Consider the following 54,458-nt stretch of genomic DNA (forward strand, 5'->3'; position numbering starts at 1 on the left):
ACCGGAAGCAAGCTACTTAGCGGCGTTTGACGACAGCAGCAATTCCGCCGGGACAGCTCACCACGCTTGATCAACATCAATCGGCCGCACGCGGCGCTGACAGCCTCGGTCGTGATGATCGCGCTTGCGGTCATCATCGGCGGATTGATTCAGCGGCGCGTCCTCGGACGCTAATCCTGATAGGCGGGCACGTCGATGCCGGACGCCGCGTAGATCCTGATCTTGTTGCGCAGCGTGCGCACCGACAGGCCGAGCACGCGCGAGGCGCGGGTGCGGTTGCCGTCGCAGCGCGCCAGCGTCTGAAGCACGAGCTCGCGCTCGACCTCGTCGACGGTTGCGCCGATCAGAAGCGGAACGATCTGGTTAGGGGCAAGGAATTGCGCGCCCGACTCGGACGCAGCGACATGAACAGTGGTCATCAACACACCTCCCGATCAACGCCCGCTGCCATCTTTGGAAGCGGATCGAGAACCAACGACCCCCAAGCCGTAGATGTACGGTGGGCGGGTTTGGTTAATGAAAGGTTAATCGCGGACGAACGCACCAATTGACCCCAGGAATGCCGCTAAGCCGCCGCGATTGGCGCCAGATGCATCGTGATGCGGGACTATCTCTTCCACACATACGGTGTCATCGTCCGGTCCAGTGGCGCAATTGCCTACAAGGCGGACGATGATCCCGTGCGTGGCGAAAGTGAGTCGCCCCTCACACCGTCCGGTAGCCGCCGTCCACCATCACGATCGTTCCCGTGACATAGGCCGACAGATCCGACGCGAGGAAGATCGCGGGCCCGACGATATCTTCGGGCTTGCCGGTGCGCGCCAGCGGGGTGTGGTCGACGAAGGCCTGCACCAGCGCCGGATTGGTCGCGCGCACATTGGCGTTGATGTTGGTCTCGATGAAGCCCGGCCCGATCGCGTTGACGCGCACACCTTCCTTGCCGAGCTCGACCGCGAGCGCCTTGGTGAAGCCGAGCACGCCGTGTTTCGACGTCGTGTAGGCCGCCGAGCTCGGCGTGCGCAGATGCACGAAGGACTGGATCGAGCCGATATTGACGATGCGGCCTTTGCTTGCGCGCAGGGGGGCGAGGAAGGCCTGCGTCATGTTGAAGACGCCGTTGAGGTTGAGCGAGATGATGTCGTTCCAGTCCTTCGCCACCGTCTCAGTCTCCGCGGTGAAGGCGTTGCGGCGGGTGATGCCGGCATTGTTGACGAGGATCGAGACCTGCCCGACCTTGTCGGCGACCTGCTTAGCGAGCGCAAAGCAGTCGTCGCGCCGGGTCACGTCGAGCGCAAAACTCTCGGCCTTGCCGCCCGCTTTGCGGATCTCCTGGGCGGCCTCCGCGACGGTGTCGGCATTGACGTCGAGCAGCACCACTTGCGCGCCCTCGCAGGCGTAGCCCGCCGCGATGGCCCGGCCGATACCGGAGCCGGCGCCGGTGATGACGGCGATGTGGTTTGCGAGCAATGCCATGACATTTTCCTCCCGATTTCGTTTCGAAGTTTCACGAAACGCTAACTCGAAATTAAGGGGTCGGAAACGGCAGCCTTGGCATACTGATCTTCATTGCTAAACGTTGCGCGCATGATGGAACGCCTCGATTCCTGGAAACTCGCCCTCGAACGCCTGCGGTCGGCGCATTCGGCCGATTGGGCCGAGGCGGGCCGGCTCGTGGCCGAGATCGCGCGGATGAGCGTCGATGCCACTCTGCGCCAGGCCGCCGAGCAGGCGCTTCCGGTGCTGCGCCAGGCGGTCGACAATGACGATCACGGCGTCACGCTGGCGGCCCAGCGCCGCATCGGCGTCGTTCTCGAAGTCGTTCATGATCTGACCGCGCCGCGCTTCGGCCGTCGCAACGGCATGCCGAAACAGCTGTCCAGCGAGGATCGCGCCCGCAAGATGCTCGGCCTGCCGCTCGCGGTGCAGCTCACCTGCGAGGACATCAACCAGGCCTATCGCCGCGCCGCCAAGGGCATGCATCCCGACCACGGCGGCAGCACGCAAGCCTTCATCGACCTCGCCGCCGCGCGCGACGTCCTGATCCATCCCGGCGCGCACAAGGACGCGTGAGAGGGCCTGCCTCTGCTTGCGCAGGTCTCGTAGGGTGGGCAAAGGCGCATCGCGCCGTGCCCACCATTTGCCCGTCGTTGAAAGGCGTGGGCACGGCGCGCGAAGTGCGCGCCTTTACCCACCCTACGGCATCTCGGAAATAGAAAGCGGGCAAGGACGCATGGTCCTTGCCCGCTCTTCGTCCGCCGATCGAATCTTACCAGGTGCACTGACCGTTCTTCAGCGCGGCATCCTTCACCGCGAGGGCGTCGATGAAGGTCGGCACGGTTGCGCTGGCGCGATGATAGCCGGCCGGCCACGGCGTGGTCGGGATGCTCTCGTCCCAGATCTGGCACAGGCCCGTGTCCTGCCAGCGGATCAGGTGATAGCTGGCTTCCGCTGGGCTCGCCGCGACGAAGGCGGTGACGGCAAGACCGGCGGCAGCGCACAGCACGGAAATACGACGCATGATCAGCTCCTCAAATGAATGATGTGATGTGCCTCCCGGCAATGACGGGGAGGGCTGGTGCGGGACGTCTTGGGGATGCGCCCCGGACAAGATGTGAGTAGTTCCGCAGGCCGGTCAGGTTCAAAGCGCGCGGGCGGGAAATGGATGATTTCGGCCGGAAAACGCGCGGGTCCCGCAAAAAGAAGAAGGCGGATCGCTCGCGCGACCCGCCCTCCAAATCCGGTCCGTTGCAAAAGCTCAGAGCGTGCAGCGGCGCTCGGCGCGCAGCTTGATCTGGACGTCGGAAGCGGCCTGGAAGGTCGGGAGCGGCTTGCTGACGACCTTGTAGGTCGACACCCCAATTTGAAGTGGCTTGTACTTCAGGTCCTCGTTCCAGACCTGGCAGATGCCGGTGTTGTCCCAGCGGATCACGTAATAGCCGACCGCCGCCGAGGCCGGCACGGCAAAGACGGAGGTGGCGATGCCGGCAACGGCACAGAGGGCGAGAACGCGACGCATGAAATATCTCCTTGTGGGGAAGTGGGGCGCAAAAATTCGTGCGGTAAAAGCAGGTCCTTTGCAAGCCGGGGAGCTGCCGTTCACGGACATGTCAGCTGTTCCCCAAGCATTTGGTTCGGCCGCGTGCCCGGCAAGCCACACGCTCCGTGGCTCACTTCGCCAGCGAGGCCACCGCCTCGATCTCGATCAGCATCCTCGGGTCGGGCAGGGCCTGCACCACGCAGGTGGTACGGGCCGGATAGGGCGGCGGGCCGAAGGCGCCGGCATAGAGCGCGTTCATGGCGGCGACGTCGGAGGCGCGGGTCAAGAGCACGTTGACCTTGACGAGGTCGCGGACACCGGCGCCGGCCTCGTCCAGCACGCGCTTGATGTTGACGACGACATTGGCGAACTGCGCCTCGAAACCGTCGGGCAGCGCACCATTGGCATCGAAGCCCGGAATGCCCGAGACGAACAGGAGATCGCCGACGCGCGTCGCAAACGACAGCGGCGGCGCCTTCACGTGTGGCGGGGGCGCGAAATGCTGGATCGGCATGGCATCACCTCGAATGTAGGAACGGGCGCGTAGCCCGCATGCGCGTAGCGACATGCGGGAGACTTGCAATCGGGTTGCGGAGACGGGCAAGAACAAAAACGCGAAAACAACCCCATGCACAGTAGAGATCATGTGGAGATCATTGAGTTTCTATAATTCGGTAAAGGAGAGTCACTCAAGTTGCTCCGTCGGGCAAAGCAAGGGCAGAATGGGATGGTGGCGATGCGCGACCTTGTGCCCGAACCTCCGTCGTCATGCCCCGGCTTTGACCGGGGCATCCAGTACGCCGCGGCCTCTCGGCTCAATCACCGCCGCCTCTGGAATACTGGATCGCCCGGTTGAACCGGGCGATGACGGTTGAGTGCGACGCTGCACCTTGCGTCTCAGGGCAGCCCCATCATTTTGCCGCCCCGATCGATCGGATAGATTCGCTGCGTCTGATTCGAATCCCTCCTTGAAAAATAGCCCCCGGAGACACCCATGAAGATCGCATCCACCATCCGCGCCGCGCTGGTCGCCATTGCCGCCCTGGCCGGGCTCTCGACCTCGGCGATGGCCGACGGCGGCACCGTGGTGCTGACGATCTACAAGGCGGGCTGGATCATCGGCGGCTCCGGCGGTTCCGGCGTGCTCAACTTCCGCGGCCGCTCCTATGGGCTGTCCACCGGCGGGCTCGACTACGGTCTCGTCTTCGGCGGTTCCAAGACGGTGCTGCGCGGCCGCGTCTCCAACATCAACCGTCCCTCCGATGTCGCCGGCGTTTACGGCGCCGCCGGTGCCGGCCTTGCCGTCGGCCGCGGCGCCCGCGCCATCGTGCTCACCAACCAGAAGGGCGCCGTGCTGGAGCTGACAGGCACGCAGGTGGGATTGATGGCGAATGCGGATCTCAGCGGCCTCGCGATCACGATGCGGTAGGGGCGGTTGCGTAGGGTGGGTTAGCCCCTTGGCGTAACCCACCACGTCTGTCACCGCGGAAAGAGAAGAGGTGGGTTACGCGCATCGGCCTGCGCTTCGCGCAGCCGCTGCGCTAACCCACCCTACGATTTTCCGATCGCCGCATGGACCCGCTCGCAATGCGCGACGAGATTCTCGTGCGCATCGACGAACGCCTTCAGCGGCGTCGGGATCGGAAAATAATAGATGTTGGCGATGAAGCCGTAGATGCCGGCATCGATGCTCGTTGGCGCCGCGCCGTGCACGAAGCCCGCGGCGGGCACGATCTCCGCCAGCACCTGCAAATCGGCGAGCCCCCGCGCGTAAGCCTGCTCCGGCGTGTAGCGGCCGATGCCCTGGTAATGATAGCGCTGCGCATTATACGCCTTCGCCTTCTCGAACCCTTCCGCATTGATCTGCGGATGCTGCGCAATGAAGCCGTCGCGGAACGCCGGATAGAAGCGCTCGTCCTTCCAGCGCGAATACGACATCACCCAATAGAGATCGTCGAGCATGCGCGTGACGAGGAGATTGGTGCGGCGCTGCTCCGGTGAAAGTCCGGCATCGATGGTGAGACGATATTTCGCGATCGCATGCGCGATGATGGTCTCGCTGTCACCGATGCTCTCGCCGTCGTCGACGACGTAAGGCAGCTGCCCGCGCGGTGCGGCCGAGGCGTCGAAGATATGCTCGTGCACGAACTCCAGGCCTGCGAGCTTCAGGAAGGCGTAGACCTTCAGACCGTAGCCATTGTTATCGGCGACGCCGAACAGTTGCGGGTAGGAATAGAGGGTCAGCATGGGCGGCTCCCTTCCACCCGGAGTCGTATCGCCGCAGTGACACGCTTGCAACAGTCCGGCGCCTTGTGGGCGGTGTCGTTCGATCGGAGGACGCGAAATATCGCCCGTTCGCAGTATGGATTCGGCCTGAAATTATTGCGCCAGGGCCCGCCATGCGATGTTCATCGACCCGCCGAAACATGCCGGCATTGTCTTGCGGCGGTGCGCTTCTGGTCGGGCTCGCCTTCGCAGCACCGGCACGGGCTGCGGACCTCGCGGCAAAGCCGTTCACCAAGGCGCCGCCGGTCGCGGTCTCGTCGTGGACCGGCTTCTATGCCGGCCTCGGCCTCGGCTTCCGATCGACCGCCGCCGACCTCACCACCACATCGGTGCTGGAGGACGGCGTTCCCCGTGACATCAGCGATGCCGTCGTCAGTCAGCCGTTCGACGGCCCGGGTCTTCGCCTCAATCCCTATGCCGGCTTCAATTGGCAGGTGGCACCGAGCTGGGTCCTCGGCGTCGAGGGCGATGCGGGTTTTGGTCGCCAGACCACCATCCTCCAGGGGTTTCGCGCCTCGCCGCGCGCCGGCTCGTCTACCTTCCTCGTCGACAGCCTCGCGCTCGAGGCCGGCTGGGATGCGAGCCTGCGCGGCCGCGCCGGCTACCTGCTGACGCCCGCGACAATGGCCTATGTGACGGGCGGACTTGCCTGGCAGCAATTCGACGTCACCTCGGTCTGTGTCGGCGCCACCTGCAACAATGCGCTGCCCGCCGTGGTCTCAAACTCCGCCACCAGGACCGGGTGGACGCTCGGCGGTGGCCTCGAGACCGCGCTATGGGGCAATTGGCTGCTGCGCGCCGACTATCGCTACGCCGATTTCGGAACCACGCCGCTCGCCCTCGCGCGCACGAGAAGCGGCGCGGGGCCCACGCTGACGGTCGACAATTTCGATACCAGGCTGCGGACCCACACGGCGAGCGTCGGCCTCGCCTACAAGTTCGGCGCTCCCGTCACCGGTGGCGGTTCGCATCCGCTGCAGGCGCAGGCCGCCATGCTGCCGTCCTGGACTGGTGCGTATCTCGGCCTTGGCCTCGGTGCGCGCGCCATGCGCACCGACCTGACCGCGACGTCGGAGACGATCGGCGGCTCTGCGTTCGACCTCGCCAAGCGCGCCAACAACCGCCCGATGGACAACACCGCGTTTCGCGCCAGCCCCTATGCGGGCTATCTCTGGCAACTCGCCCCGCAATGGACCGCCGGCGTTGAGGGCGACGTCGGCTTCGCCGACCGCACCACCATGCGCGAAGGTTTTACCAGCATCCATCTCGCCGACTCCCAGGCACCGGGCGAGAGCCTTTCGATCCGCAGCCGCTGGGACGCATCCTTGCGCGCGCGCGCCGGCTATCTCGTCAACCCCCACACCATGCTCTATGCCACCGTCGGCGCTGCGTGGCAGAACTTCGAATTGACCTCGACCTGCACCAGCCGCAATTGCAGCGGCTTCTTCGCGCTGTCGTCGCCGATCATCAATTCGTCGACCACGAAGATGGGCTGGACGCTCGGCGGCGGCCTGGAGACGGTCGTGTGGGGCAATTGGCTCGCGCGCGCCGAATACCGCTATGCCGACTACGGCAGCGCCGGTTTCACCGTCGCACGGTCGAGCGGCCGACCCGAGTTCGACCCGTCCGTCAACACCTACGACGTCGCGATGCGGACGCATCTGGCGACGTTCGCCATGACGTATCGATTTCAGTGAGGCGGCGCGAAGCGATCGTAGGGTCGGTTAGCCGAGCGGCTGCGCTTCGCGCAGCCCGGGGCTAATCCACCCTACGGCTGTGATGCAGCCCTAAACACCGCAAGCTGCGCATCGAACGCCCGCCGGAACGCCGGCCGCGCTTCACCGCGCGCGACATAGGCGGCGATCTCAGGATATTCGTCGAGCAGGCCAGATGTGTTCAGCCGCCGCAGCACCGTCACCATCATGAGATCGCCGGCGCTGAAGGCGTCGTCGAGCCAGTCGGCATCACTAATGTGGCGGGACAGTTCGCCGAGCCTGACACGGACGCGATCCTGCAAGCCGGGCAGCCGCTCCGCGTACCAGCTCCTGTCGCGCTCGAACAGCATGGCCATGGTGAGCTCGACGATCGGCGGCTCCACCGTGCTCAGCGCGGCGAACATCCAGGCGATCGTGCGGGCGCGGGCATTGGCGTCCTTCGGCAGCAAGCCATCATGGCGCTCGGCGATATGCAGCACGATCGCGCCCGTCTCGAACAGAGTGAGATCGCCGTCCTCATAGGTCGGGATCTGCCCGAACGGATGCCGCGCGCGATGCGCCGGCTCTTTCATTTCTTTGAACGAGACAAGGTGAACGTCGTAAGGTCGCCCGACTTCCTCGAACGCCCAGCGAACCCGCATGTCGCGCGCCTGTCCCCGGCCGCGGTCGGGGGAGTTTTCGAAGGCGGTGATGGTGGGGGGCATCTGGGACTCCATGTGGGTCGCGCTTGTGGCCAGAGGACGATTGGGCCGCGCGGATTCCGACAACGGTTCGATCTTTCCACGCGTGTAGCCAAACCAACGGTGTCGTCCCGGCGAACGCCGGGACCCATACCGCGTGATTTACCTGTGGCGGTTGGTCCCCGTACCGAGGCGACCAGTCTTCGCCAAACCCCTCCCTGTGGTTATGGGTCCCGGCGTTCGCCGGGACGACGGCGGAGTGTGACGCACCGTTGTCAGCCCACCTGACCAATCCACGCCGCCAATTCCCGCCAAGGCTCCAGCGTCCAATGCCCGGACGCCGCACCCGACGGCGACGGCAGCACGAACACTTCCGGCAGGCTCTCATCGCGCGTCTGCCGCCCCAGCGCAATCGCAGCTGACGGCCTGCCATAAAACAAGCTCGCCGCCTTCTTGCTCGTGAACGCAATCGTCCGCGGCCGATACGTCTCCATCTTCGCCCTGAAGCCTGATACGTCGATCGTCTCCGCCGCGATCTGGTGATCCATCCCCGCGCCCGTCTTGGAGAGGTCGGTGAAGCCGATCCCGAGCGCGATCAGCGCAGCGAACTCGCCCGGCTGATACCGCCGCGGCGCGATCCCGGCCTCATGGATGGCGCGCCAGAAGCGGTTGCCGGGATGGGCGTAATAGTGCCCGAGTTCGGCCGAGCGAGTCGAGGCGGCGGTGCCGACGAAGACGAGGCGGAGATTGGGACGGAGCTGGTCGGGTAGGCAGTGGAGATCAGGTTGCTGCAAATCAGCCGTCCGCAGAGATTGCGTAAAGGTCGTTTCGTTGCTCAGGCCAGCGACGCGACATGCGGGGCAACGGATTGACTCCCGCATGTCGCCTCGTGTCTGCGAGCTACGCTTACCATCCTACGTTTTTGCCGTGATTTCGAATATCCCGCGTTCAACTTCATCGAAGAAGGTTTGACATTCGTCTATTGCATCGAGAAGCAGCTTCTTTGCTTGATTAAATTGGATGGTAATTCGGGGAATATTGACCACTGCGGTCCGGAATCCCGCGACGGATGTTCGATTTTCGATAACGGTGTTCAGCATCATTTCTGCGACGTTCAAAAAGGTAGCGAGTTCGCTCCTGTATTGCTCCGATCCCTGGCTCTCCCTTTGAAGGCCAGCGAGCGCGACGATGGAGTTTGCAAACAAATTGAAACTGCCGCGCGCGGTCTTGGCTTCCTGATCTAGAGCGATCGCCTTGGATTTCAAAAACTCAGCAAAATGATTTATGAAAGACCTCTTTTCGGCGGACGAAGCATTGGAAATCAGCCGATTTTCAATTGCTGCAACTTGTTTGTCTGTCTCAGTTGCAATTTCCTGCATCAGTTCGGTAATCCGAGTGATTGATTTTCCAGTCGACTCGATCGCATTCTCCGCCTCCGCAGCTCGATCTAAGATGCCAAAATCATCGATGGCGACCGCGCTTTCAGTTGCGGAGGGGGTGTCTTTCGGAGAAGTGTCGGAGTTCTTGGGAGTCGCCTGCGGAGTAGAGGCGACGTATCCGTTTGATCTCAAGTACTCTTGAATTGGTCTTTGAATGTTGACTCGAACTTCCCTTTGAAGTTCATCGTCATTCTTGAACAGTTTGTATAGGATTCCCCTGGGCTCAAGTTGTTTTCTGAACTCGGTGAGCTTGCTGAACTCATCTATGGAGATGCTGGAGACGCTCTCGATGCGATCCCTGAAATAGACCTGTACACGGTATAACCCCATCGGGTTACTGGTGTTCGCGATGGCGTGCTCAATCTCTTCTACAGTTCCAGAGCGATGCTTCTCAGTTGGCGTTCCGAGCCGTGTGGCAAGTAAAGCAATTAGGATGTCATATTCGCGGAGGATCTGCTGACTAACGACCTCCTGAACCTCAGATCCGATTCCTGGCGTCGCGTATTCTTCCCATCCCACTCCTCTGATCGATATTCCTTGAGATTCAAGGGTTCTGTTGAGTTCGTGAATAACGTCGAAGACTGCTCGTCGAGTGTCGTATAGCTCAGCAGGGGAGGCAACAACGATGCGAAATTCTAACACTTGACGGGGCATCAATGTGATCCGAGCGTTTGAAATGTGGTCTGGATAGCTCAACGGCTCTTGTTTTGGGTAAGTGAATAACTTTCTATCAAGGGTAGCATCAAAGACGGTACTACTTGCAAAAAAAAACCGGGCTTCGCCCGGTTTTTTCAATTGCTCCAGCAATTGAGCCGAAGCCCCCTCACAACACCCGATTACTCTCCTTCACCTTCTCCGCATCCAGATAAACGCTTGAGCCCATCTCCTTGAACTTCGCGCTCATCTTGGCCATGCCGTCCTCGGCGGTGCCGGCCATCGACATGCCCACCGAGTTCGGATCGTTCAGCGTCGCCGCGTAATCCCGCACGTCCTGGGTGATCTTCATCGAGCAGAACTTTGGTCCGCACATCGAGCAGAAATGCGCGACCTTGTGGGCTTCCTTCGGCAGGGTCTCGTCGTGGAAATTCTTGGCCGTATCAGGGTCGAGGCCGAGATTGAACTGGTCGCTCCAGCGGAAGTCGAACCTCGCGCGGGAGAGGGCGTCGTCACGCAGTTGGGCGGCGGGGTGGCCCTTGGCGAGATCGCTGGCGTGGGCGGCGATCTTGTAGGTAATGACGCCCACCTTGACGTCGTTGCGATCGGGCAGGCCGAGATGCTCCTTCGGCGTGACGTAGCAGAGCATGGCGCAGCCGAACCAGCCGATCATGGCGGCGCCGATGCCCGAGGTGATGTGGTCATAGCCCGGCGCGATGTCGGTGGTCAGCGGTCCAAGCGTGTAGAACGGCGCTTCGCCGCATTCCTTGAGCTGCTTGTCCATGTTGATCTTGATCTTGTGCATCGGCACGTGGCCGGGGCCTTCGATCATGACCTGGCAGCCCTTGTCCCACGCGATCTTGGTGAGCTCGCCGAGCGTCTCCAGCTCCGCGAACTGGGCGCGGTCGTTGGCGTCGGCGATCGAGCCGGGACGCAGGCCGTCGCCGAGCGAGAACGAGACGTCATACTTGCGCATGAGGTCGCAGATCTCGTCGAAATGCGTGTAGAGGAAGCTCTCCTTGTGATGCGCCAGGCACCACTTCGCCATGATCGAGCCGCCTCTGGAGACGATGCCGGTGACGCGGCTGGCGGTGAGGTGGATGTATTGCAGGCGCACGCCGGCGTGGATGGTGAAATAGTCGACGCCCTGCTCGCACTGCTCGATCAGCGTGTCCTTGTAGAGCTCCCAGGTCAGCGCCACCGGATCGCCGTTGCACTTCTCCAGCGCCTGATAAATGGGAACGGTGCCGATCGGCACCGGCGAGTTGCGCAGGATCCATTCACGGGTGGTGTGGATGTTGCGGCCCGTCGAGAGGTCCATCACGGTGTCGGCGCCCCAGCGGATCGCCCACACCATCTTCTCGACCTCTTCCTCGACGGAAGACGTCACCGCCGAGTTGCCGATATTGGCGTTGATCTTGGTGAGGAAGTTGCGGCCGATGATCATCGGCTCGAGCTCGGAATGGTTGATGTTGGAGGGGATGATGGCGCGGCCGCGCGCGATCTCGTCGCGGACGAACTCCGGGGTGATGAAGGCGGGCACCGCCGCGCCGAAGCTCTCGCCGTCGGCGAGGGCTGCTTCCGCGCGCTCAAGCTGCTGCTTGCGGCCGAGGTTTTCGCGGGCGGCGACGTAGATCATCTCCTTGGTGATGATGCCGGCGCGGGCGAATTCGAGCTGGGTGATCTTGTGGCCGTCGAGGCCGCGCAGCGGCTGGTGATAGGCCGAGAAGGCGCGCGCGGCGTTGTCGGTGGAGACGCTGCCATTGTCCTCCGGCTTGATCTGCCGGCCCTGATATTCCTCGACGCCGCCGCGCTCCAGCACCCATTGCTTGCGGCTGCGGGCGAGGCCGGCGTTGACGTCGATGGTTACGGACGGATCGGTGTAGGGGCCGGAGGTGTCGTAGACCGGCAGGTTCGGCTCGCCCGCGCCTTCGGAGAGGATGATCTCGCGCAAGGGCACGCGCAGATCGGGCGCGGCGTCGGGCGAGGCGAAGATTTTTCGCGAGGAGGGAAGGGGGCCGGTGGTGACGGCGGGGACGGTTTTGTCGGGGTTGGAGCGGATGTTCATGGGATCCTCCTAATTCAGTTCGTTGGCGTCGCTGCGCGAGAGAAAAATTCCGCTGTCATCCCCGCCTAGTGCGCAATTGCGCACGGGAGCGGGGAGCCAGTATTCCAGAGGCGGAGCGGCTAGAACCGAGAAGCCGCGGCGTACTGGATCGCCCGGTCAAGCCGGGCGATGACAGCTGAGTGTAGGATGAGAGCGGAGCGCACATCACGCAGCCTCCGTGGACAGGCCGAGCCACTGGCGCACGCGGGCATCGGGGTCGGCGTTTTGCGTGACGTCAGACACCACCGCGATCGAATCCGCGCCCGCCGCAAAGATCTCCGCGGCTTGCTCGAACTTGATGCCGCCGATTGCGACAAGCGGGATGTTGCCGATGCGCTTCTTCCATTCGGTGATCTTCGGAATGCCCTGCGGCTCGAAGCGCATCGATTTGAGCGTGGTGAAGAAGATCGGGCCGAGCGCGACGTAGTCGGGCTTTGCCGCGAGTGCGGTTTCGAGCTCGGCATCGTCATGGGTGGAGACGCCGAGCGAGAGGCCGGCCTCGCGGATGGACTTGAGGTCGGCTTCGGCAAGGTCCTCCTGGCCGAGATGCAGATATTTCGCGCCGGCGACGACGGCGGCGCGCCAATAGTCGTTCACGACCAGCCTGGCTTGCGTGTCCTTGGTGATTGCCAGCGCGTCGGTGACGATCTGCAGCGCGTCGGCGTCGTTGAGCTCTTTCGCGCGCAGCTGGATGGTGCCGACGCCGAGCTTTGTCAGCCGCTCGACCCATTTGAGGCTGTCGACGACGGGATAAAATCGATCAGGATACGGCATGCCAGAACGGAGTCCCAACGACAGGGGTGGAGGGGGAAGCGAAGTCGCGCGCGTTCATCAGCCCGGCCTCGTAAGCGGTGCGGCCGGCATCACAGCCGAGACGGAAGGCGTTCGCCATCGCGACGGGGTCGGCGGCTTTGGCGATCGCGGTGTTGAGCAGCACGGCGTCATAGCCGAGCTCCAGCGCCTGCGCGGCGTGGCTGGGAGCGCCCAAGCCGGCGTCGACCACCAGCGTGATGTCGGGCAGGCGCTCGCGCATCAGCCTCAAGGCGTCGCGATTGGTGATGCCCTTCGCGCTGCCGATCGGAGCTGCCCACGGCATCACCACCTTGCAGCCGGCGTCGACCAGGCGATTCGCGACCGAGAGATCCTCGGTGCAATAGGGGAACACTTCAAAGCCGTCCTTGATCAGGATGGTGGCGGCTTCGAAGAGGCCCACGACATCGGGCTGCAGCGTGTCGTTGTCGGCGATGACCTCGAGCTTGATCCAGCTCGTGCCGAACAATTCACGGGCGAGCTTTGCCGTGGTTACGGCCTCGCGCACGCTGCGGCAGCCGGCGGTGTTCGGCAGCACGGTGACGTCGAGCTCGCGGATCAGATTCCAGAACGCGTCCCCAGTCTTGCCGCCGGCGGATTCGCGCCGCAGCGACACTGTGACAATGTTCGAGCCGGAGGCGCGGATCGCGGACTGCATGATCGCAGGCGAGGGGTAGAGCGCGCTGCCGATCAGCAGGCGGGAGGCGAAGGATTTGCCGTAGAAGGTCACCATGTGGAAGGTGTCTCCTTGAATGACGTTGTCAGCCCAGATGTAGCTGTCATCCCCGCGAAGGCGGGGATCCAGTACGCCGCGGCGGTGCGGCTGGAACCATAAAGTCGCGGCGTACTGGATCGCTCGGTCTTGCTTTCTAAGACGCGCTCCGCGCTTTCGCCGGGCGATGACAGTGATGACAGTAGAGTGTTTGGCGAGAGCATCTCCCTCACCCTCCCTGCCGCGGCGTGATGATCTCGATCTCGTCGCCGGCCTTCAGTGCCGTCTCGGCCCAGCGGCTCTTCGGCACGACGTCGTAGTTCAGCGCGATCGCGAAATGCGTGCCCTCGTAGTCGAGCTCCGCGAGCAGCGCATCGACGCTTCCCGAACTCACCTCGCGCTGCTCGCCGTTGACGATCAAACGCATTGCATCACCTCGTTGTCGATCTGGCCGCGCTCGACATAGGCAAGCGTCAGCTCGGCGAGCGCCGGCGCGATCAGGAAGCCGTGACGATAGAGGCCGTTGACGCTGATCCTGCGGCCGCGAATGCCGATGCGCGGCAGATTGTCGGGATAGGCGGGACGAAGCCCCGAGCCGAATTCGACGATGCGGGCCTCGCCGAACGCGGGGTGCACGGCGTAGGCGGCGCCCAGCAGCTCCAGCGCGGAGCGGACGCTGACGCCGGTGTCCTCGGCCTCGATCGAGGTCGCGCCCAGCATGAACAGATTGTCCTCGCGCGGGATCACGTAAAGCGGCCAGCGCGGATGCATCAGCCGTACCGGGCGCGCGAGCTGCACTTCGCTGGTCTCGATCAGGATCATCTCGCCCTTGACGCCGCGAAGCTCGCTCTGCTCGTCGCGGGCGCCAAGGCCGCGGCAGTCGATCACGATGCCGTCGAGATCTCCGGCTGCGACGTCGCTTGAGAACTTGATGGTGCCGCCGGCGGCGCGGATGCGATCGTGCAACTGCGGCAGCACGCGGCGCGGCTCGACATGACCCTCGGCCGGGAAGAACAGCGCGTCGCGGAAGCGGCCCTCCAGCGACGGTTCGAGCGCGGCGAGGCCCGAGGCATCGAGCCGGCGGTGGTCCTCGGTCATGCGCGCAAAACGCTCGAAATCGTTGCGTTCGCGCGGATGGGCGACGACCAGCGAGCCGTTGAACGGCGTATCGGGCAGCTCGCGCCGCCAGAGGTCGAGCGAGCGCAGCCCGAGGCGACTGATGATGGGTTCGGCGACCTCGGCCTCGCAATAGGGTGCGAGCATGCCACCGGCCCAATGGCTGGTGGCGTCCGTCATCGCCTCGTCACCGCGCTCGTGCAAGGTCACGGCATGGCCGGCCTGCGCAAACAGCAAGGCTTGCCACGCCCCCGCGATGCCTGCGCCGATGATGGATACCGGTGAATCCGATCGCTTGGTCGTGTGCAACATCCCTGTCCCTTCGCCGGCATGACCCGGATCAGGTTCAAAGGGTCACCGCGGTCCTGGGCGGTATTGCCCATTTAGCGGTATCTCAGCTCCTCCTCGGAGCACCCCTCGGAACGGCTCTAATGTAGGACAGTGGGGCGGGGTGGTCAACGCGTGTTGACGGGAACCCTCGTGCCCCGGACGCAGCGCATCGCGCAGTGGTGCGCTGCTGAGCCGGGGCCCATGCTGATGCAGGGATGCTGGGTCCCGGCTCTGCGCAGCAACGCTTCGCGTCGCAGCGCGTTCGGGACACGGGAGTTATTTCAGCGCCTGCGCCCGAGCGTTGCGAACGCGCTGGGCCAGCTTCTTATGCGGCGCAGTGCCGAACATCGGCTGCGGATTGCCGTTCGGCTCGAGCCAGGGTTGGCCCATATTGCTCATATTGGTATCGCCCATATTGGCGATTTGCACGGTCTCCTGCCGCTGGCGCTTGGCGGCGTAGTAATAGCCGCCGGCGAAATAACGCACGGCCCGGGCATGGTCGCCATTGGCGGCGCGATAGGCGCCCGCGAGGTATTTCACGGCATAGGTGAGGTTGGTGTTGGGATCGCGCAGGCCGGCGGCATCGCCCGTGTAGCCGACCCCGCGCGCGGTCGCGAGCTTGATCTGCATCAGCCCGATGGTGCCGCCACGGCCGACGAGGTGCGGCTGGTAGCGGCTCTCGCGCATGATCACGCGATGCACCAGCGCTTCCGGCACGCCGTTGGCGCGGGCATGGGCCGCGACCATCTCGGCATATTCGGCTTCGCCGGCAAATGCGGCCTGCGGCAATGTCAATCCGGCCGCGAGCAGCGCGGCAATGCGTAAAATTTTCATCAGATATCCCTGAGGTCCCCTAGAGTGACCTGCGCCCAGTCGTCGTTAGGCCTTCCGAACGCGGCGATGATGTGACCAAACGCCGCCATCGCCCGATTTTGCAGTGCCGAGCCGCTGTTACGTCTCAAAGCTGGCGCAAGAGAGTTTCGGGGGCGGACGACCCCCGCTCGCGGCAGCACGCCTGTCTATTCGCGCGTGCCAGCGAAAGCGAGTAAGAAGACGCTGCAAATCGGGAGAGGTGCCATGACAAATTCAAACATGGCCAGGCTGTATGCCGGCAACATCCCCAGACAGAACCCCTGTGCCCAATGCGGCACGCCGATCCCGCAGCCTGACTGGATCGAGCCGGGCGAGGGGCGCGTCTCCTATCTCTGGAATTGCCACGCCTGCAATTATCGTTTCGAGGCCGTGGCCATCTTCGACGAGACCGCCATCGAGCATCCGCCGCTCGCGGCTTGAGTCAGGCGGCGAGCCGCGGCTGCTGCCAGAGCGGCAATTGCATCCGTACGATTAGTCCATGTGGCGCGCGGTCGTGCAGCGACAGCTCGCCGCCATGGGCGAGGGCGATGGCGCGCGCGATCGACAGGCCGAGCCCGAAGCCGGTGGATTCATCCATGGTGCGCGCATCGTCGCCGCGCACGAACGGCTCGAGCATCTCCTGCTTGCGCGCATCCGAAATGCCGGGGCCGTCGTCCTCGACGTCGATGACGAGCGTGGTGCCCGAGATGTCGAGGCGGATCGTCACCTCGGCGCCGAAGCGCACGGCATTCTCGACCAGGTTGGTGACGCCGCGATGCAGATCGTCGGGTCGTGCGGCGGCGGTCGCGGACGCCGGCCCGTCATAATGCACGACATGGCCCATATCGCTGAACTGGTCGGCGACGAGCTGCAGCGTGCTGGCGATGTCGACCAGCGTAACCGCCTCGACCTTGCGGTCGTTGCGCAGCAGCGACAGCACCGATTCCAGCATCGCGCGCATCTGGTCGAGGTCCATCAGCATGCGCTTGCGGTTGCCCTCGTCTTCGATGAATTCGGCGCGCAGGCGCAGCCGCGTGATCGGCGTGCGCAGATCGTGGCTGATCGCGGCGAGCATCCTGGTGCGATCCGACATCAGACGGGCGATCCGCTCATGCATGCGGTTGAGCGCGCGCGCGACCGAGCGGATCTCTTCCGGGCCGCGCTCCGGAAGGGGCTCTGCTTCACCGTCGAGGCTGAAATTCTCGGCGGCCTTGGCGAAGGACGATAGCGGTGCTGCCAGCGCGCGCGCCGCCCACAGGCCGAGCACGCTGACGCAGATGAAGGCGGTCATCAGCGCCGTCAGCCAGGGGGCGCCCCAGAACCACGGTCGCGGGCCGCCATCGACATGTCCGACGATCATGGTGCCGTCGGGCAACTCGACGCCGACGCGGGATGCTGTGCCGTCCGAGGTCAGCTGGACCGCCCGGTAGCCGCGTCCGAGATGACGGCGTATCCCGCGCAGGTGCTGATTGTCGCTCTCCTCGATCCTCGCGGTGCCGGGTGCTAGCATTTCGATGCCGAGCTTGGGGAAGGCGCGCGCGAGATTGGCGACGAGGCGCGGACGCTCGCTGGCCTCGGCCGAGCCGAGCAGCAGCGCGGCATCGGTCAGCTGATGCGCGCCGTCCGGCGGCGTGTCGGGGCGGTCGGGCCGGCTGATCAGGAAGGCGGTGGTGACGACGAGATGGAGCGCGACGGTCGAAGCCAGCACCAGCGCGGCGATCTGCCCGCCGATGCCCTTGAGGTGGAAGAACCCGAATGGCTTCATCGTCGGCGTCCGCTTCAACTGCTCAGGGGCGCCGCAACCGCTTCAGTGCTCGCTGCTTGAGGGCTTGCTGCTTGAGGGCCTGCGACCTGCGTTCGCGGCGTGAACAGATAGCCGCCGGAGCGCACCGTCTTGATGAGGGTGGGATCGGCCGGATTGGGCTCGATCTTGCGGCGGATGCGGCTCACCAGCACATCGATGGACCGTTCGAACGATCCGGTGTTGCGGCCCTGCGTAAGGTCGAGCAGGCTGTCGCGTGACAGCACGCGGCCGGGCCGTTCGCAGAACGTGCGCAGGAGATCGAACTCGGCGCTGGTCACCGCGACGCGCGCGCCTTCCGGATTGCGCAGCTCGCGCAGCCGCAGGTCGATGTGCCAGCCCTCGAAGGTGAGCGTGCTCGCGCCTTCGATCGAGCTCGCCGCTTGAGCCGCGGCCTGGCGGCGCAGCACCGCGTTGATGCGGGCGAGCAGCTCGCGCGGGTTGAACGGTTTCGGCAGATAGTCGTCCGCGCCCATCTCGAGGCCGACGATGCGGTCGACATCCTCGCCGCGCGCGGTCAGCATGATGATCGGCGTCTGCGCCTCGGCACGCACCTTGCGGCACAGGCTGAGGCCGTCCTCGCCCGGCAGCATGACATCGAGGATGATGAGGTCGACGCGGTGATCGGCCATGGCGCGCGACATCTCGCGGCCGTCGCTCACGGCGGTGACGTTGCAGGCGTTGTTGCGCAGGTACTTCGCAATCAACGTCCGGGTTTCGCGGTCGTCTTCGACGACCAGGATGTTGGGATTGGAAATGGCCATGCGCTTTGTTTGTCCAGGATTCGGGCCAAATGGCGAAGATTTTTGTTTCGGATTGTTTCTGCCGGGCTTCCCGCAACAGGCGGCAATCGCGCCGTCGCGAAAGGGCAAGGTCTCGTTAAGGCCGTTAACCATAGCGTGGCGTGGTCCGCGACGAAACCCCGCAAAATCCACGGAGCCATCATGACCTCGATTTCGGCGGCCTCCGCCAACAACCACCAGTCGCCGCTGCAGCGGCTGCAGCAGGAATTGCAATCGGAAGTGTCCGCCGGCACGATCTCGTCGTCGGATCAATCCGCGCTTTCGACCGCGCTGACCGATATCGATAAAGCGCTCCAGCAGAGCCGGTCGAGCGACCAGTCTAGCGGCACGCGCCCCTCCAAGGACGAGATGCAGTCGAAGATCGACGACCTCATCTCGAACGAGGTGTCGAACGGGACGCTGACCTCGGACCAGGCCGAGGAGCTGAAGAACGTGTTTCAGTCCGCCTTCGCGAACGGGCCCGGCGGGGCGGGCGGCGCCGGTGGTGCAGGCGGACCTCCGCCCGGTCCGCCGCCGGACGACAGCTCTTCGGATTCGGCGTCGTCCACGGGCTCGACCAGCAGTACGTCCAGCGACCAGACCACCGCCGAGATCCTCCAGCAGTTCCTGCAGGCGCTGCAACAGTCGCAATCATCGAGCTCGTCCTACGGCGCCAACGGCGGCTCGTCCGGCAATTCCGACTTCTCCGCGCTTCTGATCGACTACAAGAGCTGACCCTGAGCGACGCGGGTCGGCGCGGGTCCTCGCCACGATCGTGCTTCACCCAGGGCGCATGATCGTCGGCGGGGAACCGTGCGCCGCAAAATGTTCCTGGGTGACGCAGGAACAGTCCCTGCGAGATTTTCGCGCTCGCGCATAGCGCGACGAAATTGCGGCGCGCACGGAACTGCGTGTGATCAGCGCTGTTTTCTCTACACGAGTTTTTTCTGTGAAGGAGAGGACAACATGCTGACGAAATCCATCGCCGCCGGCCTCGCCGGCACCGCACTGCTTGCGACCGTTGCGTTCGCGCAATCGCCGACCGCCACCACCGACAAGGCGCCGACCGCGGCAACCGCGACGACGGCCACCACGACCGCTTCCGGCGAGTGGCGTACGTCGAAGATGTCGGGCCTGAAGGTCTATAACGAGGCCAACGAGAACATCGGCTCGATCAACGAGCTGCTGATGGACAAGAGCGGCAACGTCAAGATTGCCGTGATCGGCGTCGGCGGCTTCCTCGGCATGGGCGAGCATCTGGTCGCTGTGCCCTATGAGAAATTGAAGTTCGTCAATGAGGCCGTCGCCTATACCGGCACCGGCACGAACCCGGGCGCCAAGCCCGCCGCATCCACCACGACAGGCGCTGCGACCGGCACCGACAGGCCGGCTGCGACCACGACGTCGTCCACCTCGAAGTGGTATCCGGACCATGCCGTGTTCAATGCCAGCAAGGACGAGCTGAAGAACATGCCGGAGTTCAAGTACGCGGAGTAATGCAGCCCGCGTAATTGCCTAAACGAAGCGCGCCTGGTTTCGCCGGGCGCGCTGTCGTGTCTTCTCGGGTACCGTCATTTGCGAGGAGCTCTTGCGACGGAGAGGTTCTGGATTGCTTCGCTCCGCTCGCAATGACGGTGAATGCTCGCTCAGTGCGTCACCAGCGGGCAGCCGCCCTTGTCGAGCGGGCGGAAGGCCTCGTCGCCGGGCACGGTGGCGATCAGCTTGTAGAGGTCCCATTCGCCCTTGGATTCCTCGGGCTTCTTGACTTCGAACAGATACATGTCGTGGACCATGCGGCCGTCGATGCGGATCTTGCCGTTCCTGGCGAAGAAGTCGTTGACCGGCGTCTTGCGCATCTGCTCCATCACCTTCGGCGCCTCGTCGCTCTTGATGGCGTCGATCGCCTTCAGATAGTGCATGGTCGCCGAATAGAGGCCGGCCTGGATCATGGTCGGCATGTGGCCGACCTTCTCGTTGAAGCGCTTGGAGAAGGCGCGGGTCTCCTCGTTCATGTCCCAGTAGAAGGCGTCGGTGACGATCAGGCCTTGGGTTGCCTTGATGCCGAGCGAATGCGTGTCGGTAATCTCCTGCAGGAGCGCGATCATCTTCTGGCCGCCCTGGGTCAGGCCGAACTCGGACGCCTGCTTCAGTGCGTTGGTGGTGTCGCCGCCGGCATTGGCCAATGCGACCACCTTGGCCTTGGAGGCCTGGGCCTGGAGCAGGAAGGAGGAGAAGTCCGACGAATTGAGCGGATGGCGGACCTCGCCGAGCACCTTGCCGCCGCTCTCCTTGACGACGTTGGCGGCGTCGCGCTGCAGCGCCATGCCGAAGGCGTAGTCGGCGGTGACGAAGAACCAGCTATCCTCGCCGCGCTTGACCATCGCCTTGCCGGCGACGTTTGATAGCGCATAGGTGTCGTAGGTCCAGTGCACGGTGTTGGGCGAGCAGGCGGTGCCGGTGATGTCGGACGAGCCGCCGCCGGAATTGATGTTGATCTTGTTCTTCTCGCGCGTCAGGGCCGAGACCGGCAACGCCACCGATGACGTCGGCACGTCGAAGATCGCGTCGACCTTGTCGTTGTCGTACCAGTTGCGGGCGATGTTGACGCCGACGTCGGGCTTGTTCTGGTGATCGGCCGCGACCACGGCGACCGGCTTGCCGGCGACCTTGGCGCCGTAATCGGCGACCGCCATCTCGACGGCGGCGAGCGAGCCCTTGCCGGTGGCGTCGGCATAGAGGCTCGACATGTCCGTGAGCACACCGATCTTGACGATGTCGTCGGAAATCTGCGCCTGCGCCGTGCCGGGTGTTGCGGCGAGGGCGAGACCGGCCGCGACGGCGGCGATGAGTTTTTGCATGTTGTTCTCCCTGTGTGTTGTTGTTCGGGCTTTGTTGCGGGGACTGTTCTAACGACAATCGGCCGCGGCAGCTAAGCGATGCGCGCCATAGCGGAATGCAAAAAGAGAAGGGGCGGGCGGTGTTCCCTTCGCCTCTCCCCGTAGCTGATGAGGCTCAGCAGGATCAGCGAGCTCAGGATCGTAGGGTGGGCAAAGGCGCACTTGCGCCGTGCCCACCATCTCAGCATGATCGAGGGACATGGTGGGCACGCTTCCGCCTTCGCTCTTCGAGCTACGGCGGACAAGTCGCTTTGCCCACCCTACGATACTGCCGTCGTCCTTGCGAAGACTTCCCCTCATCTTGCAATCGTGGAGAGGGAAGAAAGAGCTCAGCCGCCACCCTTGAGCCGTTCATTGCGGCGGCGCAGGCCTTCGAGGGTGGCGAGGAGGATCACGGAGACCGTCGTCAAAATGACCGCCGCTGCCGTGATGGTCGGGCTGATGTTCTCGCGGATGCCGCTGAACATTTCGCGCGGCAGGGTGCGCTGCTCGGGACCTGCCATGAACAGCACGATCACGACCTCGTCGAAGCTGGTCGCGAAGGCGAACAGTGCGCCCGAGGCGAGGCCGGGCAGGATCAGCGGCAGGATCACGCGGCGGAACGCCTCAAGCGGCGAGGCGCCGAGTGAGGCGGCGGCGCGCGAAAGATTGGTGTCGAAGCTCTGCAGCGTCGCACCGACCGTGATCACCACGAAGGGCGTCGCCAGCGCAGTGTGGGCCAGGATCAAGCCGAGATAACTGCCGGTCAGTCCGATCGGGGCGAAGAAGAAATACAGGCCGACCGCGGTGATGACGCCGGGAACGACGACCGGCGACAGCACGAAGGCCAGCACGAGCGGCTTGAACCGGCTCTTCCACTGCGCCAGGCCGAGCGCCGCCAACGTGCCGAGCACCATGGACAGCAGCGTCGAGGCAACGCCAATGATCATGCTGTTCTTCAGCGAATTCATCCAGCGCGGCGAATTGATGAAGTCGTCGTACCAGCGCAACGACAGGCCCGGCAGCGGATAGGTGAGATATGAGCCCGAGCTGAAGGACAGCGGCATGATCGCCAGGATCGGCGCGATCAGGAAGATGAACACCAGCGTGGAGACAATGATGGTTGCGGTCCACGCAATGCGCTGGCTCGGCGTGCGGAGGGAAGCATTGTCGCTCAATTCTTCATGCCTCCTGTGACCTGCTGTCCCTGCACCAGCTTGCCGTAGACCAGTGCCAGCAGAAGGGTGGCGAGCAGCAGCACCGCACCGAGCGCAGAAGCAAGGCCCCAATTGGCGGTTTCGGTGGTGTAGAGCGCGATGAAGTAGCTGATCATTTGATCGGCGGCGCCGCCGACGAGCGCAGGTGTGATGTAGTAGCCGAGCGCCAGGATGAAGACGAGCAGGCTTCCCGCGCCGATGCCGGGCAGGGTCTGCGGCAGGTAGATACGCAGGAAGGCGGTGACCGGTGGCGCGCCGAGCGAGGCCGCGGCACGCATGTAAGCCGGCGAGATCGCCTTCATGCTGCTGTAGAGCGGCAGGATCATGAAGGGCAGGAGAACGTGGGTCATCGCCACGCAGACGCCGAAGCGGTTGTAGATCAGGCGCAACGGCTCGTCGATGATGCCGAGCCAGTGCAGGCTGTCGTTCACGACGCCCTTGCTCTGCAACAGCACGATCCAGGCGCAGGTGCGGACCAGCAGCGACGTCCAGAACGGCAGCAGGACGAAGATCATCAGCAGGTTCGATCGTCCCGGCGGCAGCGTCGCCAGGAGGTAGGCGACCGGGAAGCCGAGGATCAGGCAGAGCGCGGTGACGCTGAGGCTGATGATGAAGGTGCGGGTGAACAGGCTGCGGTAGACGGCCTGATCCGGCGGGGCCGCAACGATCGCGCCGTCAACGTTCCTGACAAGGTCGAGCGCCGCCAGAAGGTAGAAGCCCGTGACCGGGCCACTGGCATCCCTGATCGTCGTCCAGGTGGCGCGTTCGCGCCAGGCCGGATTGATCTTGCCCAGCGTCTCCTTGGCCGTGCCGAGCTCCGGCATCGTCTTCAGATTGCGTGCCGTGCTGGTCAGGATCGTGCGAAAACCGTTGAGTGCGTAGTTCAGCCGCTTGGCCGCAATCGCAATGGTGCCGGAGGCGCGCGCCGCCACGATGTCGCTTGCGAGCGCAGCGTACGCCTTTTCGTCCGGCAGGTCCTTGCCGTCCCAGTCGGCGAGAGCCGCGACGGTGTGAGGCAGAACCTGACGCACCTCCCTGTCATCGACGGAGCGCCACAACATGCCGGCGATCGGCCCTGCGAAGGTGAACAGCAGGAAGACGAGAAGCGGTCCGACCAGCGCCAATGCCTTGATCTGGCGTGTCCGCTCTGCGCGCCTCAATCGGCGCTTGAGCGGCACCTCGGACGGGGGATCGGCGCCGATTGCGGACGCTGCTGTCATGCCGCGAGCCTCTTGGAGGGGCCTGAGCAAGCGCCTCGTCCTTCGAGACGACCGCTTCGCAGTCTCCTCAGGATGAGGCTCATCGACATCGGTGCCTGAAAAGTCGCTGCCACAGACTCAGACCTCATCCTGAGGGCCCGCCGAGGCGGGCGTCTCGAAGGATGCGCCGCGGGCGAGTTATCCGCCGCACACCCTTTACCTGCTCCGCGCGCCCGTCGGTCGTGCGCTATTTCGCGGCCCATTTGTTGAAGCGCTCGGTCAGGCGATCGATGTTCTCGAGCCAGAAGCCGACGTTGATCTCGACCGCGTTCGTGATGTTCTCAGGCGCCGTCGGCAGGTCCTTCAGAACGGCCGGCGCGAGCCGTCCGGCTGCGTCCTTGTTCGAGGTGCCGTAGGAGATATTCTCCGACAGTTTCGACTGGTTCTCCGCCTTGCCTGCGAAGTCCAGGAACTTGTAGGCGGCGTCCTTGTTCGGGCTGCCCTTCAGGATGACCCAGCTGTCGAGGGTGAACAGCGCGCCGTCCCAGACCATGCCGAAGTTCTTCTTCTCGTTCTTGTTCGCGGTGTCGATGCGGCCATTATACACCGAGGTCATCGCGACTTCGCCGGAGGCGAGCAGTTGCGGCGGCTGGGCGCCGGCCTTCCACCAGACGATGTCGCCCTTGATGGTGTCGAGCTTCTTGAATGCGCGCTCGACGCCCTCGTCGGTCGCCAGCACCTTGTAGACGTCCTTCGGCGCGACGCCGTCGGCCATCAGCGCGATCTCCAGCGTGGTCTTCGGGCCCTGACGCAAGGCGCGCTTGCCCGGAATCTTATTGGTGTCGAAGAAGTCGGCCCAGCCCTTGGGCGCTTCCTTCAGCTTGTCCTTGTCATAGCCGAGAACAAAGTCATAGAGGATGGCGCCGACGCCGCAGGGATTGACGGATGGCGGGATATAGGCGGCCTCGCCGCCGATCTTGGAATAGTCCATCTTCTCGAACAGGCCTTCCTCGCAGCCGACCGCGAGCTCGTCGCTCTCGACCTGGACGACGTCCCAGGTGGCGGCGCCGCCCTGCACCTTGGCGCGCAGCACGCCGACGCCGCCGTCCCAGGATTCATCGTTCATGGCAATTCCGGCCGCCTTCTTGAACGGCTCGAAATAGGCCTTCTTCTGGGCATCCTGATACGCGCCGCCCCACGACACGACGGTGAGGTCACGCGCCTGCCCGACCGTGGCCAGCGCGGCGCTGGCGGTGAAGGCCGCGGCGAAACCCAGAGCAATCTTGCCAATCTTGCGCTTCAGCATGGTCATGGTTCCTTCTTCATGTGCGTTGCGTTGAGTTCGATCGCTGGATCAGATGGGATCGAGGGCGAGGCAGTCCTCGGGGCGAAAGGTGACGAACACGTTTGCACCATGTGTCAGGCTGTCATGTGCGCCGGGCTGAAGCTTGACCATGAACTCGGCATTCCCTGAGACATCGAGCACGGCCAGCGCGTGGTCGCCGAGATAGATGGTGTTCTGCACCTTGGCCGGCAGCCGGTTCGGTCCGGAGGTGCCGTCCGGGATAATGGTGATCCGCTCCGGCCGCACCGACAGCGAGGTCGATGCGCCCGTGCCGGGTATATTGGCCGCCCGTGCGGTGACAGTGCCGCCGCCAGCCAGCGCGACGCGACAATAGTCCTTGTCGATCGTCTCGACGGTGCCGGCCAGCACATTGTTCTCACCGATGAAATGCGCGACGAAGCTGTTCACCGGGTGCTCGTACAGCGCGTCGGGCCGGTCGATCTGCTGCACGATGCCGTCGTTGAACACCGCGATGCGGTCCGACATGGTGAGCGCTTCACTCTGATCGTGGGTGACGTAGACGACGGTAATGCCCATCGTCTCGTGCAGTTGCTTGATCTCAAGCTGCATCTGCTCCCGCAGGCGCTTGTCCAGCGCCCCTAGCGGCTCGTCCATCAGCACGAGCTGCGGATTGAAGACCAGCGCACGGGCCAATGCCACGCGCTGCTGCTGGCCGCCGGACAGCTGTCCGGGCCGCCGGTGCGCCAGGTTTTCCATCTTGATCATGCGTAACGCCGATCCAACGCGTTCCTGCACGTCCGCCTTGTTCGTCTTGCGAACGGATAGCGGGAAGGCAATATTCTCCGCGATCGTCAGGTGAGGAAACAAGGCATAGTTCTGGAACACCATGCCGATGTCGCGCTTGTGCGGCGGCATGTTCTTGATCGGCCGGCCAGCGAGGTAGATCTCGCCATGGGTCGGAACCTCGAAGCCGGCCAGCATCATCAGCGTGGTCGTCTTGCCCGAGCCCGACGGGCCGAGCAGGGTGATGAACTCGCCCTTCCTGATGTCGAGATCGAGGTTCTTCACCACGAGATGCTCGCCATCATAGGTCTTCTGAATGCCGGAAAAGCGCACCAGTGCCGGCGCAGGCGTGACCATGCCGGCTTCCATCTTGTCCCTCGCGTTACTCACTACAGTGCTGTCAGCACCTCATTCGAGGCTGCGAGGAACAGCTTAGCACCCTCCGATCAGAATGCCAGCGGCGCAACCGACGAAGAGGCGCCCAGGTACGGCGAGCGAAGCGAGCTACATCCCCGACAGCTTCGTCACCGACACATTCAGCGTGCCGCCGGCTTCCGCGACCACGCGCAGCGTCTTGGAATCGAAGGCAATGTCGGCCAGCGTCAGGCTGTCGATTTTGGCGTCGACCTTGACGCCGTCCTCGCTTTTCTGGAAGTCGGCGATGACGCCAGCGATCTTCTCGCGCGCGTTGGCGGCGATCGGCTTCAGGTCGAGCGTCGCCCTCTGCAGCAGTGCTTGCTGCATCTGCGGCACCACCGCGCGCGCCGCGGCACCCAGCAGGCCGAAGGCGGCTTCCGATTCCACAGCAAGCTGGATGTCGGTGAGCCGCAGCGTCTGCTGCGCCTGGTCGAGCACCGGCCGGCCCCAGATGTGCACGGTCGCCTCGGCGCCGAGACCGAGCCAGCTCTTCTTTTCCTTGGCGCGCACCAAAAGCGAGATCAGCAGGCGCTCGCCCGACGGGACCACGTTGACGCTCTTGACGGTGACGTCGACCGGGCCGGAGCCGTCCTCGGGATAGGTGTGGCCGACCATCTGCGCGGCGATCAGCTTGTTGATCTCGGTGAAGGGCACGTCGATGGGCACGCCGATGTTCACGCCGGTGCCGGTCGGCGGCACGATCGAGATCTTGTCGGGAAACGGGCAGTCCGGCTTGGTCTGCGTCGACGTCACGCGCGTCTCCGCTTCCAGGCCCATCAGCAGCGTCACGGCCTGGGCATCGACCCGCGGCTGCGCGGCAATGGCGCGGATCGGCTTCATCTCCAGCCAGAGCGGCGGCAGCGCGCCCGAGGCGCCGGAGCCCTGCAGCGGGATCGAGCGGCAGGCCTTGGCCCATTGCAGCTTGGCGTTCTCGCGCAGGCTCGGATCGTTGCGGATGCGTTCGGAGACGATGTTGATCTGCTCGCCGACATTCTTGTCGATCAGCGGCTTGACCTGCGCCGGCACGTTGACCTTGGCGCCGGCGACGTTGAGGTTGGTGTCGCCGAGATTGACCTGGGCGCCGAGATTGGGCTCCAGATGCCAGTTGGCCGCGAGCTTCGGGCGCGAGGTGACGACCACGTTGCCCTTGATCTCCGCGGTGGCGTTCAAATTCTTGATGTTGACCGCGCCGATCCGTTTCGCTGCGTCACCGCCGAGCACGCTGCCGAGCGCGTCGCCGAGTGCGCCTGTGGCCTTCGAGGACAGCGAGCCCGTCACGTTCAGCTTGCCGCTGAGCGGTGTCGAGATCGTCAGCACGTCCTTGTCGCCGGCAGCTGCCATCGGCCCGCGCACGGCGGTCCAGCCGATGTCGGCGTTCTCCAGGATCTGCGAGATCGGGTTGTCGGCCTTCCCTGCGAAATTGCGCGGGGCGGCCTTCTCGGCCTGGTCGCGGATCGCCGACAGCGCGATGGCGACCGGCGCCACGACGATCGAGCTCTTCGCGACCGGCGGCAGCGGCGGCAGTTGCGCCACCGGCGGCGCGGAATTCGTCGCGCGCGGCGACAGCCAGTCCATGGCCTTCAAGCTGATGAAGAACGACGCCGCGAGCACTACGACGGCGATCGTGATGGTCTTCAGATTCAACGTCAGTCGCATCGATCCCCCAAGCCGCCCCGGCAGGGATTCTACAGGGCAGGCGAGGAGGGCGCTAGAGCGCACCGATGGGGTGGAATTGGGGCGAATGGGTTAACGGCAGCGATCGCATCGCTGCCGTGCATTCAGACCATCGTCGGGGGCTAGCCGCGCCGGGGACGGCGGACCGCTCTCACATTGCCGTTAGGGCCACCGCCGCAGAAGAAGCGGTCGCCGCCGTCGGACTCCAGCCCTGACACCATCGTCCCTGCGGGGAGGTCGAGCTGCTCGAGCACCTTGCCCGTGGCAGGGTCGATCCGTCTGATATCGCTATCCTCGCCTTCCCAGGTGCCGTGCCAGAGCTCGCCGTCGACCCAGGTCACCCCGGTGACGAAGCGCTTGCTTTCGATGGTGCGAAGGACCTTGCCCGTGTCCGGATCGACCTGATGGATCTTGCGCTCGCGATATTGCCCGACCCACAGCGAGCCCTCGGCCCAGGCCAATCCGGAATCGCCACCGCCACCCGGCGCCGGAATGCTGGTGACCACCTTGCCCGAGGCGGCATCGATCTTCTGGATGCGATCCTCGGCGATCTGGAACAGGTGCCGGCCATCGAACGCCGTTCCCGCATGCGCGGCGACATCGAGGGAGCGCGCGACCTTGCCGCTATCAGGATCGACTGCATTCAGCTTGTCGCCGGATGCGAACCAGACATGGGTGCCGTCATAGGTGACGCCGTGCACGGCTTCGACGCCGGCAAAAGGTCCGTACTCCCTGACGATCTCGGCGGCTGAACGCTTCATGTGCTCGCTCCCTGTGATGTGCTCCTACCTTACGTCTTCAGCAGCGGCGTGGGGAGTAACAAGCCTGTCGGGAAACCCGGGACGGGCGGCGTCATCCAGCGCCGCGCCCGCCCATGTCCGAACGACTGCACCTTGTTCGATCGCGCCAGCTCGTCGAGCGCGCGCTGCACCGTGCGCGCACTGGTTCCCAGCGCCAGCGCGAGCGCCGAGCTGGACCACGGCTCGCCGTCGGAGAGGAAGGCGAGGACAGCGGCGTGCTTCTCCTCGACGGGCCGCGCCAGCACCATGACCTGCCGCGTCTTGCGCGGCGTCAGTGCAAAACCCTGCTTCGTCGCAGTCACATCGGCCACAGGCTTGAGCTTGGCGCGGAGGCGGCCGATCTCCACGCGCAAGCGGGCGCGATGCGATTCATCGACGTGCCTCGCGCCGAACGCCCCTGACATCAGCGCTTCGCGCGAGACATCCGCGGGCCAGGCCTGCGCCAGGATGCGGACGAGCGCGAACAGCACCGGGCGAGTCCCGAGCGATACGATCGTGCCTCGCCTGCGCACCGAATGATGGAACGTGTCCACGACCAGCGCGTCCGAGGCCGCGAGCTCTTCGACCTGCTCCAGCAGCAACGGACGTTCGTTGCCATGCGTGATCAGGCGTGCTGCGGGCGTATCGAGCACGCGGTTCGTGCTCTCGACCTCGGCTGTGAGCCCAGGGATGCTCGCCAGGCTCGCTGCGTGGGTCGCCCGGGCAAGCGCCGCGCGCGCGTCTTTGGTTCTGAGCCGCCGTATTGCGATGCCGGCGACCACGAGCTCGCGGACGACCTGCGGGGCAGGCGGGAGTAAGGAGGTGCCGAGCTCGGCGAGGATACGCTCGGCGTCGTCGAGCCGTCCGACGAGAAGGAGACGGCGTGCCTCGATGTGGCCTGCATGCGTGGCATTGGCGACATCGCCGTGCTTTTCGAGCGTCGTCCGCGCCGCCGCGAGCGTCTTCGTCGGCCAGCTCAGATCGCGCGAAACCAGTGCGATCTCGGCTTCGGCCACCACGCATCTGGCGCGCGCCACCGCCTCGCGCGGACCGAACGCGCGCGCCGCGCTTCGCAGCAGCGTCTTCGCCTTCGCGAGATCGCCGAGCTGCGCCATGGCGATGCCGCGCAGCGCCAGCGACGGCGCATCGTTGCGCAGCGCAACGCGGTTCAGCGCGCCGAGCGGATCGCCGGCCTCGAGCGCGCGCGCGGCGGCCGTGATCAGCGACTCCATGTCAATCCCGCCACACTTGTTACTCCCACCGCGCAACCGCGAGGTGCCAGAATTCGTTGACGGCCGACAAGGTGCGGTGCAGGGCGAGCGGTTCCGCGAGACGCGGGGTGATCGCCCAGGCAAGACGTCAAGCAAGGAATTCGGAGAGTCATGATGACATTAGCCCAAAACGAACGGAATAACGGACAGGCAGGCATGCAAACACCGCCGGTGGTGTCGCCGCAGGACTGGGAGGCCGCCCGTCAGCAACTGCTCGTGAAGGAAAAGGCGCATACCCGTGCCCGCGACGCCCTGGCCGCCGAGCGCCGGCGCATGCCGTGGATGGAAGTGAGCAAAACCTATGCGTTCGAGGGGCCCGGCGGCAAGGTCAGCCTGCTCGACCTGTTCCAGGGCCGGCGGCAGCTGATCGTCTACCGCGCCTTCTTCGAGCCCGGCGTGTTCGGCTGGCCCGATCACGCCTGCCGCGGCTGCTCCATGGTCGCCGACCAGGTCGCCCATGTCGCGCATCTCAACGCCCGCGATACCACGCTGGTGTTCGCCTCGCGGGCGCCGCAAGCCGACATCGTCAGGCTGAAGAAGCATATGGGCTGGACCATGCCGTGGGTCACCGTCACCGACAGCTTTGATGCCGATTTCGGCGTCGACGAATGGCACGGCACCAACGTGTTCTACCGCGACGGCAATCGCATCTTCCGCACCTATTTCGTCAAGAGCCGCGGCGACGAGCAGATGGGCGGTACCTGGAATTATCTCGACATCACGCCGCTCGGCCGCCAGGAGGTCTGGGAAGACTCGCCAAACGGCTATCCGCAGACGCCAACCTACAAATGGTGGAACTGGCACGACAGCTACACGGACGGTGCGGCGCCCGACAAGAAATGGGTCGAGATCTCGGACGCCGGCGAGAAGGCCTTTCGCGACGAGGCCGCGGAAGGACGTGACTAGTCCGCTCAACGCAACGGCCGGCGCCGGCCGCGATGGCGTGGTGGCTGCGCGCCATCTCGCCAAGTGGCTGGCCTTGGCGGCGACGCCAACCTTCGCGATCATGGCCGTGCTGACGGCCATGATCGGGGGTGGGCCGGACCTGCTGTGCGGCGCCGGGCAGGGATCTGTGCTCGGCGGCATGGTGCCGATGTATCTCTTGATGAGCACGTTTCATTCGGCGGCGTGGCTGAGGCTGATTGCGGAGCGGCGGATTCGTTAGGGCGTCCCGCCTGCCTGCAAATAAGCAACGATCTTCGCCGCTTCCTCCGCCGAGATGCCGCCATAGGGCTGCATCTTGTTGCCCGACACCACCTCGTCCGGCTTGACCATGAAGCGCGCAAGCTTGTCCTGGTCCCAGACGAAACCCGCATCCTTCATTGCGGACGAATAATTGTAGCTCGGCAGCGAGCCGGCCTTGCGTCCCAGAATCTTGTTGAGGTTGGGGCCGAGACGGTTGTCGCCTTCCTTCACGGAATGGCAGGTGCGGCAGGAATTGTTGAAGGCTTGGTGGGCTGCCTCGTCGCCCGCAGGCTGCTGCGCGAGCGAGGGGGTCGAGAGAAGCAGTGTCACCGCTCCAGCGGCCGCGATCGAGCGCAGCGATGAACTTCGTGACGTCTGCAGGCGTGATAGCATCTGCGCCTCTATCAGAGTTCGCGCCGCAACACGCGAGCGCGCCGGAATGTCGAGGGCAAACGAAAGCGGCCCCGGGGATGTTCCGGGGCCGTTTGCGTCACAATGTCCTGTCGGTTCAGCGTGTCGCGGTTCCGAGCTCCGCTCTGCGTTCCGTCATCGGCAGCACAATCACCTTGGTGCCGACGTTGACGCGGGAATAGAGGTCGGAAACGTCATCATTGGTCAGGCGAATGCAGCCGGAGGAGACGCGCTTGCCGATGGTGTCGGGGGCGTTGGTGCCGTGGATGCGATAGATGGTGCCGCCGAGATACATGGCGCGGGCGCCGAGCGGGTTGCCGGGGCCGCCGGCCATGTGGCGCGGCAGATAGGGCTGGCGGGCGATCATTTCCGGGGGCGGAGTCCAGGCCGGCCACTCGGCCTTTCTGGTGACGGACTGCGTGCCCGACCAGGTGAAGCCGTCGCGGCCGACGCCGATGCCGTAGCGCAGCGCCTGGCCGTTGCCGAGCACGTAATAGAGATAGGTGTTGGGAGTATCGATGATGATGGTGCCCGGCGCCTCACGCGTCGCGTATGAGACGGTCTGGCGGCGGAAGCGCGCCGGCATCTCCACGGCGTCCTGATCCTCGGACGGCTCGGTCTGATAGGTCGGCGCCTGGTAGGGCTGATAGGGCTGGATCGGCTGCGGCGCGGCGAACGGCGGCAGCGGCTGGAAGAAGGGGAAGAGCTGCACCGGCGCGGCCTTGGCTGCACCTGCGAATGCGATTGCGGAGACCGCGACTGCGCCAAAAGCAACGGCGCGCGAAAAAATCTTGAACGTATCCAGATTGAACATGTGATCGCCCCTGTTTGCTCGGTGGTCTCACCACCGCGGCACCGTTGCGGTGCTCTGTTGCTGAGATCACTAACCGCAAAACGTTTCGGGACATTTGCGCGGAAAACCGAAAACGGTTTCACGGCGGCAAGGATTGTTTCATGACAGTTTCGTGGCCGCAGGCGCCCGTTAACGAACAAAACGGTGGGCCGACACTTCTGTGACGTCACACGCCTGAAATATCCTTCGTTGATGGTCGGAAACCGAGAATCATCAAACTCTCGGGATTTCCCCATGCGGGTATTAATCGCGACTGACGCCTGGCATCCCCAGGTTAACGGTGTGGTCCGCACCCTGACCTCACTGGCGAATGCCGCCAAGGCCCTCGATGTCGAGATCGACTTCCTGACGCCGGACGGCTTTCCGTCCTGGCCGCTGCCGACCTATCCGGGCCTGCGCATCGCGCTGCCGAGCGGAAAGGAGATCGCGCGACGGATCGAGAAGGCTGCGCCGGACGCGCTCCACATCGCGACCGAAGGCCCGATCGGCTGGGCCGCGCGCGCCTATTGCCGTCGCAACCGGCTTGCCTTCACCACGTCCTACACGACGCGCTTTCCCGAATATGTTGCGGTGCGGACCGGCATCCCCGCCGCCGTCGGTTATGCCGTGCTGCGCCACTTTCATGATGCCGCCGCGATGACGATGGTGGCGACGCCCTCGCTGCGGCAGGAGCTCTCCGAGCGCGGCTTCAAGCGGCTCGGCTTCTGGACCCGCGGCGTCAACACCGAGCTGTTTCATCCCGATCATCCGGCACGGCTCGATCTGCCGGGGCCGATCTTCATGACCATGGGCCGGGTCGCGGTGGAAAAGAACCTCGAAGCGTTTCTCTCGCTCGATCTGCCCGGCACCAAGGTCGTCGTCGGTGACGGCCCGCAGAAGGCGGCGCTCGAGAAAAAATATCCGGACGTGGTGTTCCTCGGCGAGAAGAAGGGCGCGGATCTCACCGCGCATCTCGCCGCCGCCGACGTGTTCGTGTTTCCGAGCCTGACCGATACGTTTGGCGTGGTGCAGCTGGAGGCGCTGGCCTGCGGCACGCCGGTTGCGGCGTTTCCCGTGACGGGTCCCAAGGACGTGATCGCCGATCATCCGATCGGTGCGATCGACCACGATTTGCGTACCGCGTGCCTGCGCGCGCTCACTATGTCGCGCGAGACCTGCCGCAACTTCGCGCTGGAGCGTTCCTGGGAAAACAGCGCGCGCCAGTTCGTCGGCAATCTCACCTCACTTCAGCCCAGCCGCGCCTTGCGCGCCTCGCCTCGGATGGCGCGGCGGCCGGTGCGCGGTTGATCCCAAACGTCTGACCCACAGCGAGAACCTCATCGATGGCTAAGATCATGAACCTTGACGGCACCGAGCAGCTCGATCTCACCCGTGGCACGGTCGAGCAGGCCTATGACCGCTGGGCGCCCGTCTACGATCTCGTGTTCGGCGGCGTGTTTGCCAAGGGCCGGCAGGCTGCGATCGCGGCCACCAACAAGATCGGCGGCCGCGTGCTCGAGGTCGGCGTCGGCACCGGCATCTCGCTGCCGCTCTATGCGCCGAACCTGCGCATCTTCGGCACCGACATCTCGGAAGCGATGCTGGACAAGGCGCGCCAGCGCGTCACCGAGGGCAAGCTGAAGAACGTCGAGGGCCTCGCGGTGATGGACGCCGAGAAGCTCGAATTCCCCGACAATTCCTTCGACGTCGTGATGGCGCAATATGTCGTCACCGCCGTACCGAACCCGGAGAAGGCGCTCGACGAATTCGCCCGCGTGCTGCGTCCCGGCGGCGAGCTGATCATCCTCACCCGCGTCAGCGCCGACGCCGGCATGCGCCGCTTCATCGAGCAGAAGCTGCAGCCGGTGGTGCGTCCGCTCGGCTTCCGCACCGCCGAGTTCGCCTGGTCGCGCTATGCCAAATGGCTGGCCGGCGCCCACGGCATCGAGCTCGCCGAGCGCCGCCTGATTCCGCCGCTCGGCCATTTCTCGCTGGTGCGCTTCCGCAAGGTCGACGTCGCGAAAGCGGCGTGAGCTGAAGCTCACGCGTCGCGTGCGTCATCGCGCCGCTGCACATCGTCACATGACAAATTGATGATGTCACACGGCCTACATCGAATCCCTTTAATCCCGTACCCGAAAGCATTTTGGGGGAGAGCATGATCAAGAATTATCTCGAGCAGCTGCGGATCCAGCGCTGGGACGACCATCGCTACTATCACCACAGCCGCATCAACCAGAGCCTGCACTTCGTCAGCGCGCTGAGCTTTCTCTTCGCCTATGTCTGGCTGTTCATCGACCCTGTGATCTCCGCGCTGGTCGGCTGGCTGGTCTCGATGACCTCGCGCCAGGCCGGTCACTTCTTCTTCGAGCCGCACGGCTACGACCACATCAACCAGGCCACCCACGAGCACAAGGAAGAGATCAAGGTCGGCTACAATCTTCAGCGCAAGGTGGTGCTGATGGCGATCTGGGCGGCTTCGCCCCTGGTGCTGTTCGCCGATCCCTCGCTGTTCGGCCTGTTCACCCCCTGGGCGAGTGCGACGGACTTCATGCGGCAGGTCGCCAAGATCTGGCTCGTGGTCGGCGGCGGCGGTCTGTTGTTCCGCACCGTGCACCTGTTCTTCATCCGCGACGTCGAAACCGGCCTCGTCTGGATGACCAAGATCTTGACCGATCCCTTCCACGATCTGATGCTCTATCGCACAGCGCCGCTGGCCCTGATGCGCGGCGAGCTGATGGACCCCGGCCTGCACCTCAACCCCGAGCACACGCTGGGCCTCATCGGCGAGCCCGCGCTCGAAGAGCAGCACGCCTGAGCGCGCTGCGTATACGACACACTCCGATGTCTAATGGTTGCGTCATGCCCGGGCTTGTCCCGGGCATCCACGTCTTGGGGGCTTCCCCTTCGCCTCTCCCCGCTTGCGGTCGGACAATCGCATATCGTGCACACAATGCAGCGGCAAAGGCAGCGGGCTCCCTCTCCCGCTTGCGGGGGAGGGCTGGGGTGGGGGTGTCTCCGCGTCGGGATTGTTGGGGATTACCGAGGATGTCCCAGTGCGGTGAGAACCCTCACCCGCCGCGCTCTGCGAGCGCGTCGGCCTCTCCCGCAAGCGGGAGAGGCGGAGCAAGCCCGCGCAGTGTGGCCTCAGCGCCCGAAGCGCTTGGCCAGCATCTCTTTCAGGATCTGCCGCTTGATGTTCTTGTTGGTGAGCACGCCGTCGTGCCACCAGAAGCCGTCCGCCTTCATCTTTCCGGCGGCGCGGACGAAGCGCTCGGCGACCTCGCTGAAATCGGCGTCGGTGTAGTTCAGGCTGAAGATCAGCCGGCCAGTGCCGACCCAGCTCAAGGACAGGCCTTCGGCGCGCAGGTAATATTGCAGCATCCAGTTGTAGCGGGACGGCGTGGTGTATTTCACCGTCCAGATCGACGAGAAGTTGGCGAACCGCACCGGCAGGCCGGCGTCGGTCATCATCTGGTTGAGTTTCTGCGCGCGGCCGTTCCAGGTCGCGTCCAGCCCGTCATAGATGGCGCGGAAGTTCGGGCTGGCGAGCCGGCTCAGGAACTCGTCCATCGCCGTCATGACGTAGGGGTGCGAGTTGAAGGTGCCGCGGGCAAAGCAGATGTCGGCGGGCCGGTCGTCGCGGAAGCGGCGCATCAGCTCGCGCTTGCCGCAGACCACGCCGACCGGCAGGCCGCCGGCGAGGCTCTTGCCGTAGGTCACCATGTCGGCGCGCACGCCGAAATATTCCTGGGCGCCGCCAGCGGCGAGGCGGAAGCCGACGAAGACCTCGTCGAAGATCAGCACGATACCGCGCTCGGTGCAGACTTCACGCAGCCTCGCGAGCCATTCGGTGTAGGCCGCGCGATCGAAATTGCCGCCGCGAGAGGAATCCACCAGCGAGGAATCGCCGGGCGCGTTGGCGTTCGGATGCAGGCCCTGCAGCGGATTGACCAGCACGCACGCGATGTCCTTGCGCGTGCGCAGGACGTGCAGCGTCTTATCGGACATCTCGGCGAGGGTGTAGGTCTCGTGCGCGGGAATCGGGTTGCCGACGCCGGGCTGCACGTCGCCCCACCAGCCGTGATAGGCGCCGGCGAAACGAACCAGATGCGTGCGCTTGGTGTGATAGCGCGCGAGCCGTACCGCCTGCATCACGGCTTCGGTGCCGGACATGTGGAACGAGACTTCGTCGAGGCCCGAGATCTGGCAGAGCCGGCTCACGTTCTCGAGGATGACGGGATGATAGGGACCGAGCACCGGGCCGAGCGCATGTGCGCGCTTCTCGGCGCCCTCGATGCACTCCTTGTAGAAGTCGTTGCCGAAGATGTTGACGCCGTAGGATCCCGTGAGGTCGTAGGACGTGTTGCCGTCGACATCCGTGACGGTGACGCCGCTGGACGATTCCATGAAGGTCGAGGTGCCCAGATGCTCGCGGACGAGACGCGAGAACTGGAATGGCACGCGATAGGTCTCGGTGAAGTGCAGGTCGGAGATCTTTTCCGCCGCTTCCTTCGTCATCGCGCGTCCCTTGGGGTAGCGCTCGGCGTAGAGTTTGGCGAGGCGGAAGAAGGCGTCCTTGCGCTGCGCGGCGATGTTCGCGGGCGCACCGTCGCAGGAGAAGTAGTTGTCCTCCCCGAACTCGTAGAACGGGAGCAGCTTCGCCACCCGGCGCGACATCTTGGAGTGCCCTGCAAGCGAGCGGTGCTTGGCGCGGGACAATTCGACCCGCGCCTTGATCTTCGGGAGGACGGCGGCAGCAGACGCTGCGGCGGCCACGGACATCGAGAGAATCGGGAGTGTCGTTTCCATGACAACAAGCGCTAATACTGTGAGCTGACAGATTCATGACAGTCAAAGCCCTCATCGCCTCTTTCACCCAGCAGGAAGACCTCAACTTCCTGTTGACCAACCGCATCCCCCGCGCAGCCCTGACCCGCTTCATGGGCTGGTTCTCCAAGATCGAGAATCCTCTCGTGCGGGACTTCTCGATCGCGCTGTGGAAGCTGTTCTCCGACCTCGATCTGTCCGAGGCGCGCAAGACTCATTTTAGGAGTCTGCACGACTGCTTCACCCGGGAGCTCAAGCCGGGCCTGCGACCCTTTGATCCGGATCCTTCCACTGTCGCCAGCCCCTCTGACGGCATCGTCGGCGCCCACGGGAAGATCGCCGACACCGAGCTGTTTCAGGTCAAGGGCGCGCCCTATTCGCTGCTCGACCTGCTCGGCGATTCCGCGCTGGTCGACCAGCACCGCAACGGCTCCTTCGTCACGCTGCGGCTGACCTCGAGCATGTATCACCGCTTCCACGCGCCCTATGACGCGCATATCGAGCGGGTCACGCTGATCCATGGCGATGTCTGGAACGTCAATCCGATCGCGCTGAAGCGGGTCGAGCGTCTCTTCTGCAAGAACGAGCGCGCGGTGATCCGCACGCACCTTTCGACCGGCGAAGCCGTGACGCTGGTGCCGGTCGCCGCGATCCTGGTCGCCAGCATCCGCCTGCACTTCCTCGACATGGTGTTGAACGCGCAGACCCGCGGTCCGGTCAATTTCCCCTGCGACGTCAACGTGGCCAAGGGCGAGGAGCTCGGCTGGTTCGAGCACGGCTCGACCATCATCATCCTCGCGCCCGGCGATTTTACCTTCTGCGACGGCATCGCCGAGGGCACGCGCATTCGCGCCGGTCAAGCGCTGTTGAGGAGAGGATAGCCTTCAATCCGCCGCGTCCGCCGCCTATATCGTCCTGCGGGGATGCATAGATCGACACGGATGTGAGTGATGGCGCGGGCGCCGGTCATGGCGGCGGGTGGTATCGTGTTGCGGCGAGGAGCCGTGCCGCTGATCGCGGTCGTGCGTCAGCGCAAGCGGAATGAATGGGTCCTGCCCAAGGGCAAGCTCGACGACGGCGAGACGCCGAAACAAGCCGCGCACCGCGAGGTGCTCGAGGAAACCGGGCACGACGTCGCCATCCACGAATTCCTCGGCACGCTCGTCTACCAGTCCGGCGGGCGTTCCAAGGTCGTGCATTTCTGGCGCATGGAAGCTGAGGGCGGTCCCGTCCGCAAGCTGATGAACGACATCAAGGCGGTCGACTGGCTGCCGTTGGACGACGCGCTTGCGCGCCTGTCGCGCGAATATGAGCGCGCCTTTCTGACCCAGATCGGCCCGATCGCGCTTGCGGCAGCGGGGCCGGCGTCGCCGCCCGCGCCCGAGCCGACGCCGCCGCTCGCGGCAGACGATATCGATGCAACGCTGCAGACTTTGACGCCGGCCGAAGCCGCATCGATCGACGAGTTGCGGCATGGTCTGCTGCAGAAGGTGAAGGCCTGGCTGCGCGGCGAGGCGTGAGGTGTCTTCACCTCTCCCCGCAAGTACGGGGCGAGGGAGCGCACCGAGCGCGCTCATGCACGCCGGACTTCACCGCCGCTCCTTCTCCTTCGGAGCCGGCGCCGGTCTGCGCGGCGCTGCGGGGCGTTGCGCGGCGGGGAGGCGCTGCTGGAATCCGCCGGGGCGCTGCGTGCCCGGCTGTTGAACCGTGGGCGGCTGGCCCGGCTGCATGCCGGTGCGCGGCAGTTGCGGCTGCGGATGAGTCCCGCCCGGCTGTGACGGCATGACTCCTCCGGGCTGAATTTGCCCACCACGCTGCGGCTGTGTTTGCGGCGTGCCGTTTGGCTTTGCGCCCTGTCCTTCGCGCGGTGCACGTGGACGTCCGGCGCCTTGCTGCTGGCCGCGCTGCGACTGGCCTTGTTGCTGCTGGCCTCGCGGCTGCTGCCCCTGGCCCGCACGCTGGCCACCCGGCTGCACCGCGCCACCTTGTCCTTGCCGTTGCGGTGGCTGGGTGCCTTGCCGGCCCGGGGTGCCCGGTTGCTGCTGACCCGGACGGTTGTTCTGACCGGGCTGGCCGTTCGGCCGCTGCGGCTGTTGGCCAGGTGCGGTCGCCGGCCGCAATTGTTGTTGCTGCGGCGGCTGGGCCGGGCGCGGAATGCGGCTGAGCGCGGTCGGATTGGCGCGGCGGAAGTCACGCTGCTCGGTGACGATCTGGCGGCCGGTGGTTTGCGCCAGATGCACCTGGCCGACGAAGCCGCGGTCGCGCGCGATCTGCTGCGCGGGAATTGTGATCGGCACCGCGGCGAAGCGCATGATTCCGGCAGTGGCCGCGCCGGGCCGGATCGCAAAGCCGCTCGCGCTTTGCGTCAGCGCGCCGAGCCGCGTGCCGCTGGTGCGGTCGTCGACGTCGATGTGGCCGACGCGGCCGTCGGCGTCGGGATAGAGCTTGATGTTGACGTTGCGCGCGCTGCTCGCTGCCGCGCCTTCAGGCACCTCGACGACGCCGGTGGTGCCGCGGATGCCGAGCGTCGCGGTAGGTGTCGTGATCTTCATGTTACCGGTCTTCGCCACCGCAGCTGCAACGAAGGCCACTGTGCCCTTTCCGACGTCGAACATCCCTGAGTTCTGCTTGCCGCCGTCCTCATAGACGTAATTGTCGATGGTGATCTTCGAGCTGGCTGAGAGATTGAACGTGGTGGCGTCGTCGAAAGTGATGCCGACCGTGGAGTTCGACGAGGTCTGCACCACGTCGTTGAGATAGATGTCGTCGCGCACGCGCAGCGGATAGGAATTCTTGTCACGGATCACGGTCGCGATGCCCGTGACGGTCGCAACGTTGCCGATCGGCTCGACGGCGCCGGGTTGTGCGTCCGCGGCCGGTGTCGGTGAAGCCGATGGCGTCGGGGAGGGCGCTGGCGCCGGCTGCGCTTGTGGCTGGGCCTGCGCGAGCTCGATCGTCTCGGATGCGATCGCAACGCTCGCGCCGGCCAGCGGCAGGGCCAGCAGGGCGAGCGCGAAAACGAAGCGGCGCCAGGCCAGCATTGATGGCACGAGGAAGTCCCGGTGAGAACGCGAGGCGAGATCGGTTGATATCAGCCGGGGGGACCTGAATGGCGGATGAACGTGTGTGGCAGGAGGAGGGCCGAACATTCAAACGGCGCTCTCTCCCCTCATGATGAGGAGCGCGCCCCTTTGCGCGCGTCTCGAACCATGCAGGCCCCGCTGTCGATCCAGGCCTCGCCCTTCGAGACGCCTGCTATGCAGGCTCCTCAAGGTGAGGGGATAGGGTGAGGTTGTCGCGCGAGATCCCGGGTCGATGCTTCGCATCGTCCGGGCTGACGGAGATAATGTCAGCTCACACGCTTCCAGGTCTGGCCGCCGCAGAACATGCCGCCGAAGGCGCAACCCTGCACGCGCATCGCATTCGGACCCTTCATCGCGATGGTCGAGTCGTAATTGCGGCCGGAGTCGGGATCGTGGATGCGGCCGCTCCACTTCGAGCCCTCTGGCTTCATGTTGATCAGGATGCGCTCGTTGGACTTCACGGCATAGCCGCAGAGATTGGTGCCGCACTGTTCGACGCGGACATTGCCCTTGTTCTCTTCGGTCGCCCAGACTCCGATCGGCGTGTTGGCAACCACCACAGGCGCGGCGGCAACAGGGGCCGGAGCGGGCGCCGGAGCAACTGCGACCGGCGCGGGTGCGGGAACAGGAGCCGCGACGGGCGCCGGCTGCGTATTGGCGTCAAAGCCGGCCGACGGCGCGGCGGCAACCGTCGCGGTCGGAGCGGCGGGAGCCGTGACGGCGGGCGCGGCCGGCGCGGTCGTCTGCGCCGGCGCCTGCTGCGCCGGCGGCTGCTGCACCGGAGCCGGCGCAGGCTGCGCGGTCGTGGTGCTTGGCGTGGTATCGTCATCGTCCTTGGAGCCGCCAAGGCCCTTCAGGTTGATGTTGTTCAGCTTGATCGGCTTGTCCGACAGGCCCGGTGCCACGATGGTCACGCAGTTGAGCGAGGCGCAGTTGCGCGGCGTCTCGATGCGGATGTGCTGGCCCTCGATCTGGAACGAGATCGTGTTGCCGCCGGCATGGGCGGCGGCGGTGGACGCCAGGAAGAGCGCGGTGGCGGCGATGGTGAGCTTGTTCATGACAACCTCCGAAAATGGCGTGGTCCCGATATGGACCGAAGTCGCTGGTGGATGAAGCGTGGTTCGACCCTACGCCGGCCTGGCCGGGCGTTCTGTGATGGGGGTCACAACGTGCGCGCCGTCTGGGTGACGCAGCGCACATTCAGCCGCGCCGCCTCTGCGTAAGCTCGAGGCGACACTCAGGGAGGTGTGGATGAAACGGCTTGCGACTTCGCTTGGCGCCTTGATCGCACTGATGGCGATCACGCCCGCGGCCGTGGCCGGCTCCTATTCCTTCTTGATCGGCGGTCACCGGTTCCATGTCGAGTCGCCGCGCAATTGCCGGTCGGCTTCTTGTGTTTCGGTGTCGAGCCGCAGCCTTCGACCGACAGATGATGTCAACACGACATCAGCCGCGCCGCCTGCGGTCGCACCGCTGCAGCCGGCCCATCCCGCAGCTCCGGTCCGACCGGCGCAAGCAACCGTTGTCGTGCCGCCACCGGCGCCGAGCGGCCCTGTTGTCGCCGCGACGACATCGCAGCCCGTTGTCCCGCCGCCAACTGGGGTCGAGACGCCGACACTCGTCGCGCCGAGCCTCACTCCGCCGCGGGTCGACCTGCCGCGCATGGAGCCGCCGCCCTTCCCGAATCCGGAGATCAAGCAGGCCGAAACGGTCGCACAGCGCAGCGACGACGAGCCGGCCTATATGCCGCTCGGCGAATGGGAGAGCCCCGGCGCCAAGGGTACGGTCCGCATCGAGCGCTGTGGCCCTGCACTGTGCGGTTACGCGCTGACGGAGGCGTCGAGCCGCGGCGAGAGCGTGCTCGTCAACATGAAGTCGAAGTCGCACGACGTCTGGACCGGCAACATCTACAGCCGCTCCAGCGGCAATACCTATTACGCCACCATGACGCTGAAGAGCTCCGGCAGGCTCCACGTCGAAGCCTGCGCGCTCGGCCATTTCTGGTGCTCCGGCAACGACTGGACGCGGATCGAGGCGCCGCGAGAGCAAATGATCACGACGTCGCGGCAATGGAGTGCGCGGTCGTAGCCTTCTTTGGAAGGGCGTCGCCTAAGAGAGCGTTGCCTGCGGCCATCATTCGAGATGCCCGCCTATGGCGGGCCCTCAGGATGAGGGCGGAGTGTGCGGCGGCGTTTCAACAGGCGTGACGCTGCTTAGCCTCATCCTGAGGACACCGCGAAGCGGTCGTCTCGAAGGACGAGGCGCGCGCTCAAGAGGGGTCGTGGTGTGGTGAGTGAAGCCGCTAGATCATGCCGAGCACGATGGCGCCAACGAACGCCATGGCGAGGTACGCGGTGACTACGCTCAGTCTCCCGGCGAACGTCATGAGGTCGCTCCCTCCATGCGCGCCGCTTTGCGCGCTGGCATTATGGTTAACAGAAAGTCTCCTCGCGAAAAAGTCAGTCTTGCTGTCGCTCAGTTCAGCCGGCGCCCGGCGCGCGCGGGGCCCGTATGGTTAAAGAACTCTGAAATCAACGTGTTGAAGAGTCTTTAAGTAAATTCACCGAACGTGCGTGCATGACGCGCGGAGTTCGTTTGTATCTCGTCGGCTCCATCGTCCTTGTTTCGCTAGCGGGTTGCGGACGCGGCTTCTTCCAGGCCGAACGCGAACCGTGGCGGGCCGAGGCCGAGGCCGCATGCCTGAAATCGGGCGCGGTGAAAGAGGGGCCGGATCTCGTCCGCATCGACCCGATCTCCGGGCCCGGCATGTGCGGCGCCGAGTTTCCGCTCAAGGTCGCCGCCATCGGCGAAGCCTCGAGCAGTTACGGCTTTGCCGACGAGGAGCTGCGCCCGCCGGGCAGCATCGGCGGCCAGCCGCGCTGGCCGATGACGCAGCCGCGGTCGACTACGCCGCAGAGCCAGAATTATCCGGCATCGTCCTATCCGCAACGATCGAACTATCCCGAAAGCGCGGTGCGCCAACCCTCCGGCTATGGCAGCTCAAGCGGGCCGGTGTCACTGAACGCGCCCGGCGTCGCCGCGCAGGAGGACGAGATCGATCTGCCGCCCGATGGCACCGATGCCGCGGGCGCGGCACGCTACATGAATTCGCCGAGCTATCCGGCGCGGCCGGCACCTTACTCGCAGGCGCCTGCGCAGCAGCCGCCGCCGCGCCTTGGCCCGGCGCAGGGCAATCCCGTCACGGCCGTCGGTCCGGTCGCGATCAAGCCGACCGCGACCCTCGCCTGTCCGATCGTGTCCGAGCTCGACCGCTGGCTCGCCGACACCGTGCAGCCTTCGGCGATGCGCTGGTTCGGCGTCCGCGTCGCCGAGATCAAGCAGATCTCCGCCTATTCCTGCCGCGGCATGAACGGCAATCCGCATTCTCACATCTCCGAACACGCCTTCGGCAACGCGCTCGACATTGCCGCCTTCGTGCTCGCCGACGGCCGCCGCGTCACCGTGAAGGACGGCTGGCGCGGAATGCCGGAGGAGCAGGGATTTTTGCGCGACGTGCAGTCGGGCGCTTGCGCGCATTTCACGACGGTGCTCGCGCCGGGGTCGAACGTCTATCACTACGATCACATCCACGTTGATCTGATGCGCCGTGCCAGCCGCCGCCTGATCTGTCAGCCCGCCGCCGTCTCCGGCGAGGAGGTCGCCTCGCGCGCGCAGTCGCGCAGGCCGTACGCGAATGCGCGCGAGCCGTCCGTGACCGGCTCGCTCGGTGCGCGCAAGAGCACGGGGCACAAGCGCGAGGAAGACGACTACGCCGACGATTAGACGGAGCAGTTGCTCTTGTAGCTGCGCTCACGGAGGCTACGACTTCGGCTTCGCCGGTGCGGGGACCAACCCCATGCAGAGCTGCACCTCGCCCGGGACATTGTAGGTGCGCATGATATGGCGGCTGTCGCGCAAGCCGGATGCCTCACGCTGCACCACGAACATCCAGAGCGCCTGGCCGGCTTCCGCCACCAGCTTGCGCCTGGCCGGTTGCAGCGAGGCCGGCGCCTCCGAGGACGGGTGCGCGGCGTCGAACTCGCGCAAGCGGGTTAGCGCCTGTTCGAGTGTGCGGCCCATCCGTCCAAGCGCCGAGGCCTGTTCCTGGACGATCTCGTAATGGAGGATATCGACGGGCGGGCGAAGATCACGGGACATGGCCGCAAATATAGGGTCGCCTGACCGGTCCGCGCAACGCGCCGCTACTTCGCCTTATACGCGGCCAGGAACATCCGCGTCGCGCTGTCGACCACCTCGGTCATGCGCTCTTCCGACGGTGCGGGCGCGGCCTGGAACACGAAGGGCAGGAACAGCGAGGCCTTGCACAGCTCCATGAACTGCGACGCTGCGAGGTCGCAATCGTCGATCCTGAGATCGCCGGAGGCGACATGGGTCTTGAGATAATCGGAGAGGCGGTTGATGGTCTTGTCCAGCACTCGCGCATAATAGCGGCGGCCGACATCGGGCATGCGCTCGGCGATCGCCATCACGGTGCGGATCGCCGATCCGCCGCCGGGCCGGCAGAGCAAGTGGATGTAGGCCCGGCCGAACTCCTTCAGCGTGGTCTCGGCATCGCGCGCCGGATCGAAATTGAACACGACCTGGCCGAACTGGAGCGCCTCCTGCTCGAGGATGGCTTCGAACAGTGCGCTTTTGTCGGCGAAGTAGACGTAGAGCGTGCCCTTGGAGACCTGCGCGGCGCGCGCGATCTCGCCCATGCTGGCGCCATCGAAGCCGAGATCCATGAACACTTTGCGGGCGCCGTCCAGGATCTGGCGACGTTTGGAGCCGTCCTCCTCCTGGATGACGTGCAGATGATCGCGGCCGGCTACAACCATTGGTTCAGGGTCTCGGAAGGTTTTTGAGTCGGGTCTGTGGCCATGAAACCCGAATAAAGGATTCTCGTCATTAGGGTCCGGCCGGGATTATTATGTATATTGACCGAACCGTTCGGTCAATGGTATTTGGATTAGCGAGAGGGAACAGGCCCCATGCCGGCTGTCCCTTGGTCGCGCTTTTTTTGGGGAGGCCTTTATGGCCGTATCGAGAGACCAGGCCGCGCGCGTTCTTCGCCAGGAAACGGTGGAGGAGCACGCGGACGGTGATGCGGCGATCGAGACCGCTGCACCCCTTGCCGAGCAATTGCGCTCTCAATTGACCGAGGAAGCCAAGCGCCGCACCGCCGAGGCGCCGGAGAAGCCCGTGACCGACAAGCCGGCCGCGCCAGCGCCGGAGGCACCCGCCGCCGGCGCTCCCAAATCCGGCAAGCGCAAGTTCGTCCTGATGGGCGTCGGCCTCGTGCTGGCGCTCGCGGCCGCGAGCTATGCCGGCTACTACACGCTGGTTGGCCGCTTCTACATCTCCACCGATGACGCCTATGTCCGCGCCAACAACACCATGTTGGGCGCGCGCGTCTCCGGCCACATCGCCTCGATCCTTGCCGGCGACAACACGACCGTGAAAGCGGGCGACATTGTCTTCCGCATCGATGACGGCGACTACAAGATCGCGGTCGATGCCGCCGCGACCAGGATCGCGACCCAGCAGGCCACCATCGATCGCATCGGCCGCCAGGTCGCCGCGCTCGACAGCCAGGTGGCGCAGGCCAAGGCGCAACTCGTCTCAGCCGAGGCCGGCCTCAAGCGCGCCGATCTCGACTATGAGCGCCAGCAGGCCCTGAGCAACAAGGGGTTTGCCTCGCGCGCCACCTTCGAGAGCTCGGAAGCCGGACGTGACCAGGGCGCCGCCGCGGTCAAGGCCGCGCAGGCCGCCTACGACGTTGCAATCAGCAATGTCGACGTCGCCAAGGCGCAGCAGGCCGAAGCGCAGGCCCAGCTCGCCGAGCTCAAGACCACGCTCGCCAAGGCCGAGCGCGATCTCAGCTTCACCGCGGTGCGCGCGCCGGTCGACGGTACGTTCTCCAATCGCCTGGTCAACGCCGGCGACTTCGTCGCGGTCGGCCAGCGCCTCGGCAACATCGTGCCGCTGGACGCCGTCTATATCGACGCCAATTTCAAGGAAACGCAGCTCAAGCGCATCCGCGCCGGCCAGCCGGTGACGATCAAGGTCGATGCCTATGGCATGCGCAAGTTCTCCGGTGTCGTAGACAGCATCGCGGCGGGCGCGGGCTCGGTGTTCACGCTGCTGCCGCCTGACAACGCGACCGGCAACTTCACCAAGATCGTGCAGCGCGTGCCGGTCCGCATTCGCGTGCCGAAGTCGGTGGCGAAGCAGAACCTGCTCCGCGCCGGCATGTCGGTCTATGCGACCGTCGACACCAACAAGGGCGCGGCCGACGCCGACAGCGAGGTCGACCTCGACGATCCCACCGCGATCCACCCGCAGTAGCCACAGCCTCAGCGCTGCGAGGTCGGACCATGGCCAACGCCACCACCGCTTCACCCGCCATGATGGCGGACGCCGCTTCGGAGCGCATCGCGCCGAAGCGGCTGTTCGCGTTCATCATCATGGTGTTCGGGATGTTCATGTCGATCCTGGACATCCAGATCGTCTCGGCGTCCCTCAGCGAAATCCAGGCCGGCCTGTCAGCAAGCTCCAGCGAGGTCTCCTGGGTCCAGACCGCCTATCTGATCGCCGAGGTCATCGCGATTCCGTTGTCCGGATTCCTGTCGCGCGCCTTCGGCACGCGGCTGTTGTTCGCGATCTCGGCGGCCGGCTTCACCGCCTCGAGCCTGCTCTGCGGCTTTGCCACCACCATCGAGGAGATGATCCTCTGGCGCGCGCTTCAGGGTTTCCTCGGCGCCGGCATGATCCCGACGGTGTTCGCCTCGGCCTATACCGTTTTTCCACGCTCCAAATTCCACATTGTCGGCCCCATCATCGGGCTGGTTGCGACGCTGGCGCCGACCATCGGGCCGACGGTCGGCGGCTACATCACCGACCTGATGTCGTGGAATTGGCTGTTCTTCATCAACGTCGTGCCCGGCATCGGCATCACCCTGGGCGTGCTGGCGCTGGTCGATTTCGACGAGCCGCATTTCGAGCTGCTCGACCGCTTCGACTGGTGGGGTCTCTTATTCATGGCCGGCTTCCTCGGCACGCTGGAATATGTGCTGGAGGAGGGGCCGCAATATGAATGGATGCAGGATACCTCGGTGGCGATCTGCGCTTGGATCTGCGCGATCTCGGCCATCGCCTTCTTCTGGCGCGTCTTCACGGCCGCCGAGCCGATCGTCAATTTGCGCACCTTCTCCAATCGCAATTTCGCGATCGGTTGCGTCCTGCAGTTCTGCATCGGCATCGGCCTCTACGGCCTGACCTACATCTATCCGCGCTATCTCGCCGAAGTGCGCGGCTACAGCGCGCTGATGATCGGCGAGACCATGTTCGTCTCAGGGATCACCATGTTCCTGGTCGCGCCGCTGGTCGGCCGCCTCATGGTGAAGCTCGACATGCGCTACATGATCGCCTTCGGCCTCGTCGTGTTCGCGATCGGCTCCTACCAGATGACGTGGATCACGCGCGACTACGATTTCTACGAGCTGCTGGTGCCGCAGATCCTGCGCGGCATCGGCATGATGTTCGCGATGGTGCCCACCAACAACATCGCGCTCGGCACACTGGCGCCTGATAGGGTGAAGAACGCCTCGGGTCTGTTCAACCTGATGCGCAACCTCGGCGGCGCCGTGGGCCTCGCCGTCATCAACACAGTGCTCAACGACCGCACCGATTTGCACATCACCCGCCTCCAGGAGCGCGTGACCTGGGGCAACGCGACCGCGACCGAAACCCTGACCATGTTCATGCAGAAGTTCCAGGGGCTCGGCGATTCCACGCTGATGGCGATGAAGCAGCTCTCCCAGCTCGTGCACCGCCAGGCCGTCGTGATGAGCTTCGGCGATGCCTTCTTCGTGCTGACGCTGTTCTATCTCGGCCTCACCCTGCTGGTGACGCTGCTGAGCAAGCCGGCCCCACTGACCGGCGGCGGCGACGCGCACTGATGCTGCCCAAATCCCGCAAGCCACACACTCGGTGTCATCGTCCGGCTTGACCGGACGATCCAGTATTCCAGAGGCCGGCGTTAGAGCTCTCGCTCTCGCCACATCCGCCGCGGCGTACTGGATGCCCCGGTCAAGCCGGGGCATGACAGCGCAGAGTGAGGCGAGGTCACACGCACCAAAGCTGTGCGCGTCGGTACCCCGCACCAAATTGCAACACTCATCCGTGATCTCGCGCGAGCCCCGTTGCAAGTCGCGAACGACACATCTATAAAGCGCACCTCATTCATTCGAACCGGGGAGAGATTTGCATGATTTCGTCGCTTTCGCAGATCGTACGCCCGCGCTCGATGATGTTCTGGTTCGGTATGTACGCGGCCTGTTAGAGGCCTCCTCCGCCAGTTTCGATTGGGCCAAGTTTTCGACCAAGCGTCCCGATCGCTTCCTTTCCCAAGTCAAAGCCAACCTTAAGTGTCGCCGTCTCGGCCCTTGCGGCCGGCCTGCGTCCATCGATGGAGCCGGCCCGCGCCAAAGGCGGCCGGATGATGTCATGACTGCTCTGTCAAAAAAGCCCGCGGCGATCCGCCTGGTGCTGCCCTTCGTATTCCGGCACTGGCTGAAGCAGCCGGGACGGGGGCTCATCGTGGCCGGCGGCCTGCTGGGTGCGACCATTGCCGACCTGTTCATGCCGGTCTTCTCGGGCCGGCTGGTCGATGCGCTGACGCGTGGCCCATCCGATCCCGATGCGCGGCATGCCGCCCTGGTGGCATTCGGCGCCATCGTGGCGCTGGGCGCTGCCTCCGTGGCGCTGCGGCTGGCCGGCCTGCAGGCGATCGTGCCGTTCACGCTCAAGACCATGTCGGACGTCGCACAGGAGGCCTTCATCCGTGTGCAGCGCTTCTCCACCGACTGGCACGCAAACTCCTTCGCGGGCTCCACCGTGCGCAAGATCACGCGCGGCATGTGGGCGCTCGACCTGCTCAACGACACCATCCTGATGGCGTTGGCGCCCTCGCTGCTGGTGTTGATCGGCTCGATGGTCCTGATTGGGATGCATTGGGCCTCGCTCGGCATGGTGATCGCAGTCGGCGCGTTCTTCTACGTCACCATCACCGTCGTGTTCTCGACGCGCTACATTGCGCCGGCCGCCCGAGTCTCCAATGCCTGGGACACCAAGGTCGGCGGCACGCTTGCGGATGCCCTGACGTGCAACGCGGTGGTGAAGTCGTTCGGCGCGGAAGCGCGCGAGGATACGCGGCTCGGCCGCGTCATCAACCGATGGCGCGTGCGGGTGCGGCGGACCTGGCTACGCTACAATTACACGTCCATGGCGCAGCTGTCGCTGCTGCTCTGCCTCCGCACGTCCGTGATCGGCGGCGCGGTGCTGTTGTGGATGTCGGGACATGCCTCGCCTGGCGACGTGACCTATGTGCTGACCAGCTACTACATCATCCACGCCTATTTGCGTGACGTCGGCATGCACATCAACAACCTCCAGCGCTCGGTCAACGACATGGACGAGCTGGTGGCGATCCATGCCGAGCCCATCGGCATCGCCGATGCAACCGGTGCGCGGCCGATCGCGATCGAGGGCGGCGAGATCGTGTTCGACGACGTGACGTTCCACTATGGCGGCCATCGCGCGCCGCTCTATGACGGGCTGTCGGTGACGATCCGGGCCGGTGAACGTGTCGGCCTCGTCGGACGCTCCGGCTCCGGCAAGACCACCTTCGTCAAGCTGGTGCAGCGGCTCTACGACGTCACCGGCGGCCGCGTGCTGATCGACGGGCAGGACATCGCATTGGCCACACAGCAATCGCTGCGCAGCCAGATCGCGATCGTGCAGCAGGACCCGATCCTGTTCCACCGCTCGCTCGCCGAGAACATCGCCTATGGCCGGCCCGGGGCCAGCCTCGAGGCGATCGAGCACGCGGCGCGGCTTGCGAACGCGCACGACTTCATCCTGCGCCTGCCGAAGGGCTACGGCACGCTGGTGGGCGAGCGCGGCGTGAAGCTGTCGGGGGGCGAGCGGCAGCGCGTGGCGCTGGCGCGCGCGTTCCTGGCGGATGCGCCGGTGCTGATCCTGGACGAGGCGACCTCGAGCCTCGATTCGGAATCGGAGGCGTTGATCCAGGAGGCGATGGAGCGGCTGATGAAGGGCCGCACCTCGATCGTGATCGCGCACCGGCTGTCGACGGTGCGCAGCCTCGATCGCATCCTGGTGTTCGACCACGGCGAGATCGTCGAGCAGGGCACCCACGCCGTGCTCGCGAGCAAGCCTGCAGGCATCTATCGCGGCCTGTTCGAGCGCCAGGTGGTGGAGCTCGGGCACATCGCTGCGGCGGAGTGAGGCGCGCGGCAGCGGGGCGAAGGTCCTGCTGTCACGCCGACAAGGAACTCGTCAAGGAATTCGTCAAGGATGGAATGAGATGAAAGACCTGACGAACGGCTCCATCGTGAGACACATCCTGGCCATGGCACCTCCGATCATGGCCGGCATGATATCGATCATGGTCTGCCAACTGGTCGATCTGTACTTCGTGTCGGGCCTGGGCGATGCCGCCGTGGCGGGCGTCGCCGCGGCCGGCAATGCTGGCTTTCTCGTCAACGGGCTGATGCAGGTGCTCGGTGTCGGCGCGGGGGCACTGATCGCGCATGCCGTGGGACGCAAGGACCGGCCGGATGCGAACCTGATCTTCAACCAGGCGATCGTGCTGTCGGTGCTGTTCGGACTGTTGACCCTGCTCGCAGGTGCCGCGCTGTCGCGCGCCTACGTGCGTTCGATCGCAGCGGACCAGGCCACGATCGAGGCCGGGACCACCTACCTGCTGTGGTTCATGCCGGCGCTCGCGCTGCAGTTCGCCACCCAAGTCATGGGAGCTGCGCTGCGCGCGACCGGTATCGTGCGTCCCACCATGCTGGTGCAGGCGTTTGCTGTGGCCATCAATATCGCGCTGGCGCCGGTCCTGATCACGGGCTGGGGCACCGGCCATGCGCTCGGGGTCGCTGGTGCGGGGCTGGCGAGCTCGATCGCGGTCGCCATCGGCGTGCTGGTGCTGCTGGCGTATTTCCGCAAGGTCGAGCGCTATGTCGCCTTCAATCCGGTGCAGTGGCGCCCGCAGCCGCACCATTTGAAGCGCATCCTCAATGTCGGCCTGCCGGCCGGCGGTGAGTTCGCGATGATGTTCATCTTCATGGCGGTGGTCTATTACGTGCTGCGCGATTTCGGCGCGGCGGCGCAGGCCGGCTTCGGCATCGGGCAGCGCGTGCTCGGCCTGATCAACATGCCGGCGCTTGCGGTTGGGCTGGCGGCTGGGCCGATCGCAGGCCAGAACGTCGGCGCAGCCAAGGCTGCGCGCGTGCGGGAAACTTTCGTCAAGGCCGCTTTGATCGTCACGATCGTGATGACCGGCTTCATGATCCTTGCGCAAGTGAAGCCGGAGCTGCTGCTCGCCGGATTCTCGAACGACCGCGAGACCATGGACATCGCCTACCTGTTCCTGCGGATCATCTCGCTCAACATGGTTGCGCAGGGGCTGATCTTCACCTGCTCGAGCATGTTCCAGGCCCTCGGCAACACCAGGCCGGTGCTCTTCAGCTCGGCGACGCGCGTGTTCACCTATTCGCTGCCGGCGATCTGGCTCTCGACGCGGCCAGGCTTTCGCATGGAGTACGTCTGGTATTTGTCGGTCGCGGCGACAATGTTGCAGGCGGGCTTGAGCCTGTGGTTGCTGCGCCGCGAGTTCAGGAAGCGCCTGACTTCGGCGCCGAAGGAGAAGGCCCCAGAGCAGGAGAGCGCCGAGCCCATTGCGCCTCTCGCCCGCGAGCCTGCGTAACGGTGGCTTGTTCCATCCTGGCTGCTCCGGCTAACTTGCCGGGCGGTGGGAATGGTGGGCTGCAGAAGGGCCAATGACCGGAGTGACGAACGAGCCGCGGGCGGCGTCATGGCTCGCCGCAATCTGGGCGGCGCGCTATCGCACGCCGGCCCGCTTCGTCGCGCTGATCGCTCTGCTGCTGCCGTGGACCACGACCGGGCTGACCTTCGCGCTCATACCCTGGCTGATCGCCTTCGCGTTCGTCGATCTGCGCGCGTTTCCGCGTTCGCTGCTTCGCCCGATCTGCCTGCTGCCGATCGCGCTGGTCGCGCTCGCCGCCGTGGGCACGCTCTGGTCGGATGCGCCGTGGCCGGAACGGATCCAGGCGATCGGGCCGGCGGCGAAGCTGCTGGTCATTCCGCTCCTGATCTACCAGTTCGAGCGCTGGCCCTACGGCCATTGGGTGTTCTCCGCCTTCCTGGCGTCCTGCGCGGCCTTGATGCTCTATTCCTTCGCCGTCGCCATCGACCCCGCACTCTCGCTGAAGCTCTATCTGTCGCGTGGGCCTTTCAGGGTCGAGAGCGGGATCGCGGTGCGCAACTATATCGATCAGAGCCAGGAATTCGCGCTCTGTGTGCTTGCGCTGGTCTATCCGGTCGTGTCGCTGCTGCGACAACGCCGCGCCGCCACCGCGGCGCTTTTCGCGGTGCTCGCGATCGGATTTCTCGCCAACATGATCTTCGTCGTGGTCTCGCGCACGGCGCTGGTGACGCTGCCGATCCTGGTGGTGCTGTTCGCGCTGCTGTATCTGCGCCTGCGTGCGGCGCTGCTTGCCGTTGGCGTGATGGGACTGCTGGCCGTGCTGCTCTTTGGCGTGTCGCCGCATCTGCGGGCGACGGTTGCGAAATTTCAGGCCGACTATGAGACGAGCGTGCAGGACAGTCAGGTCAGCGGCATGGGCTCGCGTCTGGAATATTGGCGGAAGTCCCTTCGCTTCATCGCCGATGCACCGCTGGTCGGTCACGGCACCGGCTCGATCCGCGGCCTGTTCGCAAGCGTGGCTGTCGATGCGAAGATCGATCCGCTGCGTGGCGAGATCGTCAGCAACCCACACAATCAGACCCTCAGCGTGGCCGTGCAGTGGGGAATCGTCGGTGTCCTGATCCTCTACGCGCTCTGGCTTGCGCATCTCTCGCTGTTTCGCGGCGAGGGGCTGGCCTCCTGGATCGGCCTCTCGGTCGTGGTGCAGAACATGCTGACCTCGCTGCTCAACACGCATTTGTTCGACTTCACGCCGGGCTGGATCTACGTCCTCGGCGTCGGTGTCGCCGGCGGCATGGCGCTCGCCAGGAAGTCGCTGAATTAGAGTGCGCCGAGACTGTTCCAGACCAGGGTCAGGCCCGACAGGAACAGCAGGCCGAGCACGACATCGCCGAAATGCTTGTCGTTGAGGGCGTGATAGACGCGCGCGCCGGCCCAGGCGCCGATCAAGGTGCCGGGAAACGCGACCAGCGCAAGCCAGACCACCTTGAGCTCGACGAGACCCGATGCGGTCTGCAGCACCAGTGCTGTCGCGAGAACCGTGAAATTGAAGAGCTGGAAGATGCCGCGCCGCTCATGCTTGTTCCAGCCGCGGATGTTGGCCCACAGGATCGGCAGTGGTCCGGACAACCCGGCGAGACCGCCAAGAATACCTCCGGCAAAGCCGATCGCGCCGTCGGCGAGGCGGCCGCCGAATTTGATCGCGAGCGGCCTCTTGTTCAGATAGAGCGCGCTCGAGAAGACCAGAATTAAAATGCCGACGCTCAGCTTGAACACTTTTGGATCGGCCGAGGCGATCAGCATGGTGCCGATCGGTACGCCGATCAGACCGCCGATCAGGAATGGCCAGACCAGCGAGAGGTCGAAGCTCTTCCACATCGAGGGCAGCGTCGAGGTTTGCGCGATTACGGAGCAGATCAGCACCAGGGGTACCGCGAGCGAGGGCGGCAGCACGTAGAGCCAGATACCGAGCGCCATCAGCGCCGTGCCGAACCCGGCCAGGCCCGAGACGAAGCCGCCGGCCAATGCGCCGAGCAGCAGCAGCGCGGAGGTGAGCGTTTCCAACAGATTGTCCTTCGCCGGGCGATCCCGAACTGTTGATCGCCGTCGCCCGCATAGCATGCTTGCTGCTGTGCAAGTCAATCCGCCCCGCACGCAAGCGTGATCTGCGGCGCCGGGCGTTCGCGAAAGACATGCCTACATGACGGTCGTACTTCAATCCGGGGGCCCCGCCGCCATCCTGCTCTCGGATCGGACCGCCCCGAATGCGACGATGGAGAATGATCATGACCCGCACTGAAATCGCCGCTGCAGCCGCGCTGTTGGCGGCGGCGCTGATGCCGACAATGGCCCAGGCGCAGCTTTCCGAGCCTGCGGCCTATCAGGCAGCTCATCCCGACCGCGACGTGCTGAATGGCGGCCAGCTCACGCCTGCGGCGCGTGCGGCTCTCGGCCAGCAG

At 65.0% G+C, this 54,458-nt stretch carries 54 protein-coding genes and 1 riboswitch (1 of these 55 running past the window's edge); of the genes, 21 read left to right on the forward strand and 33 right to left on the reverse strand.

What is annotated here, in order from left to right; genetic code table 11:
* Positions 1-170: 170 nt before the first annotated feature.
* Positions 171-419 (reverse strand): helix-turn-helix domain-containing protein, encoded by a 249-nt coding sequence (locus RAD10_RS12475; protein WP_028145592.1) that lies wholly within the window; start codon positions 417-419, stop codon positions 171-173.
* Positions 420-705: 286 nt separating this feature from the next.
* Positions 706-1,473, reverse strand: coding sequence for an SDR family NAD(P)-dependent oxidoreductase (locus tag RAD10_RS12480; protein WP_461617703.1), 768 nt, complete (start codon positions 1,471-1,473; stop codon positions 706-708).
* Between the two features lie 111 nt (positions 1,474-1,584).
* Between RAD10_RS12480 and RAD10_RS12485 the strand changes: the two genes are divergently transcribed.
* Positions 1,585-2,070 (forward strand): J domain-containing protein, encoded by a 486-nt coding sequence (locus tag RAD10_RS12485; protein ID WP_461617704.1) that lies wholly within the window; start codon positions 1,585-1,587, stop codon positions 2,068-2,070.
* Between the two features lie 196 nt (positions 2,071-2,266).
* On the opposite strand, the gene RAD10_RS12490 is transcribed toward RAD10_RS12485, so the two are convergent.
* From RAD10_RS12490 to RAD10_RS12500, 3 genes are all read right to left on the reverse strand, one after another.
* On the reverse strand, positions 2,267-2,518 hold the full coding sequence (locus RAD10_RS12490; RefSeq protein ID WP_038947729.1) for a hypothetical protein: 252 nt from the start codon (positions 2,516-2,518) through the stop codon (positions 2,267-2,269).
* Between the two features lie 237 nt (positions 2,519-2,755).
* A complete protein-coding gene (locus tag RAD10_RS12495) occupies positions 2,756-3,016 on the reverse strand; it encodes a hypothetical protein (protein ID WP_461617705.1) in 261 nt (86 codons plus the stop codon).
* A 151-nt stretch (positions 3,017-3,167) separates the two neighbouring features.
* On the reverse strand, positions 3,168-3,551 hold the full coding sequence (locus tag RAD10_RS12500) for a RidA family protein (RefSeq protein ID WP_183260661.1): 384 nt from the start codon (positions 3,549-3,551) through the stop codon (positions 3,168-3,170).
* Between the two features lie 480 nt (positions 3,552-4,031).
* On the opposite strand from RAD10_RS12500, the gene RAD10_RS12505 reads away from it, so the two are divergent.
* A complete protein-coding gene (locus RAD10_RS12505) occupies positions 4,032-4,466 on the forward strand; it encodes a hypothetical protein (protein ID WP_461617706.1) in 435 nt (144 codons plus the stop codon).
* A 122-nt stretch (positions 4,467-4,588) separates the two neighbouring features.
* On the opposite strand, the gene RAD10_RS12510 is transcribed toward RAD10_RS12505, so the two are convergent.
* The gene (locus RAD10_RS12510; protein WP_461617707.1) at positions 4,589-5,284 is read right to left on the reverse strand and encodes a glutathione S-transferase family protein; all 696 of its coding nucleotides are present in this window, start codon (positions 5,282-5,284) and stop codon (positions 4,589-4,591) included.
* A 179-nt stretch (positions 5,285-5,463) separates the two neighbouring features.
* On the opposite strand from RAD10_RS12510, the gene RAD10_RS12515 reads away from it, so the two are divergent.
* Positions 5,464-7,020, forward strand: coding sequence for an outer membrane protein (locus RAD10_RS12515; RefSeq protein WP_461617708.1), 1,557 nt, complete (start codon positions 5,464-5,466; stop codon positions 7,018-7,020).
* A gap of 71 nt (positions 7,021-7,091) precedes the next feature.
* Here RAD10_RS12515 and RAD10_RS12520 read toward each other — a convergent pair whose 3' ends face one another.
* From RAD10_RS12520 to RAD10_RS12560, 9 genes are all read right to left on the reverse strand, one after another.
* Positions 7,092-7,742, reverse strand: a complete 651-nt coding sequence (locus tag RAD10_RS12520) for a glutathione S-transferase family protein (protein ID WP_461617709.1) — start codon at positions 7,740-7,742, stop codon at positions 7,092-7,094.
* Positions 7,743-7,993: 251 nt separating this feature from the next.
* Positions 7,994-8,512, reverse strand: a complete 519-nt coding sequence (locus RAD10_RS12525) for a mismatch-specific DNA-glycosylase (protein ID WP_461617710.1) — start codon at positions 8,510-8,512, stop codon at positions 7,994-7,996.
* Between the two features lie 120 nt (positions 8,513-8,632).
* Positions 8,633-9,964 (reverse strand): hypothetical protein, encoded by a 1,332-nt coding sequence (locus RAD10_RS12530; RefSeq protein ID WP_461617711.1) that lies wholly within the window; start codon positions 9,962-9,964, stop codon positions 8,633-8,635.
* Positions 9,965-9,980: 16 nt separating this feature from the next.
* A complete protein-coding gene (gene thiC / locus RAD10_RS12535) occupies positions 9,981-11,879 on the reverse strand; it encodes a phosphomethylpyrimidine synthase ThiC (protein ID WP_461617712.1) in 1,899 nt (632 codons plus the stop codon).
* 204 nt (positions 11,880-12,083) lie between these two features.
* Positions 12,084-12,692 carry a thiamine phosphate synthase gene (locus RAD10_RS12540; RefSeq protein WP_461617713.1) on the reverse strand — a complete coding sequence of 203 codons (609 nt, stop codon included), beginning with the start codon at positions 12,690-12,692 and terminating at the stop codon, positions 12,084-12,086.
* Positions 12,679-13,461 (reverse strand): thiazole synthase, encoded by a 783-nt coding sequence (locus RAD10_RS12545; RefSeq protein ID WP_461617714.1) that lies wholly within the window; start codon positions 13,459-13,461, stop codon positions 12,679-12,681. Before RAD10_RS12545 ends, RAD10_RS12540 begins: the two co-directional genes overlap by 14 nt.
* A 208-nt stretch (positions 13,462-13,669) precedes the next feature.
* Positions 13,670-13,867 (reverse strand): sulfur carrier protein ThiS, encoded by a 198-nt coding sequence (thiS, locus tag RAD10_RS12550; protein WP_104465665.1) that lies wholly within the window; start codon positions 13,865-13,867, stop codon positions 13,670-13,672.
* Positions 13,858-14,868, reverse strand: coding sequence for an FAD-dependent oxidoreductase (locus tag RAD10_RS12555; protein WP_461617715.1), 1,011 nt, complete (start codon positions 14,866-14,868; stop codon positions 13,858-13,860). The genes thiS and RAD10_RS12555 overlap by 10 nt, the downstream gene beginning before the upstream one ends.
* Positions 14,856-14,984: riboswitch (TPP riboswitch) on the reverse strand. Its footprint overlaps the gene before it by 13 nt.
* A gap of 178 nt (positions 14,985-15,162) precedes the next feature.
* A complete protein-coding gene (locus RAD10_RS12560) occupies positions 15,163-15,720 on the reverse strand; it encodes a transglycosylase SLT domain-containing protein (RefSeq protein WP_461617716.1) in 558 nt (185 codons plus the stop codon).
* A gap of 243 nt (positions 15,721-15,963) precedes the next feature.
* On the opposite strand from RAD10_RS12560, the gene RAD10_RS12565 reads away from it, so the two are divergent.
* Entirely contained in the window at positions 15,964-16,179 is a 216-nt protein-coding gene (locus RAD10_RS12565) for a hypothetical protein (RefSeq protein WP_461617717.1), read from the forward strand.
* 1 nt (position 16,180) lies between these two features.
* Here the strand turns inward: RAD10_RS12565 and RAD10_RS12570 are convergent, their stop codons facing one another.
* Positions 16,181-17,503 (reverse strand): ATP-binding protein, encoded by a 1,323-nt coding sequence (locus tag RAD10_RS12570; protein ID WP_461617718.1) that lies wholly within the window; start codon positions 17,501-17,503, stop codon positions 16,181-16,183.
* A gap of 14 nt (positions 17,504-17,517) precedes the next feature.
* Positions 17,518-18,303, reverse strand: coding sequence for a response regulator (locus tag RAD10_RS12575; RefSeq protein WP_461617719.1), 786 nt, complete (start codon positions 18,301-18,303; stop codon positions 17,518-17,520).
* Positions 18,304-18,483: 180 nt separating this feature from the next.
* On the opposite strand from RAD10_RS12575, the gene RAD10_RS12580 reads away from it, so the two are divergent.
* Together RAD10_RS12580 and RAD10_RS12585 are read left to right on the forward strand one after the other, a co-directional pair.
* Complete coding sequence (locus tag RAD10_RS12580) at positions 18,484-19,056, forward strand: hypothetical protein (protein ID WP_461617720.1); 573 nt, start codon at positions 18,484-18,486, stop codon at positions 19,054-19,056.
* Positions 19,057-19,287: 231 nt separating this feature from the next.
* A complete protein-coding gene (locus RAD10_RS12585; RefSeq protein WP_018318630.1) occupies positions 19,288-19,818 on the forward strand; it encodes a PRC-barrel domain-containing protein in 531 nt (176 codons plus the stop codon).
* A 149-nt stretch (positions 19,819-19,967) separates the two neighbouring features.
* On the opposite strand, the gene RAD10_RS12590 is transcribed toward RAD10_RS12585, so the two are convergent.
* From RAD10_RS12590 to RAD10_RS12625, 8 genes are all read right to left on the reverse strand, one after another.
* A complete protein-coding gene (locus tag RAD10_RS12590; protein ID WP_461617721.1) occupies positions 19,968-21,179 on the reverse strand; it encodes an ABC transporter substrate-binding protein in 1,212 nt (403 codons plus the stop codon).
* A gap of 368 nt (positions 21,180-21,547) precedes the next feature.
* Positions 21,548-22,375, reverse strand: a complete 828-nt coding sequence (locus RAD10_RS12595) for an ABC transporter permease (RefSeq protein WP_461617722.1) — start codon at positions 22,373-22,375, stop codon at positions 21,548-21,550.
* On the reverse strand, positions 22,372-23,634 hold the full coding sequence (locus tag RAD10_RS12600; RefSeq protein ID WP_461617723.1) for an ABC transporter permease: 1,263 nt from the start codon (positions 23,632-23,634) through the stop codon (positions 22,372-22,374). Before RAD10_RS12600 ends, RAD10_RS12595 begins: the two co-directional genes overlap by 4 nt.
* A gap of 226 nt (positions 23,635-23,860) precedes the next feature.
* The gene (locus RAD10_RS12605) at positions 23,861-24,919 is read right to left on the reverse strand and encodes an ABC transporter substrate-binding protein (protein ID WP_461617896.1); all 1,059 of its coding nucleotides are present in this window, start codon (positions 24,917-24,919) and stop codon (positions 23,861-23,863) included.
* Positions 24,920-24,967: 48 nt separating this feature from the next.
* On the reverse strand, positions 24,968-26,071 hold the full coding sequence (locus RAD10_RS12610) for an ABC transporter ATP-binding protein (RefSeq protein WP_461617724.1): 1,104 nt from the start codon (positions 26,069-26,071) through the stop codon (positions 24,968-24,970).
* 135 nt (positions 26,072-26,206) lie between these two features.
* Positions 26,207-27,775: a DUF4403 family protein gene (locus RAD10_RS12615; protein ID WP_461617725.1), complete on the reverse strand. Its 1,569-nt coding sequence runs from the start codon at positions 27,773-27,775 to the stop codon at positions 26,207-26,209.
* Positions 27,776-27,915: 140 nt separating this feature from the next.
* Positions 27,916-28,554 (reverse strand): Vgb family protein, encoded by a 639-nt coding sequence (locus tag RAD10_RS12620; RefSeq protein ID WP_461617726.1) that lies wholly within the window; start codon positions 28,552-28,554, stop codon positions 27,916-27,918.
* A gap of 29 nt (positions 28,555-28,583) precedes the next feature.
* A complete protein-coding gene (locus tag RAD10_RS12625) occupies positions 28,584-29,804 on the reverse strand; it encodes a helix-turn-helix domain-containing protein (protein ID WP_461617727.1) in 1,221 nt (406 codons plus the stop codon).
* A gap of 153 nt (positions 29,805-29,957) precedes the next feature.
* Here RAD10_RS12625 and RAD10_RS12630 point away from each other — a divergent pair, with 153 nt between their 5' ends.
* Positions 29,958-30,749, forward strand: coding sequence for a DUF899 domain-containing protein (locus RAD10_RS12630; RefSeq protein ID WP_461617897.1), 792 nt, complete (start codon positions 29,958-29,960; stop codon positions 30,747-30,749).
* Positions 30,742-31,008 carry a hypothetical protein gene (locus RAD10_RS12635; RefSeq protein WP_461617728.1) on the forward strand — a complete coding sequence of 89 codons (267 nt, stop codon included), beginning with the start codon at positions 30,742-30,744 and terminating at the stop codon, positions 31,006-31,008. The genes RAD10_RS12630 and RAD10_RS12635 overlap by 8 nt, the downstream gene beginning before the upstream one ends.
* Here RAD10_RS12635 and RAD10_RS12640 read toward each other — a convergent pair.
* Both RAD10_RS12640 and RAD10_RS12645 read right to left on the reverse strand, forming a co-directional pair.
* Positions 31,005-31,421: a c-type cytochrome gene (locus RAD10_RS12640; RefSeq protein WP_461617729.1), complete on the reverse strand. Its 417-nt coding sequence runs from the start codon at positions 31,419-31,421 to the stop codon at positions 31,005-31,007. The two genes, RAD10_RS12635 and RAD10_RS12640, sit on opposite strands and share 4 nt — an antisense overlap.
* A gap of 115 nt (positions 31,422-31,536) precedes the next feature.
* Positions 31,537-32,253, reverse strand: a complete 717-nt coding sequence (locus tag RAD10_RS12645; RefSeq protein WP_461617730.1) for a L,D-transpeptidase — start codon at positions 32,251-32,253, stop codon at positions 31,537-31,539.
* A 273-nt stretch (positions 32,254-32,526) separates the two neighbouring features.
* On the opposite strand from RAD10_RS12645, the gene RAD10_RS12650 reads away from it, so the two are divergent.
* The 3 genes from RAD10_RS12650 to RAD10_RS12660 all read left to right on the forward strand — a co-directional run bounded on the left by RAD10_RS12650 (position 32,527) and on the right by RAD10_RS12660 (position 35,089).
* A complete protein-coding gene (locus RAD10_RS12650) occupies positions 32,527-33,579 on the forward strand; it encodes a glycosyltransferase family 4 protein (protein ID WP_461617731.1) in 1,053 nt (350 codons plus the stop codon).
* 35 nt (positions 33,580-33,614) lie between these two features.
* The gene (locus RAD10_RS12655; RefSeq protein ID WP_461617732.1) at positions 33,615-34,304 is read left to right on the forward strand and encodes a class I SAM-dependent methyltransferase; all 690 of its coding nucleotides are present in this window, start codon (positions 33,615-33,617) and stop codon (positions 34,302-34,304) included.
* A 125-nt stretch (positions 34,305-34,429) separates the two neighbouring features.
* Positions 34,430-35,089 carry a hypothetical protein gene (locus RAD10_RS12660; protein WP_461617733.1) on the forward strand — a complete coding sequence of 220 codons (660 nt, stop codon included), beginning with the start codon at positions 34,430-34,432 and terminating at the stop codon, positions 35,087-35,089.
* A gap of 329 nt (positions 35,090-35,418) precedes the next feature.
* Here the strand turns inward: RAD10_RS12660 and RAD10_RS12665 are convergent, their stop codons facing one another.
* Positions 35,419-37,083: an aminotransferase class III-fold pyridoxal phosphate-dependent enzyme gene (locus tag RAD10_RS12665; RefSeq protein WP_461617734.1), complete on the reverse strand. Its 1,665-nt coding sequence runs from the start codon at positions 37,081-37,083 to the stop codon at positions 35,419-35,421.
* Positions 37,084-37,118: 35 nt separating this feature from the next.
* On the opposite strand from RAD10_RS12665, the gene asd reads away from it, so the two are divergent.
* Together asd and RAD10_RS12675 are read left to right on the forward strand one after the other, a co-directional pair.
* Entirely contained in the window at positions 37,119-37,982 is an 864-nt protein-coding gene (asd, locus tag RAD10_RS12670) for an archaetidylserine decarboxylase (protein WP_461617735.1), read from the forward strand.
* Positions 37,983-38,051: 69 nt separating this feature from the next.
* Positions 38,052-38,621 carry an NUDIX hydrolase gene (locus RAD10_RS12675; protein ID WP_461617736.1) on the forward strand — a complete coding sequence of 190 codons (570 nt, stop codon included), beginning with the start codon at positions 38,052-38,054 and terminating at the stop codon, positions 38,619-38,621.
* Between the two features lie 69 nt (positions 38,622-38,690).
* On the opposite strand, the gene RAD10_RS12680 is transcribed toward RAD10_RS12675, so the two are convergent.
* Both RAD10_RS12680 and RAD10_RS12685 read right to left on the reverse strand, forming a co-directional pair.
* A complete protein-coding gene (locus RAD10_RS12680; RefSeq protein WP_461617898.1) occupies positions 38,691-40,142 on the reverse strand; it encodes a FecR domain-containing protein in 1,452 nt (483 codons plus the stop codon).
* Positions 40,143-40,450: 308 nt separating this feature from the next.
* Positions 40,451-41,242 (reverse strand): DUF2147 domain-containing protein, encoded by a 792-nt coding sequence (locus tag RAD10_RS12685; RefSeq protein WP_461617737.1) that lies wholly within the window; start codon positions 41,240-41,242, stop codon positions 40,451-40,453.
* A 193-nt stretch (positions 41,243-41,435) separates the two neighbouring features.
* Between RAD10_RS12685 and RAD10_RS12690 the strand changes: the two genes are divergently transcribed.
* Together RAD10_RS12690 and RAD10_RS12695 are read left to right on the forward strand one after the other, a co-directional pair.
* Complete coding sequence (locus RAD10_RS12690; RefSeq protein WP_461617738.1) at positions 41,436-42,272, forward strand: DUF2147 domain-containing protein; 837 nt, start codon at positions 41,436-41,438, stop codon at positions 42,270-42,272.
* A 489-nt stretch (positions 42,273-42,761) separates the two neighbouring features.
* On the forward strand, positions 42,762-43,967 hold the full coding sequence (locus RAD10_RS12695) for an extensin-like domain-containing protein (RefSeq protein WP_461617739.1): 1,206 nt from the start codon (positions 42,762-42,764) through the stop codon (positions 43,965-43,967).
* Positions 43,968-44,003: 36 nt separating this feature from the next.
* Here RAD10_RS12695 and RAD10_RS12700 read toward each other — a convergent pair whose 3' ends face one another.
* Together RAD10_RS12700 and RAD10_RS12705 are read right to left on the reverse strand one after the other, a co-directional pair.
* Positions 44,004-44,342, reverse strand: coding sequence for a DUF6665 family protein (locus RAD10_RS12700; protein WP_461617740.1), 339 nt, complete (start codon positions 44,340-44,342; stop codon positions 44,004-44,006).
* Between the two features lie 44 nt (positions 44,343-44,386).
* Positions 44,387-45,022 (reverse strand): TetR/AcrR family transcriptional regulator, encoded by a 636-nt coding sequence (locus RAD10_RS12705; protein WP_461617741.1) that lies wholly within the window; start codon positions 45,020-45,022, stop codon positions 44,387-44,389.
* A 196-nt stretch (positions 45,023-45,218) separates the two neighbouring features.
* On the opposite strand from RAD10_RS12705, the gene RAD10_RS12710 reads away from it, so the two are divergent.
* The 5 genes from RAD10_RS12710 to RAD10_RS12730 all read left to right on the forward strand — a co-directional run bounded on the left by RAD10_RS12710 (position 45,219) and on the right by RAD10_RS12730 (position 53,323).
* Positions 45,219-46,532, forward strand: a complete 1,314-nt coding sequence (locus RAD10_RS12710; protein ID WP_461617742.1) for an HlyD family efflux transporter periplasmic adaptor subunit — start codon at positions 45,219-45,221, stop codon at positions 46,530-46,532.
* A 29-nt stretch (positions 46,533-46,561) separates the two neighbouring features.
* Entirely contained in the window at positions 46,562-48,145 is a 1,584-nt protein-coding gene (locus RAD10_RS12715) for a DHA2 family efflux MFS transporter permease subunit (protein ID WP_461617743.1), read from the forward strand.
* A 547-nt stretch (positions 48,146-48,692) separates the two neighbouring features.
* Positions 48,693-50,492: an ABC transporter ATP-binding protein gene (locus RAD10_RS12720; RefSeq protein WP_461617744.1), complete on the forward strand. Its 1,800-nt coding sequence runs from the start codon at positions 48,693-48,695 to the stop codon at positions 50,490-50,492.
* 79 nt (positions 50,493-50,571) lie between these two features.
* A complete protein-coding gene (locus RAD10_RS12725; RefSeq protein ID WP_461617745.1) occupies positions 50,572-51,978 on the forward strand; it encodes an MATE family efflux transporter in 1,407 nt (468 codons plus the stop codon).
* A 73-nt stretch (positions 51,979-52,051) separates the two neighbouring features.
* Positions 52,052-53,323 carry an O-antigen ligase family protein gene (locus tag RAD10_RS12730; RefSeq protein WP_461617746.1) on the forward strand — a complete coding sequence of 424 codons (1,272 nt, stop codon included), beginning with the start codon at positions 52,052-52,054 and terminating at the stop codon, positions 53,321-53,323.
* Here RAD10_RS12730 and RAD10_RS12735 read toward each other — a convergent pair.
* A complete protein-coding gene (locus RAD10_RS12735) occupies positions 53,320-54,063 on the reverse strand; it encodes a sulfite exporter TauE/SafE family protein (RefSeq protein ID WP_461617747.1) in 744 nt (247 codons plus the stop codon). The genes RAD10_RS12730 and RAD10_RS12735 overlap by 4 nt on opposite strands.
* 221 nt (positions 54,064-54,284) lie before the next feature.
* On the opposite strand from RAD10_RS12735, the gene RAD10_RS12740 reads away from it, so the two are divergent.
* A protein-coding gene (locus RAD10_RS12740) for a hypothetical protein (protein ID WP_165637551.1) crosses the window boundary here: on the forward strand, positions 54,285-54,458 show its 5' portion. It continues 90 nt past the right edge of the window; only the first 174 of its 264 coding nucleotides appear in the window; it begins with the start codon at positions 54,285-54,287; its stop codon lies off the right edge, out of view.

The organism is Bradyrhizobium sp. 23AC (assembly GCF_054863025.1).

What these genes read in the sequence shown, in the direction of transcription:
- RAD10_RS12510 (WP_461617707.1), bottom strand. Translation starts at nt 5,284, where the DNA reads ATGCTGACCCTCTATTCCTACCCGCAACTGTTCGGCGTCGCCGATAAC.
- RAD10_RS12725 (WP_461617745.1), top strand. Translation starts at nt 50,572, where the DNA reads ATGAAAGACCTGACGAACGGCTCCATCGTGAGACACATCCTGGCCATG.
- RAD10_RS12570 (WP_461617718.1), bottom strand. Translation starts at nt 17,503, where the DNA reads ATGAAGCCATTCGGGTTCTTCCACCTCAAGGGCATCGGCGGGCAGATC.
- RAD10_RS12615 (WP_461617725.1), bottom strand. Translation starts at nt 27,775, where the DNA reads ATGCGACTGACGTTGAATCTGAAGACCATCACGATCGCCGTCGTAGTG.
- RAD10_RS12580 (WP_461617720.1), top strand. Translation starts at nt 18,484, where the DNA reads ATGACCTCGATTTCGGCGGCCTCCGCCAACAACCACCAGTCGCCGCTG.
- RAD10_RS12700 (WP_461617740.1), bottom strand. Translation starts at nt 44,342, where the DNA reads ATGTCCCGTGATCTTCGCCCGCCCGTCGATATCCTCCATTACGAGATC.
- RAD10_RS12625 (WP_461617727.1), bottom strand. Translation starts at nt 29,804, where the DNA reads ATGGAGTCGCTGATCACGGCCGCCGCGCGCGCGCTCGAGGCCGGCGAT.
- RAD10_RS12555 (WP_461617715.1), bottom strand. Translation starts at nt 14,868, where the DNA reads ATGTTGCACACGACCAAGCGATCGGATTCACCGGTATCCATCATCGGC.
- RAD10_RS12565 (WP_461617717.1), top strand. Translation starts at nt 15,964, where the DNA reads ATGACAAATTCAAACATGGCCAGGCTGTATGCCGGCAACATCCCCAGA.
- RAD10_RS12560 (WP_461617716.1), bottom strand. Translation starts at nt 15,720, where the DNA reads ATGAAAATTTTACGCATTGCCGCGCTGCTCGCGGCCGGATTGACATTG.
- RAD10_RS12475 (WP_028145592.1), bottom strand. Translation starts at nt 419, where the DNA reads ATGACCACTGTTCATGTCGCTGCGTCCGAGTCGGGCGCGCAATTCCTT.
- RAD10_RS12715 (WP_461617743.1), top strand. Translation starts at nt 46,562, where the DNA reads ATGGCCAACGCCACCACCGCTTCACCCGCCATGATGGCGGACGCCGCT.
- RAD10_RS12730 (WP_461617746.1), top strand. Translation starts at nt 52,052, where the DNA reads ATGACCGGAGTGACGAACGAGCCGCGGGCGGCGTCATGGCTCGCCGCA.
- RAD10_RS12665 (WP_461617734.1), bottom strand. Translation starts at nt 37,083, where the DNA reads ATGGAAACGACACTCCCGATTCTCTCGATGTCCGTGGCCGCCGCAGCG.
- RAD10_RS12480 (WP_461617703.1), bottom strand. Translation starts at nt 1,473, where the DNA reads ATGGCATTGCTCGCAAACCACATCGCCGTCATCACCGGCGCCGGCTCC.
- RAD10_RS12540 (WP_461617713.1), bottom strand. Translation starts at nt 12,692, where the DNA reads ATGCCGTATCCTGATCGATTTTATCCCGTCGTCGACAGCCTCAAATGG.
- RAD10_RS12650 (WP_461617731.1), top strand. Translation starts at nt 32,527, where the DNA reads ATGCGGGTATTAATCGCGACTGACGCCTGGCATCCCCAGGTTAACGGT.
- RAD10_RS12645 (WP_461617730.1), bottom strand. Translation starts at nt 32,253, where the DNA reads ATGTTCAATCTGGATACGTTCAAGATTTTTTCGCGCGCCGTTGCTTTT.
- RAD10_RS12655 (WP_461617732.1), top strand. Translation starts at nt 33,615, where the DNA reads ATGGCTAAGATCATGAACCTTGACGGCACCGAGCAGCTCGATCTCACC.
- RAD10_RS12490 (WP_038947729.1), bottom strand. Translation starts at nt 2,518, where the DNA reads ATGCGTCGTATTTCCGTGCTGTGCGCTGCCGCCGGTCTTGCCGTCACC.
- RAD10_RS12545 (WP_461617714.1), bottom strand. Translation starts at nt 13,461, where the DNA reads ATGGTGACCTTCTACGGCAAATCCTTCGCCTCCCGCCTGCTGATCGGC.
- RAD10_RS12485 (WP_461617704.1), top strand. Translation starts at nt 1,585, where the DNA reads ATGATGGAACGCCTCGATTCCTGGAAACTCGCCCTCGAACGCCTGCGG.
- RAD10_RS12600 (WP_461617723.1), bottom strand. Translation starts at nt 23,634, where the DNA reads ATGACAGCAGCGTCCGCAATCGGCGCCGATCCCCCGTCCGAGGTGCCG.
- RAD10_RS12505 (WP_461617706.1), top strand. Translation starts at nt 4,032, where the DNA reads ATGAAGATCGCATCCACCATCCGCGCCGCGCTGGTCGCCATTGCCGCC.
- RAD10_RS12590 (WP_461617721.1), bottom strand. Translation starts at nt 21,179, where the DNA reads ATGCAAAAACTCATCGCCGCCGTCGCGGCCGGTCTCGCCCTCGCCGCA.
- RAD10_RS12675 (WP_461617736.1), top strand. Translation starts at nt 38,052, where the DNA reads ATGGCGCGGGCGCCGGTCATGGCGGCGGGTGGTATCGTGTTGCGGCGA.
- RAD10_RS12605 (WP_461617896.1), bottom strand. Translation starts at nt 24,919, where the DNA reads ATGCTGAAGCGCAAGATTGGCAAGATTGCTCTGGGTTTCGCCGCGGCC.
- RAD10_RS12705 (WP_461617741.1), bottom strand. Translation starts at nt 45,022, where the DNA reads ATGGTTGTAGCCGGCCGCGATCATCTGCACGTCATCCAGGAGGAGGAC.
- RAD10_RS12610 (WP_461617724.1), bottom strand. Translation starts at nt 26,071, where the DNA reads ATGGAAGCCGGCATGGTCACGCCTGCGCCGGCACTGGTGCGCTTTTCC.
- RAD10_RS12585 (WP_018318630.1), top strand. Translation starts at nt 19,288, where the DNA reads ATGCTGACGAAATCCATCGCCGCCGGCCTCGCCGGCACCGCACTGCTT.
- RAD10_RS12720 (WP_461617744.1), top strand. Translation starts at nt 48,693, where the DNA reads ATGACTGCTCTGTCAAAAAAGCCCGCGGCGATCCGCCTGGTGCTGCCC.
- RAD10_RS12690 (WP_461617738.1), top strand. Translation starts at nt 41,436, where the DNA reads ATGAAACGGCTTGCGACTTCGCTTGGCGCCTTGATCGCACTGATGGCG.
- RAD10_RS12500 (WP_183260661.1), bottom strand. Translation starts at nt 3,551, where the DNA reads ATGCCGATCCAGCATTTCGCGCCCCCGCCACACGTGAAGGCGCCGCCG.
- RAD10_RS12515 (WP_461617708.1), top strand. Translation starts at nt 5,464, where the DNA reads ATGCCGGCATTGTCTTGCGGCGGTGCGCTTCTGGTCGGGCTCGCCTTC.
- RAD10_RS12710 (WP_461617742.1), top strand. Translation starts at nt 45,219, where the DNA reads ATGGCCGTATCGAGAGACCAGGCCGCGCGCGTTCTTCGCCAGGAAACG.
- RAD10_RS12630 (WP_461617897.1), top strand. Translation starts at nt 29,958, where the DNA reads ATGACATTAGCCCAAAACGAACGGAATAACGGACAGGCAGGCATGCAA.
- asd (WP_461617735.1), top strand. Translation starts at nt 37,119, where the DNA reads ATGACAGTCAAAGCCCTCATCGCCTCTTTCACCCAGCAGGAAGACCTC.
- RAD10_RS12575 (WP_461617719.1), bottom strand. Translation starts at nt 18,303, where the DNA reads ATGGCCATTTCCAATCCCAACATCCTGGTCGTCGAAGACGACCGCGAA.
- RAD10_RS12495 (WP_461617705.1), bottom strand. Translation starts at nt 3,016, where the DNA reads ATGCGTCGCGTTCTCGCCCTCTGTGCCGTTGCCGGCATCGCCACCTCC.
- RAD10_RS12640 (WP_461617729.1), bottom strand. Translation starts at nt 31,421, where the DNA reads ATGCTATCACGCCTGCAGACGTCACGAAGTTCATCGCTGCGCTCGATC.
- thiC (WP_461617712.1), bottom strand. Translation starts at nt 11,879, where the DNA reads ATGAACATCCGCTCCAACCCCGACAAAACCGTCCCCGCCGTCACCACC.
- RAD10_RS12520 (WP_461617709.1), bottom strand. Translation starts at nt 7,742, where the DNA reads ATGCCCCCCACCATCACCGCCTTCGAAAACTCCCCCGACCGCGGCCGG.
- RAD10_RS12620 (WP_461617726.1), bottom strand. Translation starts at nt 28,554, where the DNA reads ATGAAGCGTTCAGCCGCCGAGATCGTCAGGGAGTACGGACCTTTTGCC.
- RAD10_RS12685 (WP_461617737.1), bottom strand. Translation starts at nt 41,242, where the DNA reads ATGAACAAGCTCACCATCGCCGCCACCGCGCTCTTCCTGGCGTCCACC.
- RAD10_RS12660 (WP_461617733.1), top strand. Translation starts at nt 34,430, where the DNA reads ATGATCAAGAATTATCTCGAGCAGCTGCGGATCCAGCGCTGGGACGAC.
- RAD10_RS12680 (WP_461617898.1), bottom strand. Translation starts at nt 40,142, where the DNA reads ATGCTGGCCTGGCGCCGCTTCGTTTTCGCGCTCGCCCTGCTGGCCCTG.
- RAD10_RS12695 (WP_461617739.1), top strand. Translation starts at nt 42,762, where the DNA reads ATGACGCGCGGAGTTCGTTTGTATCTCGTCGGCTCCATCGTCCTTGTT.
- thiS (WP_104465665.1), bottom strand. Translation starts at nt 13,867, where the DNA reads ATGCGTTTGATCGTCAACGGCGAGCAGCGCGAGGTGAGTTCGGGAAGC.